Origin of the sequence: Chryseobacterium jejuense (assembly GCF_017877355.1) — a bacterium.
GTDB classification, from domain to species: Bacteria; Bacteroidota; Bacteroidia; order Flavobacteriales; family Weeksellaceae; genus Chryseobacterium; species Chryseobacterium jejuense_A.
This window is the reverse complement of sequence record NZ_JAGIPR010000011.1, coordinates 57,672-115,342: the sequence shown is the minus strand read 5'-3', so window position 1 is coordinate 115,342 and position 57,671 is coordinate 57,672. Positions and strand designations below refer to the sequence as shown.

Genomic DNA, 57,671 nt, shown 5'->3' with positions numbered 1-57,671 from the left:
TGACCAAAACCTGTTTGCGAAAGATTCCCGTGGAAATGCCGTTGTTCCTTTGTCAGGAAGCAGAAACGGAGCTCATGGAGAAAGTTTTGAAGGGGGATACACCATTAAAGCTGTAAAAATTGATGGTAAAGAGGTAAGATATACCATTACAGATACAAGAATGCAGATTGATCTTCCTGGTGAACTTAAAGCAAGAGGAGGAGTTGCAAAAATTGCTATTGAGTATTCTTTTATTTCACCGGAATATGGATCAGACAGAATGGGAATACAGGATACAAAGAATGGTAAAATCTTTACCATGGCACAATGGTATCCGAGAATGTGTGTGTATGATGATGTAATGGGATGGAATACGCTTCCGTATGTAGGAGCGTCTGAATTTTATCTGGAATATGGAGATATTACGGCCAATATTACGGTGCCGGCCAACCATTATGTCGTAGCGTCAGGAGAACTTTTGAATGAAAATGAAGTATACACTAAAGAAGAAACAAACAGATGGAACCAGGCCAGAAACAGTGATAAAACAGTAATGATTCGTCCGGAATCTGAAATGGGTAAAAATAAATCTATAGGAACAAAGACCTGGAAGTTTAAAATTACACAAGCCCGGGATTTTGCATGGGCATCATCTGCCGGTTTTATTTTGGATGCAGCGAGAATAAATCTTCCCAATGGCAAAAAATCATTGGCTATTTCTGCTTATCCTGTAGAAAGTGCAGGTGAAAAAGCATGGGGCAGATCTACAGAGTATACTAAAGCAGCCATAGAACATTATTCCAGTAAATGGTATGGCTACACATATCCTGCAGCAACCAATGTAGCTGGAAATGAAGGTGGAATGGAATATCCGGGAATTGTTTTCTGTCATATGGATTCGAAAGGAGAGGAACTTTGGGGTGTTACAGATCATGAGTTTGGGCACAACTGGTTTCCTATGATCGTAGGTTCTAATGAGCGATTATTTGCCTGGATGGATGAAGGATTTAATACATTTATCAACGAAATTTCAACAGAGGCATTTAATAAAAGAGAGTATTACAGAAAAAAGAGTCTGGGACAAGCTGGGAACTTTTTTATGAATGATAATCTGGAGCCTATTATGGTGGGCCCGGATAATATGAAGGAAAGAAGTATTGCTGCTTTGGCTTATTATAAACCGGGTGCCGGATTATCTATTTTAAGAGAATCCATTTTAGGTCCTGAAAAATTTGATAAAGCTTTCAGGATGTATATAGATCGCTGGGCCTTCAAACATCCTACTCCGTGGGATTTCTTTCATACTATGGAGAATGTTTCTGGAGAAGAATTAACCTGGTTCTGGAGAGGATGGTTTTTCAATAAATGGAAAATAGATCAGGCAGTGAAGAGTGCTAAATACATTGATGGAGACTTTAAAAAAGGTGCTCAGATCACTGTTGAAAATATCGGACAATTACCAATGCCTACGATTGTTCAATTGAAATTTAAGGACGGAACATCCAAAAATGTCAAAATACCTATTGAAGTCTGGAAGCGAAATACCGAATGGACTTTCAAAGTGGATTCTAATAAAGAAATAACAGAGGTTAAGCTAGATCCTGATTACCAGATACCTGATGTTAATCTGAATAATAACAGTTTGGTATTATAATCCCTGTAATTTTGAAAAGTATATTTTAACTTAAACTTAGGTTAAGGAAATTAAAGGCTGGAAGCTGGAAGAAAGAGGCTGGAAGTTCTTTTAGTTATAAGAACCACTCCATTATACAATTAAATTGCCATACAAGAGAAAATAATTATTGTTTATGAATTTCAGAACTTCCAGCTCCTGGCTTCAAACCACCGGTAATTCTTACCTCAAATTGAAGTTAATTTAACATTATTGTGATACAAATAAGACTTCTCTATCATGGAGAAGTCTTATTTTTGTCTCAAATTGATAAAATAATTATGAATTTCAGATTTTCAATGATGTTCCTGGTACTTTTTGTATGGGGATTTTCGCAGGACCTTACCGTAATGAGTTTTAATATCAGACTGAATGTTGCTTCAGATAAGGAAAATGCATGGCCAGAAAGAAAACAGGATGTTGCGGGTTTATTAACCTATTATCATCCTGACTATTTTGGTGTTCAGGAAGCGCTTCCGGAGCAGATGAAGGATATTAAAAATGAATTGAAGAATTATGATTATATTGGAGTAGGAAGAGATGATGGTAAAGAAAAAGGAGAATTCTCTGCTATTTTTTATGATACCCAAAGGCTGGAAGTGGTGAAATCAGGGACGTTCTGGTTATCTGAAACTCCTGAAAAACCTTCAAAAGGTTGGGATGCAGCATTGAACAGAATCTGTACCTATGCTGTTTTTAAAGATAAAAAATCAAAAAAGGAATTCCTAGCGATGAATCTTCATTTCGATCATATCGGAAATGTAGCCAGAGTAAAGTCTTCAGAACTTATTTTGAAAAAGATCAAAGAACTTAATCCTAAAAATCTGCCGGTAACAGTAAGTGGAGATTTTAATCTTACAGAGGATACAGAACCGGTTAAAATTCTTTCACAAAATATGAAGGATACTTTTTATCATTCGGAAACGAAGCATTATGGTCCTGTAGGAACCTTTACGGCTTTTAATATTAATGAAATCCCTAAAGAAAGAATCGATTATATCTTTACAAAAGACTTTAAAATAAGATCTCACCGCCACATTAATGATAGAAGAGAGAACCTTCTATATCCGTCGGATCATTTTCCGGTTATGGTGAAGCTTTCTTTTTAAAAGCTAATTGGTTGGAAAATTAATTTCAAATCCAATTCCTCTGAGGGATTGGATTTTTATTTCCGGATCATTACTAAAATACTTGCGCAGTCTGCTGATAAATACATCAAGGCTTCTTCCTGTAAAATAATCATTGGTTTCCCACAGGTTATCCAGAATATTATTCCTTGTAATGGTGGAGTGATTATGCTTCAGAAGGTACAAGAGCAGTTCCTGCTCACGAACAGTCATGCGTACAGTACCGTTGGGGTGGGATAGCAGAAGTTTTTGAGTGTCCAAAGAGTATTCCCCTATTTTCACCTGAGACTCTGTAATGGGTGGTATGGTTCTTTTCAGAATGTTTCTTATTCTCAATACCAGTTCTTCAGGATCACATGGTTTGGCAATATAGTCGTCAGCCCCTATTTTTAATCCGGTTAATCGGTCAATTTTCTGGTTCTTTGCCGTTAAAAATAAAAGCGGAAAGTCATTTTTCTCTTTTAGTATTATTTTAGCAAGAGAGAAACCGTCAATATTAGGCATCATAACATCCAAAATACCCATCTGAAAAGAAAAATCAGTAGAAAGAAATGGGATGATATCTTCAGGATTTTGGAACCAGCTGACGTCAAAATCTTCCAGTTCAAGATATTGTTTAAGGATGGTTCCGAAATCGGAGTCGTCTTCTGCCAGTAGAATTTTAGTCTTCATAAGGAATGGTTATTTTAAAAGTACTTCCAGTGCCGGGTTGGCTGGAAACATCAACCTTGCCGTGATAGGATGTAATGATTTCCTTTACAAAATACAGCCCAAGCCCAAGCCCTTTGCTGTTATGAATATTATTAGCTTGTATTCTGTAGAACTTTTCAAAAATGTTCTTCAGTTCTTTACTTTCCATACCTTGACCGTTATCAGAAACTTCAATTTTCAGATGTTGAGCAGAATTACTGGTATTAACTGTTACAACGGAAGCTCCGTATTTTATACTGTTTTCACAGAGATTCTTTACCACCGTTTCCATAAGGTTTTTATCAAAAGGAAGCTGTCTGGAAATTGTGTTTTCAAACTTAAACTCTATCTTCGGATAAGTGAAGGCCAGATCCTGAACAAAGAAGTCCCAATTTTCAGGTTGTATAGAGGTCATTTCCTCCGGTGTTTCATCCTTGTGAAGCTGTAACATCAGGCTTTCCAGTCTTGTAATTTGTCGGTCAATTAATGGAAGAGTGTCTGGATTCCAGCCTTTTTTCAACGTTTTGGATGCTATTTTTAAGGTGGCTATTGGGGTTTTAAACTCATGTGAAATGTTATCCACAACAGTGTGGAGAACTTCTACCTGTTTTTGTTGTTTGATGAGGTTCTTGACAGTGAAAATATACAATAGAAGAACACTTGCAAGCAAGATGATACAGCAGATAATTAATAGAATAATCTCTCTGAAAACAAGACTTTTTATATTTTCAATTTCAATTTCTGTTTGGGTATCAACATGAAATGAATCCATTCCATTAATAGCATTTTTCCCTGTTGTTTCTTGAGTAGAGGATGTTCTCCATGTTCCGATGCTGGTAATAGCTGGTTTTCTAACCTTATCTTTTGTTTCATAAAAGATAACCGGTTGTTGTATCAGTTTGATACTGTCCGGAAGGTGGAGAAGCTGAATATATTGAATTCTTACACAGATGATATATCCGTCTTTTTTTCGGCGCTCATTGATGTAAGCTGTTAAATTCTTACCAGAATGTTTTTTTTCATTTACCAAATATTTTAAAAAATCCTGTTTACTGAGATTTTTGTTATAGTATCTGATAATATTCTTTTGCAGAGAATCGTCTTTTGAATCTTTAGCAGAATGATTATTCACCACCTGATCGGTATAGACTGAGATACCCTTATCTACGGATCTGTATATTTCCCTTTCTTTAACCTGATAGGTTTTATACATAAAATAAACCTGAATTCCCAGCAGAAAGAGGAATAGTATGGTAAAAATATAAATCAGGTTTTTGTTATTAGATATCATCGAAACAAAGATAAAACTTTAGTATTTCACTGAAATCGAATTTTTATCATTAACCTTTCATTAACCTTATAATTTATATGGTTTTTCTTAATTTTAAAAGATTAATAGACTATTTTTATGAAAAAACAGATTGCCTTTTTTGTGATACTGATGGGGATCATTACGAATGCGCAGACCTATCGGTTCATCTATGAGCTTCAATACAGACCGGATCCTCATGATGCAACTTATGATAAAGAAGAAATGGTACTGGATATTAACCCGGAAGAAGTAAAATTCTATGAACTTGAATTTCTGGTAAATGATTCTCTGAATATCCTTCATGGTGGGATGTCATCCCAACATACCAGCCTCTCAGAACAAACGATCATTCGGAAAAGGAACTCTAATAAAAATAAAAATTATTTTCAAATCAGGATGATGCCTTATTATTATGTTTTTGAAACAGAGGATAATATTCAGTGGAAAATAGAGACAGAAACTAAAAAAATCAATAACTATAATCTGCAGAAAGCAACGGCAAACTTTGGTGGAAGAAACTGGACCGCTTGGTTTACTCCGAATATTAATATTCCTGAAGGTCCTTATAAATTCAGAGGGTTGCCAGGATTGGTTTTGTATGTGGAAGATGATAAAAAAGACTTTATCTATTCTTTCTCGCGGAATGTTAATCTACCAAAGACATATGATACAAAAGGTTTTCTCGAAAAACATTATTCATTGGATCCCATCACTATTAGTTTTAAGAAATGGATAAAACTAAATCTTGAGTTTTATAACGATCCCTATGCGAGAATGAGAACAGAGTTTCAACCGGATTGGAATGTCCGAATTGAAGGTAAGCAAATCAAAAGTAAAGAAGAATTTGCAGGGCTAACCAAACAGACACAGGTGAATATAAAAAAATATTATAACCCGATAGAACTGGATAAAGCAATTCCTTATCCATAAAAAATAATTCCTATTGACTTTAAAAGCCTGAATGATCCGATTCAGGCTTTTCCATTTTTTAAGCAAAACAGACGTTAACCCATCATTAACCTTTCGTTAACCGAAATTCTCCTGCTCAATATGGAATTTTGCCCTGTAAAAATAAGGTATAGTCCTGTTTTATATCATTTTTAAAAATGTAATCATGAACAAAACTCTTCTTTTTCTGTGTCTTCCCATGATGATGCTGGCTCAAAAACAAAAAATTGCAGGAACGGTAATGAATACCGAAAATGAAAAACTTTCAGCAGTAAATGTTGCTCTGTATAATTTCAGAAATGAATTAATTAAAGAGTTAAAAACCGATGGTGGTGGAAGTTTCACTCTTGAAGGTATTAAAGAACAAAATGTAAGGCTTGTGGTGAAGAACGATGGATATTTTTTATTTGAAAAGAATCTTAATCTGGAAAAACCTGAAGCTTTACAAATTATTCTCAGAAAGGAATTCCAGGAAATAGAAGGAGTTGTGATGACCAAACGGAAACCACTGGTGACAAGAAAGGTAGATCGTCTGGAGTTCAATGTGGAAAATAGTAATATTTCATCACTCAATGCATGGGAAATCTTAAAGAATACACCCAGTGTTACGGTAAATAATAATATGCTAATCGTGAAAGGAAGTACAGGAATTCTGGTTACAATTAATGATAAAAAAGTAATGCTGACCGGTGATGAACTTAAAAATCTTTTGGAAAATACACAAGGAGACGAGGTGAAATCTATAGAAGTAATTACCAATCCACCGGCAAAATATGAAGCTTCGGGAAGTGCCGTGCTAAATATCGTCATGAAAAAGAATAAGATTGAAGGCTATCGTGGAATTCTGTCTTCAAAATATGTTCAAACACAGTATGCAAAAGCAGTTTTCGGACTGTCGCAATATTATAAGAAGGATAAGCTCTCCATTATGGCAAGCTATTATAAAGGGATGGGAACTTATTTCCGGGAAGGATCCGATTATGTCCGTTATCCCGAAAGTGAGACTATATGGATAAGCACAATGAATAGGAAGGATAAAAACATTAACCAGAATACCCTGAATTTTAATGTGGAATATGAGCTGGACAGTTTAACCAGCTTAAGCCTCAACTATTCAGGTTTTTTTTCTCCAAAGTCCTATGGAGTATACGATGTGCCTACATTAATTTATAACAGTCAGGATATTGTAGAATCTCATTATAGAACGCTGAATGATCATGAATCAAGTTCCATTAATAATTCAGTAAGTTTTCAGATAGATCGAAAACTGAATAAAAAAAGCAATTTATCCTGGATCAATTATTTTACCGGTAATAATTCCAGTAAATACCAGAATGTAACTACTGATCTGGATTTTGTAGGTCAGCTTCCAAGAAAAGATCATTTTCTGACTCAGAATGAGGCTGATGTTCAGTTGTATTCCACCCAATTGGATTATCAATGGAAAGGGGAAAAGCTGGAAGTAGAATCCGGGGCAAAATATAGCTTTGTAAAAACAAACAGCAAGCTTGACTTCTCTGATAATGAAAATGGATTCATGGAATTCAGACCTGAAAAAAGCAGTATTTTTGAATATAAAGAATATAATTTCGCTCTATATTCTTCCTTATCTTATAATATAGGGAAATGGAATTTTAAAGGAGGTCTTCGTGCTGAAATGACAGACCTTGAAGGAATTGTTTCGGAGCCTTATAACCGTAATAAAAATAATTACTGGAATTTCTTTCCAACCTTTTACGCTCAGTATACCACAGAAAATAAACATGAATTTGGGTTTTCTTATGGGAAAAGAATCAGCAGGCCTTCTTACTCATGGCTGAACCCGGCAAAATCTTATTATAATTTGTTTTCTTACTTTCAGGGAGATCCTCAATTAAAAGCTACTATTATTCATAATCTTAATCTTACCTATTCCTGGAAAGATTGGAATCTGGATCTGTATTACCGTAAAGAATTATATCCTTCTATGGAAATATCGTATCAGGTACCAGAAGCCAATAATGTAGTTTATCATTTTACGAATATTGAAAAAGGACAGGCATTTGGGTTCAGTCTGTATAAAAATTTTCAAATAAAGCCTTGGTGGAATGTTGTTCTCTCTGAAAATCTGGAGCGCAATGAAAATTATTTCAACGGAGTGGATGGAATGTTGCACGAAAATAAAGTATGGAATTTGAGATCCAATATTTCTACCAGCTTTACTTTGGATAAAAATAATGATTGGAAAATGGAGTTGGGACATCATTATAATTCTCCGGAAGTACAGGGCCCTTTCAGAATTTCCAGTAGTTGGTCTGCCTATTTCGTGATGAATAGAAAGTTTTTCAATAAAAAACTGGAGGCTGCATTTATTGTGAATGATATCTTCAGAACCACACGTCAAAAGATCGTTACCAAGTATGCCAATCAGGATAATTATTTTCTGGATTATGCAGATACTCAAGGGTTCACATTGTCGTTGAAATATAATTTTGGAAACCAATCCGTAAAGAATGCCAAAACAATTAGAAAAGCATCTGAACAGGACAGGCTTTAACCTGAGTTTGGGTTAGGGAAACTAAGATTGAGGGCTGGAAGCTATTTTAGTTATCGTCTTTATAGTCACTATACAATTAAATTGCCTTAAAAAAGAGAAAGTAGCTGTTGTTGATGACTTCCATCTTCTGGCTTCTAGCTTTTTAGAATATTTTAAATTAAAAACCAATTACCATAAAACTTTATCATAAAAGAAATTCTCGCTTGATGTTACATTTTCGCTATTTTTGATACTTATCTAAAAAAGAGATTATTATGAAGAGAATTTTTTCCGGAATGCTGGTAGTTGTTTCATTATTTCAACTTTCTGCTCAGGAATTGTATATGCCGAGAAATATTAAGAGAGCTTATGAAAGAGGAACCCGAGATATTTCTGGAGCACCGGGCAAGAACTACTGGCAAAATAAAGGAATTTATAATGTTGAAGTAAAAGTAGATGCTAATACAAAGACTGTTTCAGGAAAAGAAACGATTGTTTATACCAATAACAGTCCGGATAATCTCAATGAATTAGCCATAAGATTTGTAAATAATCTGCACAAGCCGCAGTCTCCAAGATCAGGATCCGTTTCTAAAGATTTTCTGTCTGCAGGGCTTAAGATCAAATCATTTATTGTAAATGGTGAAAAATACGATATCAATAGTGATGATTGGGGAACTGTTGAAAAAATAAAATTAAAATCATCTTTAAAATCAAAGTCAAAAGCTGAGGTTAAGATTGAATGGGAGTATCCCCTTTCTGTACAGAGTGGAAGAGAAGGGCAGATTGATCCTGAAACATTCTATGTAGCTTATTCTTTTCCTAGAATTTCTGTGTATGATGATTATAACGGATGGGATATGCTTCCACACTCAGACAGGCAGGAGTTTTACAATGACTTTAATGATTATAGCTTTGCCATTACAGCGCCAAAGAACTATGTAGTATGGGCAACCGGAGATTTCCTGAATCCAGAAGCGGTTCTTCAACCTGAATATTTAAAAAGATATAAAGCTTCCTTGAAAAGTGATAAGCTGATGCATATTGCTACAGAACAGGAGATGAAGTCCGGAAAAGTTACCCAGCAGAATAAGTGGAATGTGTGGAAATTTAAAGCCAATCACATTACAGATTTCTGTTTTGCATTGAGTAACCATTATGTATGGGATGCAGCAAGTGTTCAGCTGAAAACCAAAAGAGCAAGTGTTCAGGCGGGATATAAAGCAGGAGCGAAAGATTTTGAACATTATGTAGACTGGATGCGTTATAACCTGGATTGGTTTTCCAAAAAATGGCCAGGAGTAGAATATCCCTATAATGTAATGACGGCAATTCAAGGGTATGCAGATATGGAATATCCGATGATGATTAATGATACCAGTATTCCGGATGACCTTCAGGATGCCAGACTTACTGCAGATCATGAAATTGCACATACTTACTTCCCTTTCTATATGGGGATTAATGAAACGAGATATGCCTTTATGGATGAAGGATGGGCAACTACCTTAGAATATTTGATTGGAATTGATGAAAATGGTGAAGAAAAAGCTAAAGATTTTTATAAAAACTTCCGTGTAAAAAAATGGATCAATGATCCTTCAGCAGAACAGGATCAGCCAATTATTACAATGAGTACGCAGGTAAGTGGTTCCGGATACGGAAACAATTCGTATGTAAAATCATCACTGTCTTATCTTGCATTAAAGGATTATCTGGGTGATGAATTATTCAAAAAAGCATTACATCATTATATGGACAAATGGAATGGAAAACATCCGGTGCCATGGGATTACTTCAACTCTATGAACACAGGTTCCGGGAAAAATCTGAACTGGTTTTTTCAGAATTGGTTTTATACCAATAATTATATTGATTTAAAGGTTGCAGGTGCATCTCAAATGAATGATTTGCTTACAGTGAATGTAGCAAATGTAGGTGGGTTTGCTATTCCGTTTGATACAGTATTATCTTATGAAGACGGAACTACGGAGAAATTACATTTTTCACCGTCTGTCTGGGAAAAAGATCAAAAATTAACTGATCTTGTGATTCCGATTAAGAAAAAAGTAAAATCTGTAAAGCTGGACGGGGATCTCTTTATGGATTATACTCCGGAAGACAACAGTAAAACTTTATAAACGTAAAAGCCTTCAGACTCTGAAGGCTTTTTTATTTTAAAAATAGGCGGTTAATCTTAGACCTAAAGTAATATAATTGATTTTTTCTTTAGCAATCAGATTGTTCAGTTCCTGATCTAGCTCAGCGCTTTCCTTAATCTCATCGCTGAAGTGATATCGGATCGTAGAGTTAATCTGATTGTAATCTGTATAGAAAGTAAGACCTAATCCCGGATTAAACTTATAAGTCATAGAAGCTCCTGTATTCCAACGGAAAGCCGGTTTGGGTTTGTATCTGGCAATCTGAAGCTCGTGGTTAGGAGTGTCTATTTCATTTCCTTTTACAAATACTTTTCCACTGGCAGTAGCAGCATACCCGCCGGTTATTTTTAAAGTAAGTTGCCATTTGTCTGAGAGTTCATGAGAAAAATAAGGCCCAATTCCTGCAGATAGGAAGCCCATAGATTGGGTTTTAATTTCATGGTCACCAAAATCCTGTTCGTCATCAAAGGTTATTCTTTGAGACTTAATAGGGAAACTACTGAAGGTGACATCTGCTCCCACACCCCATTTTTTTGAAAAGAAATAAGCTCCTTCCAGCCCGCCTTCAAAGCCAATTTGCTTTTTGTCATCCAATTCCGATTCTTTCAGGAAGTTGGTGGTACCCAGTGCTGTACCCATTTTTAGAGAAAGAAAAGAGGGGTAATCATTTCCCTGTATTCTTGATAAGATACTTAAATTATCTCCCTTGTTTTTATAAATTTTATCAATAAAAAAATAACCCAGTTCTGTTGATATAATCCCAATCCCGGCACCGGCAAGGATATCTGGAACCCAGTGTCTGTTATTTAAATTTCTCCCAAGTCCTGTAATAGTGGCAGAACCATATCCTGCAATACTGTAGGCAGGATTTACCATCCCATATTCTTTATGTAGGAAACTGGCATTGGTAAAAGCCATAGCAGCATGTCCTGATGGGAAAGAATTATTTTTAGATCCATCCGGACGCTCAATTTTTGCAGTATATTTAATCGAATTGACTAAAATTGCCATTATGGCTAAACTAGCTCCATAAGATAAAGTGGCTCTTCCAATGTTGTTTCTTCCTTTTACACCTCCGAGTTTTAGACCGTAAACAGCTACGGCAGGAGCATATTGAAGATAATCATCATATTTAACTTTGAAGTTAGGAAGGTATCGGTTTCTTACCTCACGGATATTTTCTTTTTCTCCCCATGTAGCTGCTGCTGCAGTAAAAAGAATGGCGGGAGCTACAGATTTTTTTACCCATTCCTTTTTGAAAAAAGGAGTAGATTCCTTTATCGGTAAATTGGTATTCATTAAAGCAATATCTCGTTGAAGATTTCGAGGCTGAATTGTATCCTGTGCCTTAATACAAAATAAGTGCAATAGTATTCCTGATGCTAATGCTATTTTTTTCATCTTAGTTAATGGTACTGAAATTAAATCGCGTAAAAATATAAAAAAAATCTATCCCAAAAATTGAGATAGACTATTTTAATGTTTTTATAATATTTCAGCTGATTTTGTTGATTATCTTAACCCAGCTCTTGGTCCGGATGTGGATACTACAGCTTGCATTCTTGTTTTTTGATTAGCAGAAAACATAAACATTGCCTTATCATCTACATAATCCATATAGTTCATGAACATCTGAGAACGGCTTACACCTCCACAAACTCTGTTCAAAGGATATGTGGGAGTTCCGTAGTTAGGACCTGGAGAAGTCGGTGTATCATTAGAGTAATCTGTCTGACAGCCTGTATTAGATGATCCCCAAAGGTGTGGAAGGTTCAGATAGTGTCCTACTTCATGTGTTACTGTTCTTCCTAAGTTGAACGGAGCCGAAGCACCGGTTTTTCCTATATACTGATATCCAATTACAAGGCCATCATACCATTGCCCTGCATGTTCCGGATAATAAGCGTAGCCTAAAGTTCCGGGCTGGCCCTTATCGTCAAGTATTGAATTGACAACCCATATATTCATATTTTTAGTCGGATCAGTAGCAGTAATACCTCCTGTGCTGGCTTCTTTCATCTCTTCAAGATCAGATCTCCAGGCTGTTTTTGTACTCTGTTTACGGTTAGTGGCTATCAACTTGAAACGGATTTTTACATCACCTGCCGCTGAAGGTTGAAACGCTGAAGGAATTTTAGTGATGTCGGAATTGGTAGCGCCATAATCAGCATTCAGTACCGCAATTTGCTCTGCGATTCTTGCATCGGAAACATTTTGAGTTGAGGTATTATAGATCACGTTAAAAACAACCGGGATCTCAACTGTTCCATCTGCGAGTACTTTTCCCACTTTAAGATTTTCTGCAAATTTTTCGGTTCCGAATTCAATATCGGCTACTTTTTGCTGAAGCGCAGGATTTTTCAGAAGCATTGCTTGTCTTATTTCTTCTGATGGACAGCTTCTTTGTGTAACAGTTAATGCAGTAGGAGAAGCTTCTGAATTCATAGGTGAATCATTTTGGTTGGTCATGCTGTCATTATTACAGGCAGACATTAAACCTAGAGCAAGAGCTCCAAATAAGAATTTTTTCATATCGTTATAATATAATTGTGGTTGAGAATGTGAAATTATATTATTTAAAATTGATATGCAAATTATTTAACGAAATAATTAATAAATGTTTATTTAATGGTCGTTTTACTTATGTATATGATAATATAATTGGTATTGTTTTGAATTTTAATTATTTTTAATTAATTGTTTTATATTTCACGCCTAAGTGTATTTAGGGGTGAAAATATTTTTATGCTTTTTTATTGTTTGTAGAATATTTTTAACACTAAATCAGTCCTCGAAACGATCATTAAAAGAATGGTGACAGCTTCAGATTTTTTGCTTTTTCCCAATGATTATATGTCCGGAATAAAAAAGAATAATGCTTCCGTTATTTCTAGTTTGAAAAATCAGTTGATAAATACAATAATATTTCTGAATGTAAGAGGAGAGTAGAGGCAAAAAAAATCTATCTCAATTTGAGATAGATTTTTAAATATTTAATAACTGTATTTTTTACTAGTAAACTCTTAATCCTGCTCTTGCACCTGAAGCTGCAACCACAGACTGCATTCTTGTTTTTTGTCCCGCGGAGAACATAAACATAGCTCCATCATCTACATAATCCATATAGTTCATAAACATTACAGATCTTTGTACTCCGCTACATGTGTTGTATAAAGGGTATGTAGGTTTTCCATAATTGGCTGTTGTTTGTGTAGGGGTATCACTTACAAGGTCATTTCCACAATTAGCATCTCCCCAGATATGTCTTAGGTTTAAGTAGTGTCCTACCTCATGCGTTGCTGTTCTTCCCAGGTTGAACGGTGAAGAAGCTCCTGTTTTACCAAAATATGGTGCTCCAATGACAACGCCGTCATTCCATAATCCTGCAGATTCTGGGAATGTAGCGTATCCAAGAATGGTACGGCCCTGGCTTGTCATTTTTCCTACGATCCAGATATTTAAATAATTGGTAGGATTAGTTGCATCAATACCTCCTTTAGATGCTTTTTTCATGTCATCATTGGTAGCCCAACTTGTCTTGGAAGTAGATTTTCTAACCGTATTTACCAGTCTGAATTTTACTTTTGTGTCGCCCGAACTTACCGATGTGAATTCAGAAGGGATTTTACTGGCATCACTGTTTGTACCTGAATAATCAGCATTTAATACTGCAATTTGTTCAGCTATTCTTGCATCAGAAACGTTTTCTGCAGTAGTTTTATAGATTACATTTACCACTACAGGGATTTCTACGCTACCGTCAGCAAGAACTTTTCCAAATTGCACATTCTTGGCAAAGTTTTCTGTGTTGATTTCCAAATCAGCAAATCTTTGTTTGAGTTCAGGATTGTTTTTCAAGGCCTCCTGTCTTATTTCTTCGGAAGCACATCCTCTTTGTGCTAATCCGGCAGCCAGTGCTGGCTCTTCAGCTGGAGCTTCATTTTGATTGGTAACGTTATCATTGTTACATGCTGTCATTAGACCGAGCATAAGAGCTCCAAAAAGTAGTTTTTTCATATCAATATTTTTAAAATTGAGGATGTGAAATTATATTATTTGGAATTAATATGCAAACTATTATTTAATTTTTTTATTAAATTAACACTTATTAGTTTATTAGTTTAATTATATCGCATGTGTTTTGGTTAAATGTTATATTTTTGATAATTCAATGAATAGCTTTGAAATTTTATTTGTTTTGTGTTTTTGTGTGTAAATAATAAATCTATTAAATTGTTTGAAAGAAAAATTTTTACTTTGAATTAGTTTGCAAAGCCATTCTTAATAGCGAAAACAGCCAGGCCTACTCGGGTTTTTAAATCCAGTTTTTCACATAATTGGTCACGGTAGCTTTCTACTGTTCTGGGACTGCAGCACATTCTGTCTGCAATTTCTTTATAACTCAGTTCTGTTACTGTGTATTTGAGAAATTCTTTTTCCCGTTCGGAGATTTTTACAGTAGTTTCTATGTCATTTTTATTGAGATTGGAGAATATAATCTTTGAGGCCCATTCAGGATAATAGAAACCATCTGTATTTAATCTAGTAAGTGCTATTTCCAAATCTTTTGGATGGGTGTTTTTTAAAAGATATCCTTTTGCACCATTTTTAATCATTTTAATAACACTGTTATCATCACCTTGCATGCTGAGTGCCATAACTTTGATTTCCGGATGATTTTTGGTAACCCAGGCAGCAGTTTCAAAACCATCCATAATCGGCATACTGACATCCATAAGAATGATTTCAGGAATTGTGTTTCCTTCTTCAAATTTTTGAATCAGATCTTTGCCGCTTTCACAGACATAGATTACTTCAAACTCACTGAAGTTACCAATAATCCCTTCAAGGGCTTTTGCAATAAGTATATGGTCGTCAACAATTACAATTGTTTTTTTCATGGCTGTTTTTTTAAGGTAATATTGAGTTGGGTGCCTGCATTTTTTTCGCTCTCAAGAAGGAAATCGGCACCAATGATTTCAGCTCTGTTTTTCATATTGGTGAGACCAATCCCATTAGATTTTGTCTGGGTGGTATCAAATCCGATTCCGTCATCACGGATGGTGAGTTCCCAAAGTAAGTTTTCGGAAGTATTTAAACTGATGAAAATATTTTTGCATTGAGAGTGTTTTATGCTGTTCTGGATAAACTCCTGAGTGATTCTCAGCAATAGATTTTTATGGACAAAACCCAGATCCAAATGTTCAAAATTATGTTCAAAACTGATAAGACATCTTTTCAATGAATTGGTATTATCAACCTCCTCCTGTATCAACGTTACAATTTCCTTTTGGCTGATGTTGTCATCTGTTAATGTTTTTGAAAGGCTACGCAAATCCTGCAGAGATTGGTTGATAATCTGTGAAACCTGGTCAATTCTCTCGCTGGCTTCTGGAACCTTGTTCTCATAAAGCATTTGCTGAACATATAAACTCACCAAAGTCAACTTTTGTCCGATATTGTCATGTAGTTCTCTTCCAATTTGCTGCATGGTGGCCTGCTGGATCTCCAGCTGGGTAGAGAGGAGTTCTCTCTGGTGAATTTCGTTTTTCATTTCCATCTCATTAAGGTATTCTTTCTTGCGCTGCCTGTAGTTTCTGATGTAGATGGCCACAGCAACGGCAAACATTACAAAGAATGTATTAAAAAGAATGATCGTAATTATTAATTCTGCTTTCCCCATATAAATGCACTTGCAAATAAAATATACATGATAGTTCCGGAAATCTGAAAATAAGCAAAATATAGATCCCATATATCTCTGTATTCCCAAAGAAGAGACATGAAGGTCATAAACGGGAGTGTTCCTATATAAAAAAGAGTATTACCCAGATTGATATAAAACATTCTGTTGGTACTGAATTTTAGGATTTCCGTTGAATTGACTTGTTTATAATATTCCATAACTACCAGAACCATCAAAAATATACAACCTAAAGTATAATTGAGAGCATAAACAACTTTTCTTTCTACAAAAAGTGAAAGTTGTGGAATAAAAGCAGCAAAATATAGAAAAGAAAAGATGTAGAATAGTTTGGGTTTCTTCAGAGATTTTATTGCATATAACCAATAAAAGAAAATAAACTGCAATGGCATTACAAAATAGTTGTAAAAAATAATTCTATCGATACGAAGCTTCTCCTCTGCCCACTTCACAGAAGATTCACATAGGAAAATAGCAATAAGATACAAAGCGAAAAGTTTCCAATGCAGTTTTTTTTCACGGTTAAAATAAATAATGGATACTAAAGCAGCAATAGCCTCTCCAGTATACATAAATTGTGAGAAAAACCTTTGGAATTCAGTCATAGTTTATAATAAGTTCTTTTAATTAATACTAAAGCATTCCCATTGAGCTTGCCGGAGGTGATAAGGTTCCCTGATTTTCTCCGATGCCTCCAGGTTTTGGGCCACGTGCATTGAGTGTAAGGTTTCTCAGTTTATTATTTGGTAATGAGTTGAAGTCGAAATGTATAATTTCTCCGTCTTCATTTTCTTTTTTCAATGTAGGGACCATTATGAGGGTGTGTCTTTCGGAATACTCCTGGGGAACGGGATGGCTTTCCATGATGTCCCAATTCTCGATTTTCGGATAGGCGGCGTAATAAAACCTGACCCCTAAATCTTCCTCAGTACATTCAGAATTCATTTTTCGGGCTTCGTGTTCTAATTGGTTAATGAAGTTTTTCAACTTGGTAAGATCAAACCATATGGAGTTGGAATCTGTTATTCCCATAGTTTCATTAATGGCAATCATTTGGTTTTGGCGGTAATTGTCAATAAGAGCTTTGATAAGATCATTTGACATTGCTCCTGAGCCTGAAGGCTCGTGTTCATTAGTAGATTCTGTTTTCATAACTTAGTTTTATAATAGAGCATCCGTGTTTCCGCAAATTTCGTAAAAAAATATGGGAGTAAATAGAATAGGGAATAGGGAATTATACTGTTATTTTTACCGTGTTTTTACGGATTGCTTCCTAATTAAAAAAAAGATAAGATAAAACTAAAGTTATAGGACATAAAAAACGGAGAAAAATTCTCCGTTTATAGTTAAATGCATCCATACTTTTTAGGATCCCTGCAGACCAATCCTGCAGTACAGCAAAGGCCGGTAGGACAGTTCCAGAACTCATCACATGCAATCATTGGAGGAAGTACTCCGCCTTCAATTTTCTTTAATTCCTGTCTTTTTAACTTTTTCATACTGATTTTGTTATTAATTTGTAAGGTAAAGATAATGTATTTCACGTTATAAAGAAATATTTATCATTTAGTATTTCTTTTGAGATACTAATACTTCTTATGATGGATTTATGAGCATGCTTTTAAAAAAAAAGACCGCTTGAGGAAAGCGATCTTTTTTTAAATTTTTGATAATCTTATAAAACTCGTAATCCTGCTCGGGGACCGGATGCAGAAATTGCAGCTTGCATTCTGTTATTTTGTTGTTGTGTAAACATGAATAGCGTTGTTTCATCTGAGTAATCCATATAGTTCATAAACATGACAGAACGTGAAACTCCACCACAAGTCTCATATCTAGGATAGGATGGTACGCCGGAATGTTTGGTGATCTGTTGAGGGGTGTCATCCACAAAGTCATTTCCACAGTTCGCATCCCCCCAAATATGTCTTAGATTTAAATAATGTCCTACCTCATGTACTGTAACTCTTCCTTGGTTATGGGTTGGGTCCGGACCTCCTTCTCCTACATAATCATCCATCATAACAACACCATCATTCCAAAGTCCTGCATCTTCCGGAAAAGTGGCGTATCCTAAGACGTATCCGGACTGATAAGGCATATAATCTACAACCCAAATATTTAAATAGTTGTTAGGATCGGTAGAGTCCATCCCTCCTGTAGATGCTTTTTTCATTTTATCATCTGGTGCCCATCTGGAAGTTTTTGTTGATTTTCTGTTAATGCCAGCCAGTCTGAATTTAATTTTGGTATCTCCCGCATTCACTGGCTGAAATTCGGTAGGAATCTTAGAAATATCGACATGACTAGATGCAAAAGCTTTATTAAGTACATCAATTTGAGAATTTATTCTGGCATCTGATACATTGTTGGCAGCCTTTGTGTAAAGAACATTAAAGATCACCGGAATTTCTATACTTCCATCTGCCAAAACTTTACCCATTTTTTTCTGCTCAATATAGTTAGCGGTCTGGCTTTCTATCTGAAGCATTCGCTGCATAGCGGAAGGGTCTTCTGCAAGATGTTTCTGTCTTAGAATATCAGAACCGCAAAAGGCTTCTTTGCCTGCTGTTGTATTGACTTCTTCCACGTTTGTGTTTTCTGGGGTAATGTTTTCGGTTTCATTACTATTACAGGATACTAAAAGTGTAATCAAAACACCTAAAATTGTTTTTTTCATAAATCTCGTTTTTTTTATAAAACGAATGTATGGTAAATTTTAATATGAAGTATTTATTAATTTGATATTTTTTTTATGTTAAATGCATTTGTTTTATGTTTTTAATGTTTATTTTGTATATTAAATATGTTTTTATAATAAATAAAACATTAATAATATTTAATACGTAGGATAATTTTTTGAATAATCAGCAATTGCTTGAAAATTATTATTTGTAATAAACAATTTGTGTAAAAGTTCTTATACAAAAAATAAGTGCCGCAGATTTCTCTACAGCACTCATTTACAAAAATTAATGTATATGAAAAAAAACTACTTTATTCTTTTATTGTTCAGTAGGTCTGAATACTAATCCTGTTTCTACAAAGTAATCCAGGGTAATTCTGTCACCATCATTTACATTTCCTGCAAGGATTTCTTTAGACAGTTTATTTAATACTTCCTGTTGAATTACTCTTTTTAGAGGTCTTGCTCCAAATGCCGGATCATATCCTTTTTCCATCAGATAATCTACCGCATCCTGAGTGAAAGTCATGATGATGTTACGTTTTGCTAACATCTCATTAAACCCTCTCAATTGAAACTGAACGATTTTTCCAATCTCTTTCTTTCTCAAAGGTTGGAAGAGTACAATCTCATCAATTCTGTTCAGGAATTCCGGACGTAATGTTTGTTTCAATAAATCAAAAACTTCATCTTTGGTTTTATCCACAATCTCATCCTGGTTTTCCTCAGTTAAATTTTCAAAATTCTCCTGAATCAGGTGTGAGCCTAAATTCGAAGTCATAATGATGATAGAATTTTTGAAATTCACTACACGGCCTTTGTTATCTGTTAAACGACCATCATCTAAAACCTGTAGCAGAGTATTGAAAACATCCGGGTGAGCTTTTTCAATCTCATCCAAAAGAACCACGGAATAAGGCCTTCTTCTTACTGCTTCAGTCAATTGTCCGCCTTCATCATATCCAACATATCCCGGAGGCGCACCTACCAATCTGGAAACACTGTGACGTTCCTGATATTCACTCATATCAATTCGGGTCATGTTATTTTCGTCATCAAACAAGAATTCTGCCAATGCCTTTGCAAGCTCCGTTTTACCAACACCGGTTGTTCCTAAGAATAAGAAAGACCCAATTGGTTTTTTATCATCACTCAATCCTGCTCTGTTCCTTCTGATGGCATCTGCTACAGCCTCAATCGCTTCATCCTGACCAACAACTCTGTGGTGGAGTTCTGCTTCCAGATTCAATAATTTGTCTCTTTCAGACTGTAATAACTTGGTTACAGGAATACCTGTCCATTTTGCGATCACTTCAGATATATTTTCAGAGGTTACTTCCTCTTTGATAAGCTCATTCTGATGATTTTGCATTTCAAGTTCAAGCTTTGCCAGTTCATCTTCTTTTTCACGAAGTTTTCCGTATTGGATTTCCGCTACTTTGGCATAATCTCCAGCTCTGGAAGCTCTTTCTGCTTCTAACTTCAGAGATTCAATATCTTTTTTAATCTGGGTAAGATCTTCACTTTTCTGTTTTTCTTTCAGCCATTTGGCATTAATCTCATTTCTCTGTTCAGAAATCTTCGAGATGTCTTCTTTTAAATGGTCTATTTTAGTTTGGTTGCCCTCTCTTGAAATTGCAGCCAACTCAATTTCCAACTGCATTAATTTTCTGTCTAACACATCAAGTTCTTCCGGTTTGGAATTGATTTCCATTCTAAGTTTAGCAGAAGCCTCGTCGATAAGGTCAATTGCTTTATCCGGTAAAAATCGGTCTGAAATATATCTTTGGGACATTTCCACGGCAGCAATAATCGCTTCGTCTTTGATTCTTACTTTATGGTGAGCTTCATATTTATCTTTAATTCCACGAAGGATAGAGATTGCAGACTCAGTATCCGGTTCTTCCACCATTACTTTCTGGAAACGTCTTTCCAATGCTTTATCTTTTTCAAAATACTTTTGGTACTCATTTAAAGTGGTAGCCCCAATAGCTCTTAATTCACCTCTTGCAAGGGCAGGTTTCAAAATGTTGGCCGCGTCCATCGCTCCTTCACCACCTCCGGCACCTACTAAAGTATGGATCTCATCAATGAAAAGAATAATCTGTCCGTCAGATTTGATGACTTCATTTACTACAGATTTCAGACGCTCTTCAAACTCACCTTTGTATTTGGCTCCGGCGATCAGTGCTCCCATATCCAATGAATACAAGGTTTTATTCATCAGGTTTTCAGGAATATCACCACTGATGATTCTGTGAGCAATTCCTTCAGCGATAGCCGTTTTACCTACCCCTGGTTCCCCAATAAGGATAGGGTTGTTTTTGGTTCTTCTGGAAAGGATCTGTAATACTCTTCTGATCTCTTCATCACGCCCGATTACCGGATCCAGTTTTCCTTCAGCAGCTAACTCGTTGAAATTTTTCGCATATTTATTTAAGGATTGATAAGTTTCTTCTGAACTTGCAGAAGTAGCTTTGCTTCCTTTTCTTAATTCTTTAATGGCTCCTTCCAGTAATTTCTTGGTTACACCCATGTCTTTCAACATTTGAGAAACTTCGGAGCTGGTTTCTATAAGAGATAACCATAAATGTTCAATCGTTACATATTCGTCTCCCATTTTTTTAGCAATGTTGGGCGCATCCAGCAATACTTTGTTTGCCGATTGTGATAGATAGATATTTCCTCCCTGTACTTTTGGGAGTTTTTCTAAATTTTCACGGTTTCGCTCTCTTACTAAAGTGGCATCTGCTTCAGATTTCTTTAACAGGAAAGGCGATATATTTTCATCCACCTGAAAGATCCCTTCAAGGAGATGTTGAGGTTCAATACTTTGGTTGCCAAATTCCATGGCTACTTGTTGTGCTGCCTGGATGGCTTCTTGTGATTTTACAGTATATTGGTTTAAGTTCATATTTTCTATATTTTTGGTAATGATTCGTTCAAAGTTTAGTTTTAAAAAACATCAAGAAACTAAATTTTCAGGCTTAGTTTCTTAATGCCTATCAATTATTTAATCATGTAATCGATGACTGTATCGCAAAAACTGTTCAATTATTAAATTTACAAAAAATATAGACAAAATTTCCGGATTATGTATTTTTAACGATAATTTAACGAGACAAAATTTCCGATTCTTCAAAATCTTCTTTGAAATTGGTGAACAATTCGTCAGTCTTGAATTTGAAAGCCGAGAAGAGGGATTTGAAAATGAGTGAATTTGCTTAGCTGAAGTGCTTAATTTATTTCAGAATAACTACTTTTGCATTTTTACAGATGGAACTTAAAGAAAAACAAAGGAAAATATTAAACGTAGCCGTAGAACTTTTCAAGGAGAAAGGGTATATGGGGAGCTCGGTAAGAGATCTGGCTACAAAGCTTAATATCAAGGCAGCATCATTATATGCACACATCCGTTCGAAGGAAGAAATTCTGGAATGGGTTTGTTTTGGTATTGCACAAGAGTTTTTCGATGAGCTTCAGGAAGTAAAGAATACAGATATTGTTCCAAGGGAAAAACTGAATTTATTTTTAGATAAACACCTATCTGTTGTTCTTAAAAACCGTGATGTTACCCATATTTATTCCATAGAATGGAGACATCTGGAAGAAAGGCTTTCTGAGTTTGTAGAACTGAGAAAAAGTTACCAACTGGAAGTGGAAAAGTTAATTTCTGAAATCTATCAAGCAGAAAACTGGGAACTGAAATCACCATCATTTACTACAAGATTCATTCTTCATACCCTGAATAATTCCTATTTCTGGTTCAAAAGAAGTAGTGATTCTACCGATGAAATTACTGATGAGATAAGGGAAAAGATCCTTTATGGGCTTTTAGGAAATCAAAAGTAGTTAATATATTCTCTGTCATTCTGACGAAGGAAGAATCTCTATAACTAATCAATAGAAACTGTTAGGCTATTGACCTATTACCCTATCACGACTATAATATTTTATATAGATTCCATGCTCTACTTCGTTCTGCTCTGAATGACTTCAGTTAAAATATAAATCGATGATTTTGTAATCACTTGTATGCGCTTTTCAACTGAATTTTATCATTAATTGAGTGCTTAAAATTTTTACAACTTTGTAGTTAGCTCCTGATAGTCCTGGATCTATTATTTAGAATCGTTCAAAATATGACGAAAATCATAAAAATTTTGCCAGCTACCAAAATCTTTTTAAATTTACACCTAACAAATGTTAGTTAGTTTTATGGATTTTTCAGTTGAATATCTGGAGCTGGGTCAGTTGAGACAGCTTCAATCCGACCGGTTAGTAAATCTCATGGGTTATCTGAACGAGAAATCGGAGTTTTATAAAAGAAAGTTTGATGAATTGCAGATATCTCCACAGGATATAAGGAGCATTGAGGATATCACGAAACTTCCAATTACTTACAAACAGGATTTAAGAGATCATTACCCGTTTGGTTTATTTACAGTTCCTAAAACTGAACTTCAGAGAATTCACTGTTCAAGCGGAACTACGGGAAAACCAACCGTGGTAGGATATACTAAAGAAGATGTAGACCTTTTCAGCGAAGTCGTGGCAAGATCACTCAACGCAGCAGGTGCAAGACCTGGAATGCAATTGCATAATGCCTATGGTTATGGGATTTTTACAGGCGGATTAGGGCTTCATTATGGAGCGGAAATACTTGGGATGAGTGTACTTCCCATCTCAGGAGGAATGACAGCCAGACAGGTAGACCTTATTGTAGATTTTAAACCTGAAGTGATTTGTTGTTCACCATCTTATGCTTTAACCATTGCTGATGAATTTGCTAAAAGAGGAATCTCTGCAGAAGAAATCAGTCTTAAATATGCAGTGCTAGGATCTGAACCTTGGACAGAAATTATCAGAGGTCATATTGAAGAAAGATTAGGCGTTCATGCTACCAATATTTATGGTTTAAGTGAAATCATCGGGCCGGGAGTTTCTATGGAGGATTTTGAGGAGAAAGGAGGTTCCTACATTTGGGAAGATCATTTTTATCCTGAAATTCTGGACCCTATTACAAAACAGCCGGTTCCTTTCGGAGAAGAAGGTGTATTGGTGATTACCACTTTAACGAAAAAGGCAATGCCGCTTCTGCGTTACTGGACGAATGATATTACAAGCCTTTATTACGACGAAAATGCCAAAAGAACGATGGTGAAAATGAAACCTATCGTTGGCAGAGCAGATGATATGCTGATTGTAAGAGGTGTAAATGTATATCCAAGTCAGATTGAAGATGCATTTTCCCATGTAAAAGGAGTAGTTCCTAATTATTATCTGACCCCTGTTGAAAAGGAACAGATGTGTGTAGCCTTAGATATTGATGTTGAAATTGATGATGAGCTGGTCAATGCACAAAAAATAGAAGCAAATACCGATGATTATTTTAATTTTGTCGGAAGCTTCGGAAAAAATATTGAAAACGAAATAAAAAAGAGAGTAGGGATTACCACGAAAGTGAAGGTTCATGCTCAGGACAGTTTGCCGAAGTGCGAAGGTGGAAAAATTAATAGAATACTGAAAACAAATAAAGATATTAGATTATAGTTCATAAAAATGATATGAAAAATAAGATCATAGAAATTTTGCAGTATACTTTAAAAAAAGGTACTGGAAAGGAGTTCCATCATATCATGGAGAATATAAGTGTCCCCTTGCATGTTAATAATGGAATTGATGTCGTTTCATATGGAAATTCGCTTCATGATCCAGATTGTTACTATTTGATCCGTTCTTTTGAGAATGAGAAAAAGATGTATGATGATTTAGAGGCTTTTTATTCAAGTGATGAATGGAAGAATGGTCCTCGGGAATCTATTATTAATAAGATCGAGAATAGTATGAAATCAGTGATGCAGATAGGAGAAAATGTAGTGGAAGAGCTAAAGAGAAAAGATATATAAAAATAATTGTTGAGCAGAATATGTTTCTATCTGTTTATGAGAAATAAAGATTGTTCAATGTTGGAAAAAAATAGAATACTAAAAAAATAATGAATTCATTTTATAAACTTAAAACTGTAAAGGTTCAGAAGGATACTTCAGACGCTGTGAATGTAGCGGTGGAAATTCCTGAAGAGCTGAAAGACAAGTTCAGGTTCAAACAAGGACAATACCTTAATTTCCGAATGATGATTAATGGAAATGAGGAAAGGCGTTCTTACTCTATCTGTAATGCTCCAAGTGAAAAAAGCAACACGCTGGAAGTTTTGGTGAAATTGCTGGAAAACGGAAAAGTATCAGGATATTTCAATGAGCATCTTCATATGGATGAAATGCTGGAAGTAATGCCTCCAATGGGCGGTTTCAACACTTCTTATCACCCGACTAACGTAAAAACATATGTTGGTTTGGCTGCAGGAAGCGGAATCACGCCGGTTTTATCCAATATCAAAGAAAGTCTTTATCAGGAGCCTAACAGTAATGCTTATTTGTTCTACAGTAACAGAAGCATGAATCACATTTTAAGAAAAGCTGAAATTGATAAGTTGGTAGAACAATTCAATGGAAGATTTAAAGTAGTGTATCTGGTAAGTCGTGAAAAACACGAAGATCCAGTTTTTGAAGGAAGAATTTCTCCTGAAAAGTTAGATCAGTTGTTTGAAAGATATACAGATATAGATGTAAAAGAATCCACTTATTTTATCTGTGGTCCTTCGGAAATGATTAAAGGAATTGCAGACTATCTGAAAAAAGATAAAAAAGTTCCTGCTATTCAGGTTTTATTCGAATATTTCACCGCTCCTGATGAAGAAAATACAGAGGAAATGAGTGATGAATTCAAAGCAATTGCCAATATTGAAAGTATGGTAACGGTAATCATTGATGACGATGAATATTCGTTTCACCTTAATTCCAAAAAAGAGAGTATCTTAGATAAAGCATTGAAAGACAATCTTCCTGTGCCTTTTGCATGCAAAGGAGGAGTTTGTTGTACGTGTAAAGCGGAAGTTTTAGAAGGAGAAGTTTTCATGGAGAAAAACTATGCACTTACCGAAGACGAAGTAGCCAGAGGTTACGTTCTTACCTGTCAATGTCACCCGACAACGAATGTGGTGATGCTTAATTATGACGTGTAATTAATGTACCAATGTACCAGTTTACCAATGTAACAATTATTGCTAGACTGTTAAATTGATTCATTGTTACATTTTAAAATTTTAAAAAAATTTTAATTATGGATTTAGAAAAATTTGTTCAATACGTTCACGAAGAAAATAAAGTAGAACCAAAAGATGTAATGCCTGATGATTACAGAAAATTATTGGTTCGTCAGATTTCACAGCATGCCCATTCTGAAATCGTGGGAATGTTACCGGAAGCCAACTGGATTTCCAGAGCCCCTTCATTAAGAAGAAAAATGGCACTTTTAGCTAAAGTTCAGGATGAGGCAGGTCACGGTTTATACCTTTACTCTGCAACGGAAACTTTAGGAGACGGAAGTATCAGAGCAGACAGAGATGCTACTTATGATGATATGCTGGAAGGAAAAGCAAAATATTCAAGTATTTTCAATTATCCAACACTAAGCTGGGCAGATATTGGTGCTATCGGCTGGTTGGTAGATGGAGCTGCTATTATGAATCAGGTAATGTTAATGGGGAATTCTTATGGTCCTTATTCAAGAGCGATGGTAAAGATCTGTAAAGAAGAATCTTTCCACCAAAGACAAGGATATGAAATCTTAATGGCACTTTGCCGTGGTACCAAACAACAGAAAGAAATGGCCCAGGCTTCATTAAATCGTTTCTGGTGGCCGGCTTTAATGATGTTCGGACCGAATGATGACAGCTCGCCAAACTCTAAAATTTCTATGAATTACAGAGTAAAAAGAGAAAGTAACGACAGTCTTCGTCAGAGATTTATTGATGTTACCGTTTCTCAGGCTGAGTTTCTAGGATTAACCATTCCGGATAAAGACCTGAAATGGAATGAAGAAAGACAGCATTACGATTTCGGAGAACTTCCTTGGGGAGAATTCATGGAAATCTTAAAAGGAAATGGACCCTGCAACAAAAAACGTATAGAAACCAAGAGAAAAGCTCAGAGAGAAAATTCCTGGGTAAAAGAAGCAGCGATTGCTTTTGCAGAAAAACAACAAAAAGAAGTAATATAATAATGTAACAATATACCAATGTAAAAATGTAACAATCAATTTGTCATTCTGAGCAAAGCGAAGAATCTCATTGGTAAACTGGTGCATTGATACATTGTTAAATTAATTTGACTATGGCAAATTTAGATATGTGGGAAGTGTTTATTCAGACTAAACCAGGATTATCTCACAAACATGTTGGAATAGTACAGGCGCCAACAGCAGAAATGGCTTTACAGAACGCAAGAGACGTTTATACAAGAAGAAAAGAAGGAACTTCTGTTTGGGTAGTTCCAAGTAAATATATCGTGACTTCGGAAGGAGTGGATAAAGAAGCTTTCTTTGATCCGGCTGATGACAAACTATACCGTCACCCAACTTTCTACGAGATTCCAAACGACGTAAAAAATATGTAATATGAATAAGACCTGGAGATAATAGACGAATAGATAAAAGACTTTATGGTCTCTGTCTATCTAATTATCTATCCGTCTACCATCTATTGGTCTCCAAATCTATTAAACAATGAACCCATTATATAATTATTTATTAAAATTAGCAGACGACAGTTTCATTATGGGACAGCGTTTGTCTGCGTGGTGCGGTGAAGGTCCTTATTTAGAGGAAGATATTGCATTAACGAACATCGCTTTGGATGAACTTGGGCAAGCGAATAACTTTTATGTTTATGCTTCAAGAGTAATCGACAATGGTAAAAGTGAAGATGATATTGCATTTTTAAGATATGAACATGAATATGTAAACGCACACTGGACAGAGCTTCCCAATGAAGATTATGCTCAGACTATTTTAAAGGTTTATGTTTTCTCAATGTATCAGAAACTGATGTATGAAGCATTATCAAATTCAGCGAATGAAGAATTGTCTGCTATTGCTCAGAAATCATTAAAGGAAGTAAGATATCACTATACTCATGCTGCATCCTGGATGAAAATCTTTGCTCAGGGAACAGAAGAAAGCCGTACGCGTGTAGAAAATGCAATTGAAAATATCTGGGAATATACAAAAGGATTATTTGCTAAATCAGAAGGTGAAGATGATCTTGTTGTTTTAAATATCGTTCCGAATGTTGATGAATTGTATCAAGAATTCGTTGCTGCAACAGAGAAAGATTTCCAGAGCTTCGGACTAGAGTATCCAGTCAATCTGTTTATGCAGCCTAAATCAAGAACAGGATATCATACAGAATATTTCGGATTTATCCTTTGTGAGCTTCAGTATATGCAAAGAGCATATCCGGGATGTACATGGTAAATTCTGGAATGTAACAATGTAGCAATTTATCAATGTAACAATCTTAAAATGAGATATTGATAAACTGTTCTTTGTTGATTTTGCTAAGTGAAATCTTTGCGTTTAAAAAATTAGAAAAAAGATTGAAAAATCCTTTAGAAATATTAGAATTAGTTCCCGATCCAGAAATTCCGGTGATTAACATTGTGGAGTTGGGAATTGTAAGAGGAGCAGAAATCACAGGTGATAATTCCTGTGAAGTAACGATTACTCCTACGTATTCTGCGTGTCCGGCAATGTTTACCATCGAAGAAGATATCAAGAAGATTATGAAGGAAAACGGATGGGAAGCAAAAGTAGTCACCAAAATGTTTCCAATATGGACAACCGATTGGCTGACAGATGAAGCGAGAGAAAAACTTCGTGCTTTTGGAATCACACCACCAGAAAAAGGTGCAGATGAACATCATATCGGGAAACCGAAGAAATGTCCACGTTGTGGTTCTGAGCATACCAAACAGATCAGCAGATTTGGGTCTACCTTGTGTAAAGCCTCTTATCAGTGCTTAGACTGTCTGGAACCTTTTGATTATTTTAAATGCCATTAAGAAATGTAACAATATAGCAATCTGATAATGTAGCAATCTCATAGTATCAATAATGCATTGCATTGAAATATTCACGTTCTAATTGGTAAATTGTTACATTGTTATACTGTTAAATTATTATATTTATCTGAATTTAAATAGAAATTTTATGTATACACAACTCGATATTGAATCGCATTTTGACGGGAAACTTAAAATCGCATACCTAAATCAGCCTGAAACGATGAATGCGCTTACAAAGCCATCTTTAGGGGACCTGAAGGACTTTATTAAAGAATGCAGTGAGGATGAAACCGTAAGATGTGTTGCCATTTCTGGAAGAGGAAGAGCTTTTTGCTCAGGTCAGAATCTTGAAGAAGCTTTTGCAGTAGGTAAAGAGCATCACGATCAGGACATCATCAGAAAAATTGTGGTAGACTATTATAACCCATTGGTAATGGAGGTTACCCGTTGTAAAAAACCGGTTATTGCTTTAGTAAACGGTCCTGCAGTTGGTGCTGGTGCTATGTTGGCATTAATCTGTGACTTTGTGTTAGCCAATAACAAAGCTTATTTTGCTCAGGCATTTTCAAATATCGGTTTAATTCCTGATACAGGAGGAACCTATTTCTTACCGAAACTTTTAGGCAGACAATTGGCGAATTATTTAGCTTTCACAGGTAAAAAACTATCTGCCGAAGAATCTAAAGCTCATGGTCTTGTAGCAGAAGTTTTCACAGAAGAAGAATTCGGACCAAAATCAATGGAAATTCTTGAGAGAATGGCTAATATGCCAACAGCAGCTCTTAAGCTAACGAAAAAAGCTTTCGCTAGCTCTTACACCAATACTTTAAAAGAGCAGTTGGAGCTGGAAGGAGACCTACAACAGGAGGCGGCAGAAACAGAAGACTTCATAGAAGGTGTAAATGCCTTTTTGCAGAAAAGAAAACCTAATTATAAAGGAAAATAAGATTAATATAACAATTTATCAATGTAGCAGTTTACCAATCAATATACATGCTTAGGCAAGATTCAATTTTTTGATAAAATTGTTACATTGGTAAACTGATACATTGTTACATTACTTTTTTTAACTATGAATATTGGAATTATTGGGGCAGGAACCATGGGCGTTGGAATTGCTCAGGTGGCTGCAACAGCAGGATGCAAGGTCGTTTTATTCGATGCTAATGCTCCACAAATAGATAAAGCACTTACAGGTTTAGAGAAAACCCTTCAGAAATTAGCTGAAAAAGGAAAAATTTCTCAGGAAAAAGCCGCAGAGATCAAAAACAATATTGTAAAAGGTGAAGCTTTGCAGGATCTAAAAGATTCCAATTTGGTTATCGAAGCGATTATTGAAAACAAAGACATCAAGACAAAGGTTTTTACAGAACTTGAAACTTATGTTTCTGAAGACTGTATCATCGGTTCCAATACATCATCCATCTCTATCACCTCTCTTGGTGCAGAACTAAAGAAACCGGAGCGTTTTATCGGAATTCACTTTTTCAATCCGGCTCCGTTGATGCCTTTGGTGGAAGTCATTCCATCATTATTAACAGAAAAAACGTTAGCTGAAAAAATATACAACCTCATGAAAGAATGGGGAAAAATGCCTGTTATTGCTAAAGATATTCCAGGATTTATCGTTAACAGAATTGCCCGCCCATATTATGGTGAAGCTCTAAGAATTGTTGAAGAAAATATCGCAACACCGGAACAGGTAGATGAAGCAATGAAAACTCTTGGAAACTTCAAAATGGGACCTTTTGAATTGATGGACCTTATTGGAGTAGATGTAAACTTTGCGGTAACAACAACAGTTTACAAAGATTATTTCTATGATCCTAAATACAAACCGTCTCTCCTTCAACAGAGAATGTCTGAGGCTAAACTTCACGGAAGAAAAACAGGAAAAGGCTTCTATGATTATAGCGAGGGAGCAATAAAACCGGAAGCGCAGAAAGACGAAGCTCTTTATCAACAGATCTTTTTAAGAATCATTTCCATGCTGATCAATGAAGCTGTTGAAGCTAAAAGACTGGGAGTTGCGAATGATGAAGATATAGAACTGGCAATGCAGAAAGGAGTAAACTATCCTAAAGGATTATTAGGTTGGGGGCAAGAAATTGGATATTCAAAAATCTCCGAAACCCTTCAGAACCTATACGAAGAATATCAGGAAGAAAGATACAGACAAAGTCCTTTGCTGAGAAAATTGTAATATGAAATTATATAAATATAGAGGTGCTGCAAATTTTGATAGAGATTTACAATCCATTATTGAAAATCGTTTTTGGTCATCAAAGCTAGAAGATTTGAATGATCCCAGCGAAGCACTTTATAATGTTGATAATTTAAGAAGGGAAGCAAATTTTGGGCTTAAACTTTTTGATTTTTTTAAACTAACAAAATTTGATAGTCAAAAGGTTGAAAATTTGGTTGATACCCAAGTGAAGCTTGTCGAGTTATTTAAAACTTATGGTGTTTATAGTCTTTCCAAAAATAATTTAAACGAATTAATGTGGGCACATTATTCGGAAGGTCATAAAGGCTTTTGCGTTGAATATGATTTTGAAACATTGGAAGATTTGGATATTAAATATAATTCGAAAGAGAAATATTTAAAAACTCAAGTGCATTTGTTGAAAACAAATTATTCTCAAAATGTTTATAAAATAGATTCTATGGTTATTAATCAAAATCATAGAATAATTATTAATAGTCTTTTTGGAAATAAATCAAAATGTTGGGCATATGAAGATGAAATGAGAATTATAACAGGATTACCGGGAAATCAAGGATATAATGAGAGATGTTTAAAGTCTATAATCTTTGGTTTTAAAATGTGTCCAGAGCATAAGGATAAAATGATCAATAATCTTTCTAATAGAGGAATTAATTTTTACCAGGTTAGTAGAAAAGCAGATTCATACCAATTATTCTTAGAAAAAATTAAAGTATAAATATTATAGTTGATTTTTACATTAAAAAATGAATATAGATGAATTCAGAGCAGAGCTGGAGACAAGGCTTTTAATTGAGAAACAGTATTTAACTCAGGAAGCTTCCTCTGTAAATGCTGAGGAAAGGTTTGAGCTGTTAGGAAAGTTTAATGAGAAATATAAAGAGCTGATCAAAAGATTAGCCAACGAAAATGGAATTGATTTAAATGAATCATATCCCTCTGAAAATTCATCAGACTCAGAAAATCTTTCATACGAGCAAATCATTCTGGGTAAAACGATGAGTGTTTATGACAGATTATCCGATGAGCTGTATGAAGAAATATCAAACATATAATTAATAGAAATGAATCCAAGACAAGTAGCAGATTATATGTTCAATCAGGATTATTTTTCCCAGTGGATGAATATCAAGATGATTGAAGTAAAAGAAAATTACTGTTTAATAGAAATGCCCATCAAGAAAGATATGATTAATGGGCTTAAAACAGTTCATGGCGGGGTTACCTTTGCTTTTGCAGACTCTGCGCTGGCATTTTCTTCCAACAATACCGGAGATGCTGCCGTAGCACTGAACTGTATCATCAATTTTACTAAAGCAGGAAAAGAAGGTGATATCTTCAGAGCAGAAAGTGTGTTGGTGAATGACACGAGAAAAACAGCCGTTTATGATATTCAGATTACCAATCAAAATCAGGAGCTGATTGCAAAATTTGTAGGAACGGTATATAAGATCGGAAAAAAAGTAACTGAACTATAAGTTCAATGTAACAATATACCAGTATAACAATGTACCAATAATGAAATAAAATTAATTTCTAACACAAATGATAAATTTCGAGAATAATCCATTAATTGAGAAAACTGTTCAATTTTCGTTAGATATAATTGAATTTTGTGAATTGTTAGAAGAAAAAAGAAAATTTGTTATAGCAAAACAACTATTACGTTCCGGAACAAGTATAGGTGCAAATGCTTTTGAGGTACAAAATCCTCACAGTAAGAATGATTTTGTAAATAAAATTAAAATTGCAGCTAAAGAACTGGAAGAAACTAAATATTGGCTATATCTGTGTAAGCATTCTAAAACATATCCTTTTGAGGAAAAATTAGAAATTCAGATTACAGAGATTGGAAAGATTATATATAAAATATTAAGTACAAGTTTAAATAAAAATCAATCAATCTAGTATTGTTACACTGTTACATTGCTAAATTGTTATATTAAAATAATTATGAACAACGTATACATCATAGACTATGTCAGAACTCCCATTTCAAAGTTACAGGGAGGGTTATCAGAAGTAAGAGCAGATGATCTTGCTGCTATTGTTATTAAAGAAGTGGTGGCAAGAAACCCTGAAGTTCCTGTGGAGGAAATTGAAGACGTTATTTTCGGATGTGCCAATCAGGCAGGAGAAGATAACAGAAACGTTGCAAGAATGGGGCTTTTATTAGCTGGGCTTCCTTATAAAATTGGTGGTGAGACAGTCAACAGACTATGTGCTTCCGGAATGTCTGCTGTAGCAAATGCATTCCGTTCGATTGCAGCGGGTGAGGGTGAGATTTATATTGCAGGTGGAGTAGAGCATATGACGCGTTCTCCTTATGTAATGTCAAAGCCTAGTGCTGCTTTCGGAAGAGACAGCCAGATGTATGATACCACTTTTGGATGGAGATTTATCAATCCGAAGATGAAAGAAATGTATGGCGTTGATGGAATGGGTGAAACTGCAGAAAATCTTGCAGACATGCATCAGATCAACAGAGAAGATCAGGATAAATTTGCCCTTTGGTCTCAACAAAAAGCTACTAAAGCTCAGGAAAGCGGAAGATTGGCAGAAGAAATTGTGAAAGTTGAAATTCCACAGAGAAAAGGAGATCCAATTGTTTTTGAAAAAGATGAGTTTATTAAACCAACCTCTTCTATGGAAGGGTTAGGAAAACTTCGTCCGGCTTTCAGAAAAGAAGGAACAGTAACGGCGGGAAATGCTTCCGGAATGAATGATGGAGCAGCTGCTTTAATCTTAGCCAGCGAAGAAGCTGTAAAAAAATATGGTTTAAAACCAAAAGCAAAAATTCTTGGATCTTCCGTAGCCGGTGTAGAACCAAGAATCATGGGAATCGGGCCTGTAGAAGCAACTCAAAAACTATTAAAGAGATTAAACCTGTCTCTTAATGATATGGATATCATCGAACTGAATGAAGCCTTTGCAGCACAGGCATTAGCCGTAACAAGAAGCTTAGGTTTACAGGATAATGATGCAAGAATAAATCCAAATGGAGGGGCGATTGCCATCGGTCACCCACTGGGAGTTTCCGGAGCAAGAATCATTGGTTCTGCTGCCATGGAACTTCAGAAACAAGATAAAAAATATGCATTGTGTACCCTTTGTATCGGTGTCGGGCAAGGATATGCAATGGTTATTGAAAAAGTATAACTTTTTAAATAATGTAACAATGTAACAGTTTACCAATATAACAATATTGATCTATTGCTAGACTGCTACATTGTTAAATTGGTACATTAAATTTAAATTTTATGAACATCTACTCATATCACGGAATCCGTCCCATTATAAAACCATCTGCTTACATTCATCCGCAGGCGGTGATTATCGGGAATGTGGAAATTGGTGAAGAAGTCTATATCGGTCCGAATGCGGTGATCCGTGGCGACTGGGGGAAAATTATCATTAAAGATGGAGCCAATGTTCAGGAGAACTGTACGCTTCATGTTTTCCCGAATATAGAAACCATTTTAGAGGAATCCGCGCATATTGGACATGGAGCGATTATTCACTCCGGGCATATCGGAAAGAACTGTTTGATTGGAATGAATTCTGTTGTGATGGACAAAGCTTATATCGGTGATGAAAGTATCGTTGGCGCTTTAGCATTCGTTCCTGCTAATTTTAGATGCGAACCTAGAAAATTGATTGTAGGAAGCCCAGCAAAAATTATCCGTGACGTTTCTGATGAAATGATACACTGGAAAACAGAAGGAACAAAACTGTATCAGGAGCTGGCAAGAGAAGGAAAAGAAGCTATTTTACCATGTGAGCCTTTTACAGAATATGTTCAGCAGATTCCAACCAAAATTGTGGATTACAGTATCTGGGATGATGTAAAATAATGATCATTTAAAATTAAATATGATTAAAAAAATTGTACTTGCATGCAGCATAATGTTTGCGGTGGGTAGTATGCTGTCAGCACAGACGGTTGCTACAAAACCACTTACAATAGGAGAAGTGAGGACGATTAAGTCCAAAACGTTAAATGAAGACAGAACGTTGAATATTTATCTTCCACATGGATATGATAAAACGAAATCATATCCAATCATCTATCTTTTAGATGGAAGTATGAATGAAGACTTTATCCATGTGACAGGATTAGTGCAGTTCTTTAATCAGATGTATTCCATGCCGGAAACCATTGTGGTGGGAATTGCGAATATAGACAGAAAAAGGGATTTTACTTTTCATACAGATTTGAAGGATTTACAGAAAGATTATCCTACAACAGGACATTCAGATAAGTTTATCACCTTTTTTGAAAAAGAATTGAAACCTTATGTTGAAAGCCAGTTTAAAACAACGGAGAAATATCTGTTCGGACAATCTCTTGGTGGGTTGTTAGCAACGGAAATTTTATTGAAGAAACCGGAAATGTTCAACAATTACTTCATCATCAGTCCAAGTTTATGGTGGGATGATGAAAGTCTTTTAAAGCAGGCTCCTCAATTACTTGCAAAATCTGCAGATACTAAGAAATTCGTTTACTTTTCTGTAGGAAAAGGAGAACATCCTGTAATGATAAAAGATGCAGAAGGTCTATATGATGTTTTGAAAAAAACAGGCAAGAAAAACTGGACAGTAGAATACAAAATGATGGAAACAGACAACCATGCAACCATTCTTCACAGAAGTTTATACGAAGGATTGGTGAAAATGTTTCCATATCAGGAACCGAAATAAATTATAAATGTAGCAATATACCAATGTGAAAATGTAACAGTCAATTGTCATGCTGAGCAGAGTGAAGCATCTCAGTATTGGTAAACTGTTAGATTGTTACATTGTTAAATTAAATATTTTATGGAAAAACTAAAAAACTATATCTACGGACAATGGATAGAAGGAACCGGAACCGGAATTCCTTTATACAATGCTGTAACAGGAGAACAGGTAGCTATTTCTGATACAGAGGGGCTTAATTTTGAACAAGCTCTTGATTATGGTAGAACGGTAGGATACAAAAACCTTTCTTCCATGACCTTCTACGACCGTGGAGAAATGTTGAAAAAAGTAGCACTTTACCTATTAGAAAGAAAGAAAAAATATTACGAATTATCATACAAAACAGGAGCAACTCATGTTGATTCCTGGGTAGATATTGAAGGAGGTTTCGGAACTTTTTTTACCTATTCAGGATTGGCGAAGAGAATGCTTCCTAACACTCCGTTTTGGGTAGATGGTGACACGCAGAAGATTTCTGCCAACGGAACTCATTTGGGAACTCACATCCTTACACCAAGTGAAGGCGTTTCTGTACAGATCAATGCCTATAACTTTCCTGTCTGGGGAATGCTGGAAAAATTATCCACATCATTATTAGCAGGAGTACCATCTATCGTAAAACCATCTCCTTTCGGATCTTATCTTACCAATGTGGTATTCCAGGATATGATTGAAAGTGGTGTTTTACCCGAAGGTGCAGTACAATTGGTTTGTGGAGAACCCGGAAATATTCTGGATTATGTTCAGGATGGAGATTCTGTATTGTTTACGGGTTCAGCCACTACAGGAAGAAAGCTAAAGTCACTTCCATCTGTTGCAGGAAATGCTGTTCGTTTCAATATGGAAGCAGATTCCCTAAACTGTTCAATTCTTGGATTGGAAGCAAAACCGGGAACTCCGGAATTTGATTTATTCATTAAAGAAGTTCGTAACGAAATGACCACAAAAGCAGGTCAGAAATGTACAGCCATCAGAAGAATTATTGTTCCTGAGCATTTAATGGGTGATGTTCAGAGTGCATTATCTAAGGCTTTAGATCAAACAAAAATCGGAAACCCGTTAAGCAGAGAAACTAGAATGGGATCTTTGGTAGGAAGGCAGCAATATGAAGAAGTTGTAAGAAAAGTAAATATCTTAAAATCAGAAACAGAACTTGTCTATGATGGAAAACATGAGCTGGTAGATGCCAATTATGAAAATGGTGCATTTATGAGCCCGAAACTATTCCTGAATGACAAGCCTTTCGAAAAAAATATCTCTCACGATGTAGAAGCTTTCGGGCCTGTATCTACATTAATGCCATACAAAGATGCTGAAGAAGCGGCTGCACTGGCAAAAAGAGGAAAAGGAAGTTTGGTAGGATCTATTGTTTCGCATGATGAAAAATTTATCGCCGAAACTTCGTGGAAAATGGCTTCTCAACACGGTAGAATCTTTGTGTTAAACAGAGATAATGCCAAAGAAAGTACAGGTCACGGTTCACCGCTTCCGACATTAATGCACGGAGGTCCCGGTAGAGCGGGAGGTGGTGAGGAAATGGGCGGTCTGAGTGGTCTTCATTTCTTCTTACAGAAAACAGCTATTCAGGGATCTCCGGATGTATTGAAAGCTATTACCAAGATTTATCAGCAAGGTGCTGAGAAAAAATTCTCAGATAAACATCCTTTCCAGAAATATTTTGAAGAAGTTGAAGTTGGAGATTCTTTAGAAACAGCAGGAAGAACCGTTACTGATGCAGATATTGTAAACTTCTCAAACGTTTCATGGGATCACTTCTACGCACATACAGATGCTACAAGTTTAACAGGAACTATTTTTGATAAAACGGTTGCTCACGGATACTTCATCCTTTCAGCAGCAGCAGGATTATTTGTTTCCGGTAAAAAAGGACCTGTAATCGCGAATTACGGATTAGAAGAATGTAGTTTCTTCAAACCAGTATACGCGGGAGACACTATTACGGTTTATTTAACAGCAAAAGAGAAAATCAACAGAGGCGTTAAAGGAAGAAATATCCCATCCGGAGTGGTAAAATGGTTGGTTGAAGTAATAAACCAAAGAGATGAGGTGGTTTGTGTAGCAACAATCCTGACCTTGGTAGCGAAACAATCTCCTTTCATTGATCTGAATGTGAAGAACGTTCAAAAGATATTAGGAGGCTTAACAGAAAGTACTCCTGCATTATGGGGGAAAATGTCTCCACAGCAAATGATTGAGCATTTAGAACAAGGAGTGTTGGTAAGTTTAGGTGAACCGGAAGCAGAGAAATGCTTCACCCCTGAAGAACATCTTGAAAAATGGCAGGATTCCCTTTACAATCACAGAGCCATGCCGAAAGACTTTACAGCTCCGTTCTTACCACAGGATGGTTCGCTTCCGGAATTAAATCATAAGAATCTGGAAGCCGCCAAACAGTCATTCGTTGATAACCTGAAACGATTTGTAGTGTATTACAAAGAAAATCCACAGGCAGAGCATATGAACTTTGTATTCGGAAAACTGAATAAAGAAATGTGGGAACTGATGCATAAGAAGCATTTTACCCACCATTTCGAACAGTTTGGATTAATTTAATTCAAAATATAAATGTATAGTCCCTTTAGGTTTTTACTTAAAGGGATTTTTTTAATCGTGTCAAGGTTCAAAACCTTGACACGGTTAAATTTAATAGCTTTCTAAGGCTAGCTTAAAAACACAAAGATGGCGGATATCAGAACAACTTCGATTGAAGCAGATTGTTTTTGCCATATTTATAATCGTGGTATTAACAGAGAAAATATTTTCGAAAATGTTATCATTGTTAATATTGCTGGATTACGATATGAAATAAATATTTTAATTATTAAATTGGTTATATTTGTTATTAAATAGAAAACATGTTACATTATGAATGAATTATTATAAAAAACTAATTGACATAATAAATACAATTACGAATTTATTATGTAAAGCCTATGACTATCTTATCATAAATAATTACATCCGATTATTTACAGTTCTGTACTCAACTAAGATCATCATATCATTATTTTAATCAAAAACCATGAAATCCTATGAAAACAAATTTTATTACCAAATTTTATTTTCTCATTGTATTATTTATTTTCTCAATTTACTTTGGAAAAAATACAATATCCGTCAATAGAACTATTAATGACAAAAATACCTCTCCCTTTAATTTTATTAACCAGCCTTCCAGTAATATGCACGAAGGGTCTGTTCTTTTCAATACATTTACATACGTAAATGATCCAATTGATTTAGACTCTATTTTAAATGAGTTAGGCATACTTAATCTATTACCTTTTTCCGAATATCAACAATTATTAAGTATCATAACGAAAGTAAATACATGCTTAATAAATATGGATCAAAATTTGATACGTCAAAGTATTGCTGTCAATCTGAAGCTGCTTTTGCCTCTGTACAAAAAGATAATTACTGAGGTCCGCATAGCCATGATGTCTACTCATTCTGACCCTATACCAATTATTTATAATTTACTATCAACTGGTTTAACTAAGGCTTTGATCTCTAAAATCATCATTAATCTTAGCGGTATATTCAGCCCTCAAGAATTAGGGTGTTTAATAGCGGTATCACAGGAGTTATTGATAATCTGAAATGATTTGTGATTTATTACAAAGAAAATCCACAGGCAGAGCATATGAACTTTGTATTCGGAAAACTGAATAAAGAAATGTGGGAACTGATGCATAAGAAGCATTTTACTCACCATTTCGAACAATTTGGATTAATTTAATTCAAAATAAGAAATATAATAAAGCAGCATTTTAGAAATAAATTGCTGCTTTTTGTTTGTGAAATCGTAACTTTTATAATACCAGATAATTATACGAAGTATTTGATTGGGAATGACTACCTTTAATAGGCGAAATCCGAAAAGCATATAGAGTAGGAGAGAATATCAAAAACTAATTGCTATGAAAAACTTAAAAAGACTTTCAAGAAATGAATTGAGATCTCTTAAAGGAGCAGGGCCAATATGGAATTGTACTCCTCATTCTTGTCCTCCGGGAGTCTGTTGTATTCCCGGAAGATGGCCAAACCTTGGAGCTGCATGTGTTATATGTGCAAGTTCTTAGTTTAATTAATCTTTAAAATCTAAAATACGTAAAGCAGCATTTCATAAGATTTGCTGCTTTGTTTTTATAATATTTTGTTAAAACACTCTGCTATATTGGACAGCATTGCATTTATTCGTTATTTTCAACATTAAAATCAATTCAAAAAAAATATTTAAGAATGAACGAAAGCTGGATGCAAAAATGGGAAGAGGTAAAAGACAAATTGATATCTCCTGTAGATATTGAGACCTATTTTACCTCAGATGAAATCATGGATCAGAAGATGGAGGTCATGGAAATAGGAAATGTTTCCCTGCCATCAGGAAAAGTAATCGTAAGAGATCCTCTTGTATATTTGAACAAAAGAGAACAACCTTTTTTTGTTGAGACTCCCAAAGGAAACTTTCCTGTAACCATTGCTGTTGTAAAACTGGAGGATTGGGGAGATCGGTATGCCGCTGCAAAAGTAGAGTTTACTAAAGGAAAGCCCGTTCTTTACAGAGAAGCATTAATTGGCATTGAAAATATTGACGATACTAATGAGGATGCTTTTTTTGGATTTAATGTAGATGCCGGTTTAGCCTGTATTACTGATCCTGAAGTTGTTCCTTATGTGGATAAGTTTATCGAAGAACTAGATGTAGAGAATATTTACGACGATTATTTTGCAGAACTATTTGCGAAAAGTTATAAAGATAATCCAAGAAATCAAAGAGATCTGGGAGACTGGATTAATTGGACAGTTCCTAATACGGAATATCAGATCCCAATATTTGCAAGTGGAGTAGGAGATGGAGTATATCCGGTTTATTTTGCTTATGATGAACAAGGGGAATTATGTGGATTATATATTCATTTTATTGATATTGAATTAGAGTTGTCCGAATATGATGAAGAGGATGAAGAGGATGATGATTCAGGTCAGCCGGATAATTTTGTTTTTCTAAAATAGTTTCCATGAATAAAACCTTTGCAGAACAGGTTATTGAATTCAATGAAAATCTTACCTATTCAGGAAGTCTTCCCGATGGTTTCGAAGTATTAAATCCGTATTTGGATAATCCGGAGACAATGCAGGTGATGCAAAAGTTTTATCATAAATATTATAACGATTCCAACAAAAGAAAATTTATTATCGGAATTAATCCCAGCCGTCATGGAGCAGGCGTAACAGGAGTTCCCTTTACGGATACCAAACGGCTTGAAAGTGTATGTGGAATAAAAATGAAATCTGCCCATACCCATGAAGTTTCCTCCGTATTTATGTATGATATGATTGCAGACTATGGTGGTGCAGCTTTGTTTTATAAAGATATTTACATCAACTCACCATTTCCTTTGGCCATTGTCAGAAAAACAAAGAATGGGTGGCTCAATGCGAACTATTATGATGATGAAGAACTTTTCCGGGATGTAAAAGATTTTATGATTGAATCATTAAAAAAGCATATCAGCCTGAAGCTGGATACCTCAGAAGTCTTTGTTTTAGGCAAAAAGAACGCTGAATTTATTTCGAAAATCAATAAAGAAGCTCAACTTTTCGATACAATGACTGTTCTGGAACATCCACGCTATATCCAGCAATACAAATCAAAAGAGAAACAGCTTTATATCGATAAATATATTTTAGCATTAAAAGATAAAAATCAGTAATTCCGGTGATCCTGTTTTTTATTAAATTGTGAACATGAATGTTTTCCCTAAGAACACAACTTTTTTCCGGTGCCTGAGGCTTTTGCGAAAAATAAAAGAAGTGCAGAATTCTTTAATACTACCTGGAATAAAATTATAGGAACATCAGAACTTGTTTTTACCAGAACTATTGAAGGACGTAAAATTTTATTAAAACTTAGATTTGAAGCCCTTTTAAAAAGAAACGGAAGAATAGAGCACCTTCATAAGTGGACAAGATAAATAACAAATCCCTTAAGATAATTAAGGGATTTTGTCTGCATGAATTAGAATTTTTGAGGGAACAAGTTCGGACAGAACTTATAAATATTAGTTTTTAATAACTTTAGTTGATTCAGTTGGTGTTTTGATAAAATAAACTCCTTTCGGGAATTCCGAAATATTGATTTCATTAGAACCCTTCTGTATTAGCACTGTTTTCAGTATTTTACCATCCATACTGTAGACTTGTGCTTCTGAGTTACTTTCTGCTTTAATAGAAAGAGGTCCGTTGGTTGGATTAGGATAAAGAGTCAAGTTTTTTTGAGTGCTTTTAGTTTCCGAGGTTCCTAATACAATATTGCTGTCTTTTACCCATGTAAAGGAGTCAAACCCAACATATCTGAATCCACCGTTTGCTGTAATACGAAGCTCATCAATTATAATATTTGAGTAATTTTGACCATTTAAGTTAGTCATATCAATTAAGGTATAACCATTGGTAGCCCCTAAACTTGTTGCAAACCCATTTGTTTTTGTTTGGGTAAATTTTGTTATACCGCTCAGTTTTCCAGTTATTGTAATAGATCCCTGTACATTGAGATCAAGGTTCAGTGCAGAAAGATACATCCAGAATTTATTTACTTTAAATAAATTAGAAGTGGTTCTAATACTAAAGGATGGTGGAGATTCAGTATTATTGGAATTATCAATGTAACGATTGTCGTTTGCTGTTCCATTCCAGCCTGTCCCTGGAAAGTTTGATTGGACATCAAAAACACTTATATGGGAAATGATATTAAAAATAACCCCGTTATCAGTGAAGCTTGTACTTCCATTTGATTCTGTCTCAAATTGCTCTGTACTGGTCTGCCCGAATGAAAAAATTGAAATGAGCAGACTACAAATTGTAAAAATAGTAGTGCTTTTCATGATTTTTGTTTTAAATATTAGGTTATGAAATTGATTAATCACGTGGAGGATAAATTCCTTCAACACAGATGATATAATTTAGTCCTAAATAAGGAGGCATATTATTCATAGGTAAATTTTGTCCTACAAAAGCGATGCTCTGACCGTTAATAATTGTGTCTGGATTTGCATTATTTGCAAAACTTGGGACAACATTGAAGTCCCTTCCAACTTGTGTTCCTGTTATAGCTATAGATGTTGTAGCTGTAGGAGTAGCTGTATTGGCATTTTTGTTAGCCACTTTAAGCTGAAAACCTCCGGCAATATTTGGAAGATTGGTTGCTAGCAAAGTGTTTTGGGTTGTTCCGGCCATTACCCCCAATGGATAGTATTCATTAGCGGTTACATTTCCTACTCCTAAAGCTATTCTTCCTTTTAAATTAGGAAGTGCAAATGTTGTTTTTCCATCACCACCGTAGGTTGTTCCTAAAATTGAAAATACTGCTGAATAGTTGGAGATACTCAGTAACCTTCCGTCACAAAACATCCATCCTCTTGGTGCAAAATTTCCTGCAAATAGTTTAACGATTCCAATGTATTCGTCCATGGTAAATATTTTTTAGCCTTTAGTTTTCCTACTCTATTGATGGCTTTTCAGATTCCGCCGTTTATTGTTTTTTTTCTAATTCAAAGGAACAATTAATAATAAGGCTGTAATAGAGTATAAAACACCAAATTGGAGACTAGGTATTTCTACCTAAAGAGATATTTTCCTACTCCTTAAGAATTAAATCAGATCTTTTTAATATGACACCTGATAATTAGTTGTTCAATAGTAACTTCCGGCTTCTCTCTTCCGGCTTCCTGCCTAAAAAAATGTCTCCATTAAGTTTCTCTAAAAGCACTGTATTTAGTATTTTTGTAAGAATCCAATAAAAATTAAAATGAACGAATTCGTAGTATCAGAAATTAAAAATAATATTGCCGAAATCACTTTCGGAACCCCAAAAAGTAATGCTCTGCCGGGAGTAATTTTAGAAAAACTAGCGCAGACTATTTTAGATGAAGCATCTAAAGATGAGGTAAAAGCTATTTTAGTAAAAAGCGAAGGTGAAAAAGCATTCTGTGCTGGAGCAAGTTTTGATGAACTTCTGGCCATTGAAGAGTTGGAAACTTCTACGAAATTTTTCGGCGGTTTTGCTAAAGTTCTGAACGCAATGAGAAATTGCGGAAAGATTGTTGTAGTAAGAGTTCAGGGAAAAACAACAGGCGGTGGAGTAGGTATTGCCTGTGGTGCTGATTACTGTTTTGCAACAAAAGATGCTGCATTAGCACTTACAGAGATCAATTTGGGAATCGGACCGTTTGTAATCGGACCTTATGTGGAAAGAAAGATCGGAAAATCACAGTTCTCAGCAATGGCTATTGATGCCGATTTTAGATCTGCGGAATGGGCGGAACAACATAATGTATATCATTCTGTTTCAGACAACATTCAGGAAATGGATGAGAAACTTGAGAAATTCTTACAGACCTTGGCATCAAGAAGCAGTGATGCCCTTGCATTGATTAAAAAAGTTTCGTGGGAAGGAACCGATCATTTTAATGAACTGATGCCGGCAAGAATTCACATGAGTGCCAGCCTCATTTTAGAAGATTCTGCAAAGAGAAATATTGAAGCCATTAAAGAAAGATTGAGAGCCAAATAGGTTTTTATTCCATCCAAAAATAGCCAGCCGTTGATTGTTTCAGCGGCTTTTTTAATTCATATTCTCATCATGATCAAGAGAAAGAACTTCCTTGCTGTACTTTAAATAGGTTACCATTACTTTTGTTCCTGTCTCATATTCATAATAAACCTTTTTCTCAACAGGAAGTCTTATCTTTTCTTCATTGTTGCATCCTGCAAAAGTGAGGATGTATTCATCATTTTCCGTTTTATGTTTGGGAATAATGATACTTTTTAATCTGTTTTTGCCATTTTCAATATCCTTTTTCCATCTTCCTTTGAAGTATTGATAGATAAGCCAATGGATAATTAAAAAAAAGAGATAGAGTGCTACTGCAGCAGCAATAAATAAAATGTAATGGTAATATTTGAAGTTCTTAAACTCATTTTTCAAAAAAAAAAGCGGCGATAAGCGTTGTTATCATAATAACAGCAATTACAACACCCGAAAAATCTTTAAAAAAATCTCTTTTATGGGTCGCTATCATATTTACTTCTTCCTCGCTTAAAGGAATATTTTCTTGTAAGTATATTTGAGAATAATCAATTAAAACTTTTGTCATAATAAGATAATTAAAGAGAGTAGCTATTCTTTTATTTATTTCTATGAATGAATTATGATCGGTTCTTTGGCTTATATGTTTTTGATAATTTTAAAGTTAAGAATAATAAATAGAGCTTGATTAAAAAATCATTTTAACTGAAAAAAATATTTTGCAGATTAAAAATAAATTATAACTTTGTAATTCAAAGTTCTTTTTATGGATAAGAAAAATTATCACGAAGATTTGTCCCATATCCGTTCCATGATGGAGCGGTCTTCCAGATTTATTTCTTTGAGTGGCCTCTCCGGAGTTGTAGCTGGTGTAGTAGCCCTTTTAGGTGCAGGATATGCCTATTTTGCTATGGAAAGTAAAAAAGTGGAATATATTAACGGGAAAAGGCTCAGCTTTACACCTGCATTGGTTCAGGAGCTAATTATCACCGGGCTGGTGGTTTTAGTACTGGCTGTTTTCAGTGGATATATTTTTACCGCCAATAAAAGTAAAAAGAAAGGATTGAAGATCTGGGATTCTACTACAAAACGACTTTTAATTACCTTTGCAGTTCCATTAGCTGCCGGAGGAATCTTTTGTGCAGCCCTTATTTATCATCATCTAATAGTATGGATTGGCCCTACTACTTTGATCTTCTATGGATTGGGATTGATAAGTGCTGAAAGATACACCTTGCCGGATGTAAAATACCTGGGATATTGCGAAGTAACTCTTGGTTTATTTTCCTTGTTCTTTCTTGGTTGGGGATTATTTTTCTGGGCTGTAGGTTTCGGTATTTTGCATATAGTTTATGGATTGATTATGCATAAAAAGTACAAATAGAATGTCTAAAACCTTAAAATATATTTTAATTGGTTTATCCACAGTTCTTGGACTTTTTATTGTAGGAGTATTTATCTTTAAGTTGATGGTATTTGCAGCTTTTGGAGGTTTTGATAAAGACTATTCTGTTACAGAACTTGAAGAAGAGTATATACAGAATAAAGCTGAAATTAATGATTTGATTCAATACTATTATACAATCAAACCTTCAGATAAAGTAGTTGATATAGAGTTTAAAAATGATAAGGTTTTGGAGAGGATAACAATTACTCCTCTCAGTAATAGTAAGCAGACATATCAAAATTGAGATATCAATGTTGCTGATTTAACAAGATCAAAACTAAAGTCAGAATTGAACTGGACAGAAGATGAGATTAAAATATTAAAGGAAAAGTTGGATAATGCAAATTGTATTTCTATTAAAGACGGAGAACCTGTTAAAATAGGTTTTAAAAGAAGTGGGTTAGGAATGTATTCTTTTAATGTTTTTCAAAAACGGGATACAGACAGGAGTATCTTTAATGATGGGTGCCAGTATATTCTGCGTAATCATAATTTGGCCCTTGAATATGGAGGTGGAGCAATAGGCCAACAGTGTTTTCCCAATAAATAAATTAAAAATGATCAAAATAAGTCAACTCAATAAAGAATTTGAAAGTCGTGTAAGATTGGGCATTATGTCTGTTCTTATGGTGAATGACTGGGTTGATTTCTCTGAAATGAAAGGATTATTGGAGATTACTGATGGAAACCTTGCCAGTCACAGTAATGCCCTTGAAAAAGTGGGGTATATTGAAGTGAAAAAAGAATTTGTAGGGAAGAAACCTAAAACCTCTTATCGAGTTACCCAGAATGGGAGACAGGCTTTTACTGATCATCTGGATGCCCTTGAAAAACTATTGGGACGGTAGTCCTATATTTTTTTGAAATTCTACTTTGTAATTCAAAGCTCTTTGTATTAAAATAAAATTAATAATAATAAATTATGAAAGACCAGGAAATTATCAACCTAAGTAAATCAGTATTTGGACTGTGTTTTATCATCGGAAGTATTTGTCTTCTGGGAGGATTATTCAGGCAGGAATCATTTGCTGTTGCAGGTTATCTGCTGCTGCTTTTTGGTGCTCCTCTAAACTTATTACTTGTATTAGTTTTTTTGATCTGTGGATTAGCCAACAGACCCAGATTAAAAACCTATGGTAAAGCAATTGGTATACTTTCCATCAATATTCCTATTGCCGTTCTCTATACTGCAATTGGCCTTTATATATTTTCTGATGGAAACTGGTAGACTATCTATCCTAATTAAGTTGAAATCTTGCTTTTAAAATACATACACTATGAAAAAAATACGTATTCAGTTTCTGCTTTTTGTGTACGATAAAACGCAAAAACTCTATAGAAAATACTTTAAAAAGAAAAAAAGACAATGGCAGTTCAATGAAAGGCAGCTGTTGGAGTTCAAGGAAGATTCGTTGGGAAGAAAATTAGGTGAATTCTACCATAAACATGGGTTCTCAATGATTCCCAAGATGGAAAACCACGATGTTCACCATCTGATTACCGATTGTGGAACCAATTTCGAGGATGAAATTGCCATGCAATACCTTTTGCTGGGAAACGGAAAACTTAATGCACATCTTTTGGCAGCTATTGTACTGGGAACCCTTATCCTGCCGGAACATATGAAGATCTACCTTAAGGCATACCGAAAAGGACAGAATATGAGAGCCTTTCATGAATGGGATTTCGAAGGCTTGCTGTGGCAAAACTTTGAGCATCTGAAAGACTTTATCCAACAGAAAGATATTATTGTTCTACATTAAAACTATTGATATGGAAAAAATAAAGTTTAGCGCAACCGGAAAAAATACTTTTCTTATTTCATTTGGTCTGGGAACATTTCTGTTTTTATTATTCTTTATCACTCAGAATGAATTTTTATTATTGTCCGGGTTTATATATGTAGTCTTTGCAATACTTGTGAATATCCTTGTTTTTTTACATCAGCTGCTTATATTCCTGTCAGACATTTCCGGTGAAAAAACCGCAGGGAATTCTGCTCTCCTTTTATTGGCCAATATTCCCATTGCAACCATATATTTTCTAGTCATTTCCAATTTTTTTTTACTCAACTTTTAAACTTTATATCTTATGAAAACACATCACTATATATTTCTTACAACAGCCCTGTTTGTTATCTTGTTCTACGATCAGGATATGGGGCTGAATTTTGGAATCCTTGGAATTCTATATGCCATTTTGAATTTCTTTAAAACACCAGAAAAAAACAAAACCAGAACTTTTTATATTCTCACAGCTACAAGTATATTCTCAGGAATTGCATTTGCATGGTACGGAGACTTTCCTTCATTCCTGGCAGTGGCAAGTTCACTTCTTTTGCTTGCCTGTAAATCAAGAAACAGGAAAATGAAGATCCTGTTTCTGATTCCTGTTTTTATAACAAATTGCTGTACCTCAATTTGTAGAATTTTTATGTTAGATAAATGGCTGCCTCAAAGGAACGTTCCGGGAATGTGGCAGAAGATCATGGCTTTTGTGCTTATCCCCTTAATTCTTATATCCGTTTTCTTTGGAATTTATGCAGCGGGAAGTGACCATTTTGCAGCTCTCTTCACGGATTATGAATTAGATATCAACCTTTGGCAGGTTTTCTGTCTTTCCGTTTTAGGATTTTTTATTGCTTTTAATTTCTGGAATTATGCTGTTGAAAAATTGATCTACAAAAATCATCACTATTTAGATAATGACTTTCATAAAAGTGCTCAGGAACCTAAATCAACCTATTCGTTCCTTGATCTTGATGCTGAAAGAACGAGTGGGGTAATATCCTTCTTTTGTCTGAATATTTTGTTGGTCTTTTTCATTATCACTTATAATTATGAACAATTTTATGAAGTCTCAAAAACACCGGTTCAGCTTTCGGAAGAAACCCATGAGCGTGTTAATGCTGTAATTATGTCCATTGTAATGGCTATTCTGGTCATTATGTTCTACTTCAAATCAGGATTTAATTTTGACCCTAAAGCCAGGTTGCTTAAAATTCTGGCTAAAGTCTGGATCATTTTGAATGCTATCCTTATCCTGTCTGCAGCTGCTAAAAACTATGAATATATTGTCAACTACGCCTTCACATATAAAAGGCTGGGCGTTTTTGCCTTCCTTCTTTTATCTCTGGTGGGACTTGGTTTAACCTTCATTAAAATTCAAAGACAAAAAAGAAATGCCTTCCTCTTCAATACCATGGCATGGTATCTTTATGGAACCATTTTGATTTGCAGCTATATCAACTGGGGTGGTTTTATTACTTCACAGAATATGAAACGTGACGATTTTGCAGTTAATTACCATTTTGGTTCAGTTAATTTCAGTGAAAAGAGCCTGATGAGATACGCAGATGAAAAGAATAATCAAAAGCTTAAAAGAGATCTTCAAAATAAAATTAAGGCAGAAAAATCCAAGTCTTTCCTTTCAAAGATCATCTATTATCAAACCATCAAATAACAAGAATACACAATGAAAAAGTTAATAGAATCTTCAAGATTTAAAATGAATGTTTTGCTGGTATTCATGACTTTGTTTTGTCTCAGTCTCTCTATTTTTAGGTATTATATCAGTGAAACAAAGGTGTTTTTCTTTCTGAATTGGAACCTTTTTCTGGCATGGATCCCTTTATTTCTAAGTACTTTTATTCTGGCATTCAATATTAAAAGTAAATTATCCATCGTCCTGATTATTATTGTCTGGATTTTATTTTTCCCCAATTCACCCTATATTCTGACTGATCTTTTTCATTTAAAAGCAAGAAACACGATTCCTATCTGGTATGATTTGATCGTAATCCTTTCCTATGCCTGGACGGGATTAATCTGTGGTTTTTTAAGCCTTAATGATATTGAAAAACTCTTATCTGGTTACAGTAAAGAAAGAATTATTAACGGAATTGTAGTACTCTTTCTGTTTATGAGCAGCTTTGGAGTGTATTTAGGGAGATTCCTGAGATGGAACAGTTGGGATATTCTGAACAATCCTTTTGGATTATTCAACGATATTGTAGTGAGGTTTATTTATCCGCTGGAGTATACAAAAACCTGGGGCGTTACCCTTTTAATGGGAATTATGCTCAATTTTATGTATTTCACCTTTAAACTGATTAGAAATAATAATGAAAAGCTTGTTCAGCCTAAAAATTAAGTCTGTTAAAAAGAGTTGGAACAATTTTAGCATTTAAAAAGGACTGATTAACCAGGATTGTGTTGAAAATGATGGCACATTTTAAAAAGATATTTAAATATTGACAATATCCAATAAAATATGGCGTCAAAAGTATAGAAAACCACAAGGACTTCCATCTTCCAGCCTCTATCTTCCATCTTATTCCACATCCTCAAAATTAATTATTATGAAAAAAAGCTTATTGTTAATTCCATTGATTATTATTTCCTGTAAAAAAGATCCGGCTGTAACAGATATGTCTCAAAAGGACTCTACCATTGTAACGGAAATGCCGGACTCTGTCTATAAAACAGATTCTGCAGCATTGAGAAAGAAAGATTCAATTATTAACAATGCTCCTGCTACTAAGGAGATTTTACGTAAAGGTGTGATGAGAAGTGAAAAAGAAGGCCAGATTGTAAGAACAGCAGATGCCTCCCAGCTTCCTTTCACATTAGGAGAAGAATTTAAAAATAACGATCAGGAGCTTATTTTAAAGCTTACTAATTTTGAACAGTCTAATATCAAAGCAAAGATTTTAACTAAAGAGAAGGATTTTAATATCAGATTTAATCAGATAAAGCTTCCCAATGGAGATTATGATGGTCCTTTCGGAAGAGAGATCACTTATGAAATTCCTGAAAAAGGAGAAGTATGGCTGATTATCGGAAAAAGTAATATGGCTTCAGGGAACACTAAGGGACATTTTACAGTGAGCATTGAATAAAATCAATCAATTTGGTACAGTTTCTGCAAATTAACATCTGAAGTTTAAATTTAAAAATTATGAAAAATATCGTTCTAACAGCAATGGCCGCCTCAGCTGTACTTGTAAGTTGCGGAACCGTACAGTCGCTGGTTCAGAATACATTTCCCTATACAGCGAATGTTTTAGTTTCCACAGGAGTGCCAGCTGATAAAGAAGTTTCTTCAACAGCAACTGCTACCAATGTACAAACGTGGTTCGGAGGAAATAATAATGCCCAGATTAAAGATGTAAGAATCTCTGACGCAAAAATTTCCGTAGCATCTCCTTCAGGAGGAAATTTAAGTGCATTTAAAACCATTAAAATATACGTTTCATCCAGCGGAACAGGAGAGAGACTGATAGCATCCCGTTCCAATATATCTACCAATTCTTCCAGCATGAGTCTGGATCTGAATGATACAGGATTCCTGGATAGTATTGTAAAAAGTTCAGGACTTACCGTAAGAACAGTTTATGAATTGAAGAACCAGACATCTTCAGACATGAATATTAAAGTAGCCCTTAATTTCAGCAGCGTTCCTGCGAAATAATTGTTATAAAAGTTGAGAATAAAAACTCCTTTCCATTGCTGAAAGGAGTTTTTTGTTTTTAATAGAAGTTGAGATAGAAGCTGGGAGCAGGAAGAAGGAAGTTATCAAGGTCATAAAAAATAGCCGTTATATTTTTTTATCTTTTTAGAGATTACTTTATCATACTTTTGGTTATTATACAACTTAAAATAGCTTCCAGCCTTTTACTTATAATTTAGTGAATTTTTCTACAACTCGTCTTGAGCCTTCATTGATATTGATGATATAATGACCGATTGGGAGATCAGATATATTAATTCTTTCACGTGAAGAAACCGTACTTTTTATCACTGATCTTCCATTCATATTGATAATTTCAATATCCAGCTTTTTATCTTCAGCATTTTGAATAGCGATATAATTACTGGATGGATTAGGATAAATTTTCACTTCAAGAGCAGGTAAAGCTTTAGCAGAAGCTGCAGACTTACCTTCCAGTTGTAAAATAGCATTTCTCACATTCGGAAGCGGGCCAATTTTCTTATTTACATCAGTTCCTCCCTGTGGAATTCCTGTAGAAACCAAAAGGCTCCTCATAGCAGCCGGAGTTAAATTCTGTCCTGTAGTCTGACGGTAAAAAGACTGAACAAGTACTGCTGCAGAAGCTACAATAGGAGTAGCAGAACTGGTTCCACTGAAATAATTGTAAGTTCTGTTATTATCATTATCATACTTTGCATAAGATCCATATCCTGCAGCCAGAACACTGCTTCCCCATCCCTGTACATCCACTCTGCTTCCATAAGTACTGAAGCTTTGTTTAGAATGGGTAGTGTTAGGAGTTCCTGCACCTACAATAATTGCACCGCTGTTTCCTCTTGCTCTGTAAGTCGCATAGAAAGGATCATCAAGATCCTGGTTTCCATTTCCTGCAGCCGCAATGATGATAATTCCTGAATCTGTAGCCGCCTTTGTAAGATCCCAGATTACACTGTTATACTCGGCAGGGCAATATTGCCCGTCTTTTCCACCGGTCTGCATTTCATATAAAATAATATCCCCCGCCTGAGACGCATTGATGGATCTGCTTACCGCTGCAGCTCTGTTATACCCAACAGTAGTCCATTCCATATATCCTTTGATCTCTGAAGCGTTGTAAACAGCACCTGTGAGCCCTATATTATCTTTTACAGAGCCTAAAATGCTTACCACAGCTGTCCCATGATCCCGGTAGTTGTTATTAGCTAATCCTGAATTGGGAGAATAGCCAGGCTCCAATTGAATAGAATTCTGGTTGGTTAACATTTCGTGGGTTTTGTAGAAACCATATTCTACATCGCGGATACGGATGTTTTGTCCGGTAATTCCTCTTGACCATGCGTATTTTGCATTGATTCCCGGGTTGTCATTCAGATAAGTCTGTATGCTTTCCAGATCCGGAGTTGCTACAAACATATTAACCAAAGGCGGTTCAACAGGTGTGCTACTCATTACTGATACATATTCTATTTCCGGGAATTTTTCAAGAGTTTGAGCCAGCCTTTGAAAAGTATCATCATCCTGAACAGGAACATTGGCTTTAAATATTCTTTTCAGCTTTTGAACAGACTCACCGGAATTTCCGTTCCGTTTACTGCTGGCGATCATTTCGTTAATTTTTTCGTTGTTGAAACCCAGATCATAAGTAAAGGATATTCCGTTTTCCCTGGCAAATCTTTCCAGTTCAGGATTTTTACTGAGTGCATCCTTGTCTGAAGAGAGACCTTTTGAAAAACATACATAGATCAGATCATTTTGTTTAGCGCTGCGATCCGATGGAGATTGTCCAAATGAAAGGAAGAAACAGAACACCAATAGGGTAAGGAGTTTGATTTTTGTTTTCATATTATTTTTGTTAAATGGTTGTGAATTAGATTGGATAATATCAAAAATAATAATAAAATTAAATCAAATCACGTTTTTGTGAATTTATTTTATAATCAAATTGCTTTTGCCTTTGTGTAAAGGATTTGGTTTGGTTTTTATAAAAAAATACCTCTCAGTTTTGCTGAAAGGTATTTCTTTATTTGGATGTAATGATGATCTAAACTCACTAATATTCAAATAGATTTCCATTAATTTTATGATAAAAAACCTGCTTTTTATTCATGATTTTATATTCAATTCCAATGCTGTCTTTATTGGCATTAACGAGCTTTGCTTCCTGGATAGGTTCATTTCGTTCCTCACTTGGGATATCGATTGATGAGCGTTGTAAAACCTTTTCTAAAATTTCAATGTAAGGAGTTCTACCCATTTCTTTTTCAAAAATACCTTCCTGTTTGTAAATCGCTATTTGCGGTTTAGCTAATGCTCCCGGACGATGTCTCTCAATTCGATAATTATCGTCCAGTTGAATCCTCTGGTAGCTGTCAATGGTTGAAAAATAACTGACAAGAGCAAAAAAAGGAATCATCATGGGCAGAATACTCAAAATAATTCCGGCAACCAAAAGTCCAAAATACGCTTTAATTGCTTTTTTCTTCCAAAGCCGAATGATGATAAAAACTGTCATTGCCAGCCAAAGCCAACTCATAATTTTATCTGTGTAATATCCGGCATAGCTGTATTTATTAAAATTTAAAACAACTTCACTCAGGAAAATGAAGGTCACCACAAAATAAGCGATGACAATATTTTTGTTCTTCATGCGTGTTCTGTTATCAGCTTTTTGTAATCGAATCCATAGTGATAGTTACAGGCCCGTCATTGATTAATGAAACTTTCATATCTGCTCCGAAAATACCACTTTCAGTTTTCAATCCGGATTTTGCCATTTCTTCTTTAAGATAATCAAATAAAGGAACGGCTTTATCAGGTTTGGCTGCTTTAATGAAAGAAGGGCGGTTTCCTTTTTTATAATCTGCAATCAGAGTAAACTGGCTGATGCAAAGGATTTCTCCGGAAATATCTTTTACAGAAAGATTGAGCTTATCATCCTCATCACCAAAGATCCTCAGATTAAGTATTTTCTGTACCAGCCAATCTGCATCTGTTTTTTCATCATTCTCGTCAATGCCTACCAGCAGCATTAAGCCTTTTCCTATTTCCCCAACGGTTTTTCCATCTACTTTTACACTGGCTTCAGAGACTCTTTGTATAACGATCTTCATTTTTTATTCTAATAATAAATATTTAAAGTTTTGCTTGCAGGATCATAATTATAAGAAGTATAAGTCTTAGGAGGAAGAGAGGTTTTGGCCCCGTCCAATGGCTGACCGGTTCTTAAGATCCATTTGGTACCATCCTTTGGACATAAAATTGCAATATCATCCTTTACTTCAAGGGTAGTATCATTATCGGGACATAAATGAGGAGCATTTCGATCATAAACCTTAAATGTATTTCCAACACGAACTATGATTAACCCTCTGGTTCCGGATTGTTGTTCATTAACATAAATCCAGCCATCATCATAATTTAATGCGTTATATGCAGGAAGGTTTAAATTTAAAGTAACATTGATTGGATTGTTTGGAAAGCAGTTCACGGTATCTTCTCTGCTTCCACATGAGTTTATGGATAAATTACTGAAAATCAATAAAATGAAAATAGATAATATCGAAAAAGTTTTTTTCATTTCAATTTAAATTTTTATATATTTGTAGAAATTAAACGATTATAACACGTAAAACATTGTCCGGCAAATGTCGGATTATTTTTTTATACTAAAACTAAATTTTGAAAATTATGGCAAGCTATGTAACAAAGGAGGGCCTTGAGAAAATGAAAGCTGAGCTGGAACAGTTGGAAACTGTGGAGAGACCAAAAATTACTCAGCAGATCGCAGAAGCTAGAGACAAAGGAGATTTGTCTGAAAATGCAGAATATGATGCGGCTAAAGAGGCTCAGGGGATGCTTGAAATGAGAATTTCTAAGCTGAAGGATGTTATCTCAACTTCTAAAATTATAGACGAAAGCCAATTAGATACTTCAAAAGTTTCTATCTTAACTACAGTGAAGCTTAAGAATAATGCAACTAAACAAGAGCAGGTATTTACATTGGTACCAGATAACGAAAGCGACCTTAAAACAGGAAGGATTTCTGTAAACACTCCAATTGCGAAAGGATTATTAGGTAAAGTGAAAGGTGAAACTGCCGAAATTACTTTACCAAACGGAAACAAACTTTCTTTTGAAGTATTAGACATTTCTCTATAGTCTGATAACACCTTTCATTTCTAAACTTCTAGTATTTAATCTCTAACTTTTATCACAATGAGCACTATATTCACAAAAATCATCAATGGCGAAATACCCTCTTATAAAATTGCAGAGGATGAAAACTTTATTGCATTCCTGGACGCAATGCCTTTGGTGAAAGGACATACTTTAGTAGTTCCGAAAAAAGAAGTGGATTTGATTTTTGATCTTGAAAGTGAAGAATACAAAAACCTTTGGGGATTTGCCCAAGAGGTAGCCAAGAAGATCAAAACTGTAATTCCATGTGTAAGAGTAGGAGTAGCGGTTGTAGGACTTGAAGTTCCACATGCTCATATCCATCTTATCCCTTTGAACAAGATGGAAGAAATGAACTTCAGAAATGAAAGACTAAAATTAACGAACGAAGAATATACAGAGATTCAAAACTCAATTATTAATTCTTAAAACACAGAAAATCGTAAAAAAGAAATTTTTTACGATTTTCTTTAACATATACATATATATTATATAATATGAATCCAAACCAATGTTCATTCTGCGGAAGAAAAAGAAATGAAGTACAAATGTTGATTTCTGGGCAGAACGGTTTTATTTGTGAAAATTGTATAGAGCAGGCACACGTTATTGTAAAAGACAGTGCTTCAAAGTCAGGACATTCACCTGCAGACCATATGGAAGATCTTAAAAAGCCCAAAGAGATTAAAGGATTTCTGGATCAGTATGTCATAGGACAGGATCAGGCTAAAAAACAACTTTCCATAGCGGTGTACAACCATTATAAAAGATTACTTCATGCTCAGGAGGAAAACAGAGAAGTAGAGCTTGAAAAGTCCAATATCATCATGATAGGAGAGACCGGAACAGGAAAAACCTTGCTGGCTAAAACCATTGCAAGAGAGCTTAATGTTCCTTTCTGTATTGTAGATGCTACTATTTTAACTGAAGCCGGATATGTAGGAGAAGATGTTGAAAGTATTCTTTCAAGATTATTGATGGTGGCAGATTATGATGTGGAAAAAGCAGAAAAAGGAATTGTCTTTATTGATGAGATTGATAAGATTGCAAGAAAATCAGATAACCCAAGTATTACAAGAGACGTTTCCGGAGAAGGAGTACAGCAGGGGTTACTGAAACTGTTGGAAGGAAGTATTGTAAACGTACCACCACAGGGAGGCAGAAAGCATCCTGATCAAAAGTACATTCAGGTGAATACTCAGAATATTCTGTTTATTGCCGGAGGAGCGTTTGACGGAATCAAAGAAATCATTGAAAGAAGAATGAATAAGCATGCTATTGGTTTCAGTTCCGAAAAAATCAATAAAACCGATGAAGATGAATATGTATTAACAAATATTAATGCAATTGATTTACGTTCATTCGGATTAATTCCCGAACTTTTAGGAAGATTTCCAATCATCACTTACCTCGATAAACTCACAAAAGAGACGCTGGTAAGAATTATGAAAGAGCCTAAAAATTCAATTGTGAACCAATTTGTAGAACTTTTCAAAATGGATGGCACGAATTTGGCAATTACGGATGGAGCAATCGAAAAAATTGTAGAAGAAACTATTGAAAAAGGATTAGGGGCAAGAGGGCTGAGAGGAACTACAGAAAAGGTCTTGGAAGACTATATGTTTTCAATCGGAGAGGAAAAAGAGATTGTATTAACTGAAGATAATATTTTGATTAATAGATAAAAAAGTTTTTTTTTTAAAGAAAAAAATAATACCTTTGCGGGTGAAGATTGTATTAACACACAAATAATTTATACAATGAGAAAAAGTTTATTTGCTATAGGTCTTTTAGCAATTAGTTACTCTGTTCAGGCGCAGATACTATGTCATGTTGACACTAATGCTAATATGTATGTGAGCGAAGGCACCCTAGTTTATAGTGGTGGAGGTGTACAGACAAAAGGCACGGGTCTTTTGGAAATACGCGGAAATGTAATGGTCGTAGGATCAGGCACAGACGCTTTTAAAACGATTGATGCCGCCGGCGCAGATAAAGGCGACGGAGGGAATATCATTTTAAAGCTGAATACTCCTGCTAGCTACGCTACATCTACGTATGGACAGTTGTACATCGATGGATTATCCCAGTCCAATGTTACTGGTGTTGTAAATAAAGAATATAGAACTGATAAGCATGGTAGTGGTGATTTTTACCAACAGATTGCTTTGCCTTTCTATGACAAATTATTAGGTAGCCTTTCTTCGGAGC

The 57,671-nt window shown here is 35.1% G+C and carries 63 protein-coding genes (2 of these 63 cut by a window edge); 43 read left to right on the top strand and 20 right to left on the bottom strand.

Annotation, left to right across the window (positions count from 1 at the left end):
• Positions 1-1,633, top strand: partial view of a M1 family metallopeptidase gene (locus tag J2772_RS19490; RefSeq protein WP_209919648.1) — the 3' portion only. 302 nt of this gene lie to the left of the window's left edge; 1,633 of the gene's 1,935 nt are visible here — the last part of the coding sequence; its start codon lies beyond the left edge, outside the window; it ends in the stop codon at positions 1,631-1,633.
• 299 nt (positions 1,634-1,932) lie between these two features.
• Positions 1,933-2,760: an endonuclease/exonuclease/phosphatase family protein gene (locus J2772_RS19485; protein WP_209919647.1), complete on the top strand. Its 828-nt coding sequence runs from the start codon at positions 1,933-1,935 to the stop codon at positions 2,758-2,760.
• Positions 2,761-2,763: 3 nt separating this feature from the next.
• Here J2772_RS19485 and J2772_RS19480 read toward each other — a convergent pair whose 3' ends face one another.
• Both J2772_RS19480 and J2772_RS19475 read right to left on the bottom strand, forming a co-directional pair.
• Entirely contained in the window at positions 2,764-3,450 is a 687-nt protein-coding gene (locus J2772_RS19480; protein WP_209919645.1) for a response regulator transcription factor, read from the bottom strand.
• Positions 3,440-4,759: a sensor histidine kinase gene (locus tag J2772_RS19475; RefSeq protein ID WP_209919643.1), complete on the bottom strand. Its 1,320-nt coding sequence runs from the start codon at positions 4,757-4,759 to the stop codon at positions 3,440-3,442. Before J2772_RS19475 ends, J2772_RS19480 begins: the two co-directional genes overlap by 11 nt.
• Before the next feature lie 117 nt (positions 4,760-4,876).
• On the opposite strand from J2772_RS19475, the gene J2772_RS19470 reads away from it, so the two are divergent.
• The 3 genes from J2772_RS19470 to J2772_RS19460 all read left to right on the top strand — a co-directional run bounded on the left by J2772_RS19470 (position 4,877) and on the right by J2772_RS19460 (position 10,384).
• Positions 4,877-5,710 (top strand): GLPGLI family protein, encoded by an 834-nt coding sequence (locus J2772_RS19470; RefSeq protein WP_209919641.1) that lies wholly within the window; start codon positions 4,877-4,879, stop codon positions 5,708-5,710.
• A gap of 184 nt (positions 5,711-5,894) precedes the next feature.
• The gene (locus tag J2772_RS19465) at positions 5,895-8,264 is read left to right on the top strand and encodes an outer membrane beta-barrel family protein (protein WP_209919640.1); all 2,370 of its coding nucleotides are present in this window, start codon (positions 5,895-5,897) and stop codon (positions 8,262-8,264) included.
• 254 nt (positions 8,265-8,518) lie between these two features.
• The gene (locus J2772_RS19460) at positions 8,519-10,384 is read left to right on the top strand and encodes a M1 family metallopeptidase (RefSeq protein ID WP_209919638.1); all 1,866 of its coding nucleotides are present in this window, start codon (positions 8,519-8,521) and stop codon (positions 10,382-10,384) included.
• 36 nt (positions 10,385-10,420) lie between these two features.
• Here J2772_RS19460 and J2772_RS19455 read toward each other — a convergent pair whose 3' ends face one another.
• The 10 genes from J2772_RS19455 to clpB all read right to left on the bottom strand — a co-directional run bounded on the left by J2772_RS19455 (position 10,421) and on the right by clpB (position 21,709).
• Positions 10,421-11,806 carry a phosphatase PAP2 family protein gene (locus J2772_RS19455; RefSeq protein ID WP_209919636.1) on the bottom strand — a complete coding sequence of 462 codons (1,386 nt, stop codon included), beginning with the start codon at positions 11,804-11,806 and terminating at the stop codon, positions 10,421-10,423.
• Between the two features lie 111 nt (positions 11,807-11,917).
• A complete protein-coding gene (locus tag J2772_RS19450; RefSeq protein ID WP_209919633.1) occupies positions 11,918-12,937 on the bottom strand; it encodes a zinc metalloprotease in 1,020 nt (339 codons plus the stop codon).
• 480 nt (positions 12,938-13,417) lie between these two features.
• Entirely contained in the window at positions 13,418-14,422 is a 1,005-nt protein-coding gene (locus J2772_RS19445; RefSeq protein WP_209919631.1) for a zinc metalloprotease, read from the bottom strand.
• Between the two features lie 245 nt (positions 14,423-14,667).
• Positions 14,668-15,306 carry a response regulator transcription factor gene (locus tag J2772_RS19440; protein WP_209919629.1) on the bottom strand — a complete coding sequence of 213 codons (639 nt, stop codon included), beginning with the start codon at positions 15,304-15,306 and terminating at the stop codon, positions 14,668-14,670.
• Positions 15,303-16,088 carry a sensor histidine kinase gene (locus tag J2772_RS19435; RefSeq protein ID WP_209919627.1) on the bottom strand — a complete coding sequence of 262 codons (786 nt, stop codon included), beginning with the start codon at positions 16,086-16,088 and terminating at the stop codon, positions 15,303-15,305. Before J2772_RS19435 ends, J2772_RS19440 begins: the two co-directional genes overlap by 4 nt.
• The gene (locus tag J2772_RS19430) at positions 16,070-16,714 is read right to left on the bottom strand and encodes a hypothetical protein (RefSeq protein ID WP_209919625.1); all 645 of its coding nucleotides are present in this window, start codon (positions 16,712-16,714) and stop codon (positions 16,070-16,072) included. Before J2772_RS19430 ends, J2772_RS19435 begins: the two co-directional genes overlap by 19 nt.
• Positions 16,715-16,742: 28 nt before the next feature.
• A complete protein-coding gene (locus J2772_RS19425) occupies positions 16,743-17,261 on the bottom strand; it encodes a hypothetical protein (RefSeq protein ID WP_209919623.1) in 519 nt (172 codons plus the stop codon).
• Between the two features lie 194 nt (positions 17,262-17,455).
• Entirely contained in the window at positions 17,456-17,608 is a 153-nt protein-coding gene (locus tag J2772_RS19420; protein WP_209919621.1) for a hypothetical protein, read from the bottom strand.
• 176 nt (positions 17,609-17,784) lie between these two features.
• Positions 17,785-18,789, bottom strand: a complete 1,005-nt coding sequence (locus J2772_RS19415; protein WP_209919620.1) for a zinc metalloprotease — start codon at positions 18,787-18,789, stop codon at positions 17,785-17,787.
• Between the two features lie 325 nt (positions 18,790-19,114).
• The gene (gene clpB / locus J2772_RS19410; RefSeq protein WP_209919618.1) at positions 19,115-21,709 is read right to left on the bottom strand and encodes an ATP-dependent chaperone ClpB; all 2,595 of its coding nucleotides are present in this window, start codon (positions 21,707-21,709) and stop codon (positions 19,115-19,117) included.
• 362 nt (positions 21,710-22,071) lie between these two features.
• Between clpB and J2772_RS19405 the strand changes: the two genes are divergently transcribed.
• From J2772_RS19405 to J2772_RS19295, 23 genes are all read left to right on the top strand, one after another.
• Positions 22,072-22,647 (top strand): TetR/AcrR family transcriptional regulator, encoded by a 576-nt coding sequence (locus J2772_RS19405; RefSeq protein WP_209919616.1) that lies wholly within the window; start codon positions 22,072-22,074, stop codon positions 22,645-22,647.
• A 366-nt stretch (positions 22,648-23,013) separates the two neighbouring features.
• Positions 23,014-24,348 carry a phenylacetate--CoA ligase family protein gene (locus J2772_RS19400; protein WP_209919615.1) on the top strand — a complete coding sequence of 445 codons (1,335 nt, stop codon included), beginning with the start codon at positions 23,014-23,016 and terminating at the stop codon, positions 24,346-24,348.
• Between the two features lie 14 nt (positions 24,349-24,362).
• Positions 24,363-24,704, top strand: a complete 342-nt coding sequence (locus J2772_RS19395) for a hypothetical protein (protein WP_209919614.1) — start codon at positions 24,363-24,365, stop codon at positions 24,702-24,704.
• A gap of 89 nt (positions 24,705-24,793) precedes the next feature.
• Positions 24,794-25,879: a 2Fe-2S iron-sulfur cluster-binding protein gene (locus J2772_RS19390; RefSeq protein ID WP_209919613.1), complete on the top strand. Its 1,086-nt coding sequence runs from the start codon at positions 24,794-24,796 to the stop codon at positions 25,877-25,879.
• A 98-nt stretch (positions 25,880-25,977) separates the two neighbouring features.
• Positions 25,978-26,916 (top strand): 1,2-phenylacetyl-CoA epoxidase subunit PaaA, encoded by a 939-nt coding sequence (gene paaA, locus J2772_RS19385; protein ID WP_045501831.1) that lies wholly within the window; start codon positions 25,978-25,980, stop codon positions 26,914-26,916.
• A gap of 113 nt (positions 26,917-27,029) precedes the next feature.
• A complete protein-coding gene (paaB, locus tag J2772_RS19380) occupies positions 27,030-27,311 on the top strand; it encodes a 1,2-phenylacetyl-CoA epoxidase subunit PaaB (RefSeq protein WP_002981782.1) in 282 nt (93 codons plus the stop codon).
• Positions 27,312-27,420: 109 nt separating this feature from the next.
• Positions 27,421-28,170 carry a 1,2-phenylacetyl-CoA epoxidase subunit PaaC gene (gene paaC, locus J2772_RS19375; protein ID WP_209919612.1) on the top strand — a complete coding sequence of 250 codons (750 nt, stop codon included), beginning with the start codon at positions 27,421-27,423 and terminating at the stop codon, positions 28,168-28,170.
• A 122-nt stretch (positions 28,171-28,292) separates the two neighbouring features.
• Positions 28,293-28,757, top strand: coding sequence for a 1,2-phenylacetyl-CoA epoxidase subunit PaaD (paaD, locus tag J2772_RS19370; protein ID WP_209919611.1), 465 nt, complete (start codon positions 28,293-28,295; stop codon positions 28,755-28,757).
• Between the two features lie 148 nt (positions 28,758-28,905).
• Positions 28,906-29,706 carry an enoyl-CoA hydratase-related protein gene (locus J2772_RS19365; protein ID WP_209919610.1) on the top strand — a complete coding sequence of 267 codons (801 nt, stop codon included), beginning with the start codon at positions 28,906-28,908 and terminating at the stop codon, positions 29,704-29,706.
• Between the two features lie 126 nt (positions 29,707-29,832).
• The gene (locus tag J2772_RS19360) at positions 29,833-30,963 is read left to right on the top strand and encodes a 3-hydroxyacyl-CoA dehydrogenase NAD-binding domain-containing protein (RefSeq protein ID WP_209919608.1); all 1,131 of its coding nucleotides are present in this window, start codon (positions 29,833-29,835) and stop codon (positions 30,961-30,963) included.
• A gap of 1 nt (position 30,964) precedes the next feature.
• On the top strand, positions 30,965-31,705 hold the full coding sequence (locus J2772_RS19355) for a DUF2971 domain-containing protein (protein ID WP_209919606.1): 741 nt from the start codon (positions 30,965-30,967) through the stop codon (positions 31,703-31,705).
• A gap of 28 nt (positions 31,706-31,733) precedes the next feature.
• On the top strand, positions 31,734-32,042 hold the full coding sequence (locus J2772_RS19350) for a hypothetical protein (protein WP_209919604.1): 309 nt from the start codon (positions 31,734-31,736) through the stop codon (positions 32,040-32,042).
• 9 nt (positions 32,043-32,051) lie between these two features.
• Positions 32,052-32,465 (top strand): PaaI family thioesterase, encoded by a 414-nt coding sequence (locus tag J2772_RS19345; protein WP_209919602.1) that lies wholly within the window; start codon positions 32,052-32,054, stop codon positions 32,463-32,465.
• Positions 32,466-32,532: 67 nt separating this feature from the next.
• Positions 32,533-32,895 carry a four helix bundle protein gene (locus J2772_RS19340; protein ID WP_209919601.1) on the top strand — a complete coding sequence of 121 codons (363 nt, stop codon included), beginning with the start codon at positions 32,533-32,535 and terminating at the stop codon, positions 32,893-32,895.
• Positions 32,896-32,940: 45 nt separating this feature from the next.
• Positions 32,941-34,146 (top strand): 3-oxoadipyl-CoA thiolase, encoded by a 1,206-nt coding sequence (gene pcaF / locus J2772_RS19335; RefSeq protein WP_209919600.1) that lies wholly within the window; start codon positions 32,941-32,943, stop codon positions 34,144-34,146.
• A gap of 101 nt (positions 34,147-34,247) precedes the next feature.
• Positions 34,248-34,841, top strand: coding sequence for a transferase hexapeptide repeat family protein (locus J2772_RS19330; protein WP_047382988.1), 594 nt, complete (start codon positions 34,248-34,250; stop codon positions 34,839-34,841).
• A 19-nt stretch (positions 34,842-34,860) separates the two neighbouring features.
• Entirely contained in the window at positions 34,861-35,688 is an 828-nt protein-coding gene (locus J2772_RS19325) for an alpha/beta hydrolase (RefSeq protein WP_209919598.1), read from the top strand.
• A 120-nt stretch (positions 35,689-35,808) separates the two neighbouring features.
• Complete coding sequence (gene paaZ / locus J2772_RS19320) at positions 35,809-38,304, top strand: phenylacetic acid degradation bifunctional protein PaaZ (RefSeq protein WP_209919596.1); 2,496 nt, start codon at positions 35,809-35,811, stop codon at positions 38,302-38,304.
• Positions 38,305-39,397: 1,093 nt separating this feature from the next.
• Positions 39,398-39,493 carry a DUF1569 domain-containing protein gene (locus tag J2772_RS24440; RefSeq protein ID WP_410494444.1) on the top strand — a complete coding sequence of 32 codons (96 nt, stop codon included), beginning with the start codon at positions 39,398-39,400 and terminating at the stop codon, positions 39,491-39,493.
• 181 nt (positions 39,494-39,674) lie between these two features.
• Positions 39,675-39,836 (top strand): bacteriocin-like protein, encoded by a 162-nt coding sequence (locus J2772_RS19310; protein ID WP_209919593.1) that lies wholly within the window; start codon positions 39,675-39,677, stop codon positions 39,834-39,836.
• A 160-nt stretch (positions 39,837-39,996) separates the two neighbouring features.
• Entirely contained in the window at positions 39,997-40,770 is a 774-nt protein-coding gene (locus J2772_RS19305) for a DUF4241 domain-containing protein (protein ID WP_209919591.1), read from the top strand.
• Between the two features lie 5 nt (positions 40,771-40,775).
• A complete protein-coding gene (locus tag J2772_RS19300; protein WP_209919589.1) occupies positions 40,776-41,471 on the top strand; it encodes an SMUG2 DNA glycosylase family protein in 696 nt (231 codons plus the stop codon).
• A gap of 69 nt (positions 41,472-41,540) precedes the next feature.
• The gene (locus J2772_RS19295) at positions 41,541-41,732 is read left to right on the top strand and encodes a hypothetical protein (RefSeq protein ID WP_209919588.1); all 192 of its coding nucleotides are present in this window, start codon (positions 41,541-41,543) and stop codon (positions 41,730-41,732) included.
• 87 nt (positions 41,733-41,819) lie between these two features.
• Here the strand turns inward: J2772_RS19295 and J2772_RS19290 are convergent, their stop codons facing one another.
• Positions 41,820-42,641, bottom strand: a complete 822-nt coding sequence (locus tag J2772_RS19290; protein ID WP_209919586.1) for a T9SS type A sorting domain-containing protein — start codon at positions 42,639-42,641, stop codon at positions 41,820-41,822.
• A gap of 34 nt (positions 42,642-42,675) precedes the next feature.
• A complete protein-coding gene (locus J2772_RS19285; protein ID WP_209919585.1) occupies positions 42,676-43,227 on the bottom strand; it encodes a phage tail protein in 552 nt (183 codons plus the stop codon).
• 337 nt (positions 43,228-43,564) lie between these two features.
• Here J2772_RS19285 and J2772_RS19280 point away from each other — a divergent pair, with 337 nt between their 5' ends.
• Complete coding sequence (locus J2772_RS19280) at positions 43,565-44,329, top strand: enoyl-CoA hydratase/isomerase family protein (protein ID WP_209919583.1); 765 nt, start codon at positions 43,565-43,567, stop codon at positions 44,327-44,329.
• A gap of 51 nt (positions 44,330-44,380) precedes the next feature.
• On the opposite strand, the gene J2772_RS19275 is transcribed toward J2772_RS19280, so the two are convergent.
• Positions 44,381-44,743 (bottom strand): hypothetical protein, encoded by a 363-nt coding sequence (locus J2772_RS19275; protein WP_209919581.1) that lies wholly within the window; start codon positions 44,741-44,743, stop codon positions 44,381-44,383.
• Entirely contained in the window at positions 44,733-44,912 is a 180-nt protein-coding gene (locus J2772_RS19270; RefSeq protein ID WP_209919579.1) for a hypothetical protein, read from the bottom strand. The genes J2772_RS19275 and J2772_RS19270 overlap by 11 nt, the downstream gene beginning before the upstream one ends.
• A 198-nt stretch (positions 44,913-45,110) precedes the next feature.
• Between J2772_RS19270 and J2772_RS19265 the strand changes: the two genes are divergently transcribed.
• The 10 genes from J2772_RS19265 to J2772_RS19220 all read left to right on the top strand — a co-directional run bounded on the left by J2772_RS19265 (position 45,111) and on the right by J2772_RS19220 (position 51,263).
• Positions 45,111-45,728: a hypothetical protein gene (locus tag J2772_RS19265; RefSeq protein ID WP_209919577.1), complete on the top strand. Its 618-nt coding sequence runs from the start codon at positions 45,111-45,113 to the stop codon at positions 45,726-45,728.
• 1 nt (position 45,729) lies between these two features.
• Positions 45,730-46,035 carry a hypothetical protein gene (locus J2772_RS19260; RefSeq protein WP_209919576.1) on the top strand — a complete coding sequence of 102 codons (306 nt, stop codon included), beginning with the start codon at positions 45,730-45,732 and terminating at the stop codon, positions 46,033-46,035.
• A gap of 45 nt (positions 46,036-46,080) precedes the next feature.
• Entirely contained in the window at positions 46,081-46,341 is a 261-nt protein-coding gene (locus J2772_RS19255; protein ID WP_209919574.1) for a hypothetical protein, read from the top strand.
• Positions 46,342-46,348: 7 nt separating this feature from the next.
• Positions 46,349-46,639, top strand: a complete 291-nt coding sequence (locus tag J2772_RS19250) for a winged helix-turn-helix domain-containing protein (protein WP_123909053.1) — start codon at positions 46,349-46,351, stop codon at positions 46,637-46,639.
• Positions 46,640-46,713: 74 nt separating this feature from the next.
• Entirely contained in the window at positions 46,714-47,019 is a 306-nt protein-coding gene (locus J2772_RS19245; RefSeq protein ID WP_209919572.1) for a hypothetical protein, read from the top strand.
• Between the two features lie 49 nt (positions 47,020-47,068).
• Entirely contained in the window at positions 47,069-47,554 is a 486-nt protein-coding gene (locus J2772_RS19240; RefSeq protein WP_209919570.1) for a Coq4 family protein, read from the top strand.
• Between the two features lie 328 nt (positions 47,555-47,882).
• The gene (locus tag J2772_RS19235) at positions 47,883-49,253 is read left to right on the top strand and encodes a DUF4173 domain-containing protein (RefSeq protein ID WP_209919568.1); all 1,371 of its coding nucleotides are present in this window, start codon (positions 47,883-47,885) and stop codon (positions 49,251-49,253) included.
• Between the two features lie 12 nt (positions 49,254-49,265).
• Entirely contained in the window at positions 49,266-49,943 is a 678-nt protein-coding gene (locus J2772_RS19230; RefSeq protein ID WP_209919566.1) for a DUF1361 domain-containing protein, read from the top strand.
• Between the two features lie 208 nt (positions 49,944-50,151).
• The gene (locus J2772_RS19225) at positions 50,152-50,691 is read left to right on the top strand and encodes a hypothetical protein (protein WP_209919564.1); all 540 of its coding nucleotides are present in this window, start codon (positions 50,152-50,154) and stop codon (positions 50,689-50,691) included.
• A gap of 59 nt (positions 50,692-50,750) precedes the next feature.
• Positions 50,751-51,263: a hypothetical protein gene (locus tag J2772_RS19220; RefSeq protein ID WP_209919562.1), complete on the top strand. Its 513-nt coding sequence runs from the start codon at positions 50,751-50,753 to the stop codon at positions 51,261-51,263.
• 207 nt (positions 51,264-51,470) lie between these two features.
• Here the strand turns inward: J2772_RS19220 and J2772_RS19215 are convergent, their stop codons facing one another.
• The 4 genes from J2772_RS19215 to J2772_RS19200 form a co-directional block, all read right to left on the bottom strand.
• Positions 51,471-53,126 carry a S8/S53 family peptidase gene (locus J2772_RS19215; RefSeq protein WP_209919561.1) on the bottom strand — a complete coding sequence of 552 codons (1,656 nt, stop codon included), beginning with the start codon at positions 53,124-53,126 and terminating at the stop codon, positions 51,471-51,473.
• A 208-nt stretch (positions 53,127-53,334) separates the two neighbouring features.
• Positions 53,335-53,931 carry a hypothetical protein gene (locus tag J2772_RS19210; RefSeq protein ID WP_209919559.1) on the bottom strand — a complete coding sequence of 199 codons (597 nt, stop codon included), beginning with the start codon at positions 53,929-53,931 and terminating at the stop codon, positions 53,335-53,337.
• Between the two features lie 13 nt (positions 53,932-53,944).
• Positions 53,945-54,394, bottom strand: coding sequence for a D-aminoacyl-tRNA deacylase (dtd, locus tag J2772_RS19205; protein WP_209919557.1), 450 nt, complete (start codon positions 54,392-54,394; stop codon positions 53,945-53,947).
• Between the two features lie 8 nt (positions 54,395-54,402).
• Positions 54,403-54,861 carry a hypothetical protein gene (locus J2772_RS19200; protein ID WP_209919555.1) on the bottom strand — a complete coding sequence of 153 codons (459 nt, stop codon included), beginning with the start codon at positions 54,859-54,861 and terminating at the stop codon, positions 54,403-54,405.
• Between the two features lie 110 nt (positions 54,862-54,971).
• On the opposite strand from J2772_RS19200, the gene greA reads away from it, so the two are divergent.
• The 4 genes from greA to J2772_RS19180 form a co-directional block, all read left to right on the top strand.
• Positions 54,972-55,442, top strand: a complete 471-nt coding sequence (gene greA / locus J2772_RS19195) for a transcription elongation factor GreA (protein WP_115972700.1) — start codon at positions 54,972-54,974, stop codon at positions 55,440-55,442.
• A gap of 57 nt (positions 55,443-55,499) precedes the next feature.
• Positions 55,500-55,889: an HIT family protein gene (locus tag J2772_RS19190; protein WP_209919552.1), complete on the top strand. Its 390-nt coding sequence runs from the start codon at positions 55,500-55,502 to the stop codon at positions 55,887-55,889.
• A gap of 68 nt (positions 55,890-55,957) precedes the next feature.
• The gene (gene clpX, locus J2772_RS19185; protein ID WP_209919551.1) at positions 55,958-57,145 is read left to right on the top strand and encodes an ATP-dependent Clp protease ATP-binding subunit ClpX; all 1,188 of its coding nucleotides are present in this window, start codon (positions 55,958-55,960) and stop codon (positions 57,143-57,145) included.
• Positions 57,146-57,220: 75 nt separating this feature from the next.
• Positions 57,221-57,671 carry the start of a T9SS type A sorting domain-containing protein gene (locus tag J2772_RS19180; protein WP_209919549.1) on the top strand. 1,514 nt of this gene lie beyond the right edge of the window, so the window shows 451 of its 1,965 coding nt (coding positions 1-451); its start codon is at positions 57,221-57,223; the stop codon falls past the right edge of the window.

What these genes read in the sequence shown, in the direction of transcription:
- paaA (WP_045501831.1), top strand. Translation starts at nt 25,978, where the DNA reads ATGGATTTAGAAAAATTTGTTCAATACGTTCACGAAGAAAATAAAGTA.
- J2772_RS19200 (WP_209919555.1), bottom strand. Translation starts at nt 54,861, where the DNA reads ATGAAAAAAACTTTTTCGATATTATCTATTTTCATTTTATTGATTTTC.
- J2772_RS19290 (WP_209919586.1), bottom strand. Translation starts at nt 42,641, where the DNA reads ATGAAAAGCACTACTATTTTTACAATTTGTAGTCTGCTCATTTCAATT.
- J2772_RS24440 (WP_410494444.1), top strand. Translation starts at nt 39,398, where the DNA reads ATGAACTTTGTATTCGGAAAACTGAATAAAGAAATGTGGGAACTGATG.
- paaB (WP_002981782.1), top strand. Translation starts at nt 27,030, where the DNA reads ATGGCAAATTTAGATATGTGGGAAGTGTTTATTCAGACTAAACCAGGA.
- J2772_RS19350 (WP_209919604.1), top strand. Translation starts at nt 31,734, where the DNA reads ATGAATATAGATGAATTCAGAGCAGAGCTGGAGACAAGGCTTTTAATT.
- J2772_RS19415 (WP_209919620.1), bottom strand. Translation starts at nt 18,789, where the DNA reads ATGAAAAAAACAATTTTAGGTGTTTTGATTACACTTTTAGTATCCTGT.
- J2772_RS19250 (WP_123909053.1), top strand. Translation starts at nt 46,349, where the DNA reads ATGATCAAAATAAGTCAACTCAATAAAGAATTTGAAAGTCGTGTAAGA.
- J2772_RS19435 (WP_209919627.1), bottom strand. Translation starts at nt 16,088, where the DNA reads ATGGGGAAAGCAGAATTAATAATTACGATCATTCTTTTTAATACATTC.
- J2772_RS19425 (WP_209919623.1), bottom strand. Translation starts at nt 17,261, where the DNA reads ATGAAAACAGAATCTACTAATGAACACGAGCCTTCAGGCTCAGGAGCA.
- J2772_RS19215 (WP_209919561.1), bottom strand. Translation starts at nt 53,126, where the DNA reads ATGAAAACAAAAATCAAACTCCTTACCCTATTGGTGTTCTGTTTCTTC.
- J2772_RS19430 (WP_209919625.1), bottom strand. Translation starts at nt 16,714, where the DNA reads ATGACTGAATTCCAAAGGTTTTTCTCACAATTTATGTATACTGGAGAG.
- J2772_RS19450 (WP_209919633.1), bottom strand. Translation starts at nt 12,937, where the DNA reads ATGAAAAAATTCTTATTTGGAGCTCTTGCTCTAGGTTTAATGTCTGCC.
- J2772_RS19470 (WP_209919641.1), top strand. Translation starts at nt 4,877, where the DNA reads ATGAAAAAACAGATTGCCTTTTTTGTGATACTGATGGGGATCATTACG.
- clpX (WP_209919551.1), top strand. Translation starts at nt 55,958, where the DNA reads ATGAATCCAAACCAATGTTCATTCTGCGGAAGAAAAAGAAATGAAGTA.
- J2772_RS19445 (WP_209919631.1), bottom strand. Translation starts at nt 14,422, where the DNA reads ATGAAAAAACTACTTTTTGGAGCTCTTATGCTCGGTCTAATGACAGCA.
- J2772_RS19345 (WP_209919602.1), top strand. Translation starts at nt 32,052, where the DNA reads ATGAATCCAAGACAAGTAGCAGATTATATGTTCAATCAGGATTATTTT.
- J2772_RS19240 (WP_209919570.1), top strand. Translation starts at nt 47,069, where the DNA reads ATGAAAAAAATACGTATTCAGTTTCTGCTTTTTGTGTACGATAAAACG.
- J2772_RS19475 (WP_209919643.1), bottom strand. Translation starts at nt 4,759, where the DNA reads ATGATATCTAATAACAAAAACCTGATTTATATTTTTACCATACTATTC.
- J2772_RS19465 (WP_209919640.1), top strand. Translation starts at nt 5,895, where the DNA reads ATGAACAAAACTCTTCTTTTTCTGTGTCTTCCCATGATGATGCTGGCT.
- paaZ (WP_209919596.1), top strand. Translation starts at nt 35,809, where the DNA reads ATGGAAAAACTAAAAAACTATATCTACGGACAATGGATAGAAGGAACC.
- J2772_RS19355 (WP_209919606.1), top strand. Translation starts at nt 30,965, where the DNA reads ATGAAATTATATAAATATAGAGGTGCTGCAAATTTTGATAGAGATTTA.
- J2772_RS19285 (WP_209919585.1), bottom strand. Translation starts at nt 43,227, where the DNA reads ATGGACGAATACATTGGAATCGTTAAACTATTTGCAGGAAATTTTGCA.
- J2772_RS19330 (WP_047382988.1), top strand. Translation starts at nt 34,248, where the DNA reads ATGAACATCTACTCATATCACGGAATCCGTCCCATTATAAAACCATCT.
- J2772_RS19420 (WP_209919621.1), bottom strand. Translation starts at nt 17,608, where the DNA reads ATGAAAAAGTTAAAAAGACAGGAATTAAAGAAAATTGAAGGCGGAGTA.
- paaC (WP_209919612.1), top strand. Translation starts at nt 27,421, where the DNA reads ATGAACCCATTATATAATTATTTATTAAAATTAGCAGACGACAGTTTC.
- J2772_RS19300 (WP_209919589.1), top strand. Translation starts at nt 40,776, where the DNA reads ATGAATAAAACCTTTGCAGAACAGGTTATTGAATTCAATGAAAATCTT.
- J2772_RS19440 (WP_209919629.1), bottom strand. Translation starts at nt 15,306, where the DNA reads ATGAAAAAAACAATTGTAATTGTTGACGACCATATACTTATTGCAAAA.
- dtd (WP_209919557.1), bottom strand. Translation starts at nt 54,394, where the DNA reads ATGAAGATCGTTATACAAAGAGTCTCTGAAGCCAGTGTAAAAGTAGAT.
- J2772_RS19325 (WP_209919598.1), top strand. Translation starts at nt 34,861, where the DNA reads ATGATTAAAAAAATTGTACTTGCATGCAGCATAATGTTTGCGGTGGGT.
- J2772_RS19480 (WP_209919645.1), bottom strand. Translation starts at nt 3,450, where the DNA reads ATGAAGACTAAAATTCTACTGGCAGAAGACGACTCCGATTTCGGAACC.
- clpB (WP_209919618.1), bottom strand. Translation starts at nt 21,709, where the DNA reads ATGAACTTAAACCAATATACTGTAAAATCACAAGAAGCCATCCAGGCA.
- J2772_RS19485 (WP_209919647.1), top strand. Translation starts at nt 1,933, where the DNA reads ATGAATTTCAGATTTTCAATGATGTTCCTGGTACTTTTTGTATGGGGA.
- J2772_RS19190 (WP_209919552.1), top strand. Translation starts at nt 55,500, where the DNA reads ATGAGCACTATATTCACAAAAATCATCAATGGCGAAATACCCTCTTAT.
- J2772_RS19455 (WP_209919636.1), bottom strand. Translation starts at nt 11,806, where the DNA reads ATGAAAAAAATAGCATTAGCATCAGGAATACTATTGCACTTATTTTGT.
- J2772_RS19460 (WP_209919638.1), top strand. Translation starts at nt 8,519, where the DNA reads ATGAAGAGAATTTTTTCCGGAATGCTGGTAGTTGTTTCATTATTTCAA.
- J2772_RS19340 (WP_209919601.1), top strand. Translation starts at nt 32,533, where the DNA reads ATGATAAATTTCGAGAATAATCCATTAATTGAGAAAACTGTTCAATTT.
- J2772_RS19220 (WP_209919562.1), top strand. Translation starts at nt 50,751, where the DNA reads ATGAAAAATATCGTTCTAACAGCAATGGCCGCCTCAGCTGTACTTGTA.
- greA (WP_115972700.1), top strand. Translation starts at nt 54,972, where the DNA reads ATGGCAAGCTATGTAACAAAGGAGGGCCTTGAGAAAATGAAAGCTGAG.
- J2772_RS19390 (WP_209919613.1), top strand. Translation starts at nt 24,794, where the DNA reads ATGAATTCATTTTATAAACTTAAAACTGTAAAGGTTCAGAAGGATACT.
- J2772_RS19225 (WP_209919564.1), top strand. Translation starts at nt 50,152, where the DNA reads ATGAAAAAAAGCTTATTGTTAATTCCATTGATTATTATTTCCTGTAAA.
- J2772_RS19365 (WP_209919610.1), top strand. Translation starts at nt 28,906, where the DNA reads ATGTATACACAACTCGATATTGAATCGCATTTTGACGGGAAACTTAAA.
- J2772_RS19235 (WP_209919568.1), top strand. Translation starts at nt 47,883, where the DNA reads ATGAAAACACATCACTATATATTTCTTACAACAGCCCTGTTTGTTATC.
- J2772_RS19400 (WP_209919615.1), top strand. Translation starts at nt 23,014, where the DNA reads ATGGATTTTTCAGTTGAATATCTGGAGCTGGGTCAGTTGAGACAGCTT.
- J2772_RS19245 (WP_209919572.1), top strand. Translation starts at nt 46,714, where the DNA reads ATGAAAGACCAGGAAATTATCAACCTAAGTAAATCAGTATTTGGACTG.
- J2772_RS19260 (WP_209919576.1), top strand. Translation starts at nt 45,730, where the DNA reads ATGTCTAAAACCTTAAAATATATTTTAATTGGTTTATCCACAGTTCTT.
- J2772_RS19360 (WP_209919608.1), top strand. Translation starts at nt 29,833, where the DNA reads ATGAATATTGGAATTATTGGGGCAGGAACCATGGGCGTTGGAATTGCT.
- J2772_RS19405 (WP_209919616.1), top strand. Translation starts at nt 22,072, where the DNA reads ATGGAACTTAAAGAAAAACAAAGGAAAATATTAAACGTAGCCGTAGAA.
- J2772_RS19305 (WP_209919591.1), top strand. Translation starts at nt 39,997, where the DNA reads ATGAACGAAAGCTGGATGCAAAAATGGGAAGAGGTAAAAGACAAATTG.
- J2772_RS19310 (WP_209919593.1), top strand. Translation starts at nt 39,675, where the DNA reads ATGAAAAACTTAAAAAGACTTTCAAGAAATGAATTGAGATCTCTTAAA.
- J2772_RS19280 (WP_209919583.1), top strand. Translation starts at nt 43,565, where the DNA reads ATGAACGAATTCGTAGTATCAGAAATTAAAAATAATATTGCCGAAATC.
- J2772_RS19270 (WP_209919579.1), bottom strand. Translation starts at nt 44,912, where the DNA reads ATGACAAAAGTTTTAATTGATTATTCTCAAATATACTTACAAGAAAAT.
- J2772_RS19395 (WP_209919614.1), top strand. Translation starts at nt 24,363, where the DNA reads ATGAAAAATAAGATCATAGAAATTTTGCAGTATACTTTAAAAAAAGGT.
- J2772_RS19210 (WP_209919559.1), bottom strand. Translation starts at nt 53,931, where the DNA reads ATGAAGAACAAAAATATTGTCATCGCTTATTTTGTGGTGACCTTCATT.
- J2772_RS19230 (WP_209919566.1), top strand. Translation starts at nt 49,266, where the DNA reads ATGAAAAAGTTAATAGAATCTTCAAGATTTAAAATGAATGTTTTGCTG.
- J2772_RS19265 (WP_209919577.1), top strand. Translation starts at nt 45,111, where the DNA reads ATGGATAAGAAAAATTATCACGAAGATTTGTCCCATATCCGTTCCATG.
- pcaF (WP_209919600.1), top strand. Translation starts at nt 32,941, where the DNA reads ATGAACAACGTATACATCATAGACTATGTCAGAACTCCCATTTCAAAG.